Source organism: Mycolicibacillus koreensis (assembly GCF_002104795.1).
Taxonomy (GTDB): Bacteria; Actinomycetota; Actinomycetes; order Mycobacteriales; family Mycobacteriaceae; genus Mycobacterium; species Mycobacterium koreense.
In genome coordinates this window covers 1-56,615 of record NZ_NCXO01000003.1, presented here as the reverse complement: position 1 = coordinate 56,615, position 56,615 = coordinate 1, and the positions used below count along the sequence as shown (strand labels likewise).

The window sequence follows — 56,615 nt, the reverse complement described above, 5'->3', positions numbered from 1 at the left end:
CTTGGCGAACGCGGCCTCCACGTCGCCGAGTCCGATGCGCTCGGTGACGAACTTCTCCAGCGGCAAGCGCCCCTGGCGGTAGAGGTCGACCAGGGTGGGGAAGTCGCGTTCGGGCAGACAGTCGCCGTACCACGACGACTTCAGCGATCCGCCGTGGGAGAAGAAGTCGACCAGCGGCATGTCCAGGCGCATGTCCGGGGTCGGCACCCCGACCAGCACCACCGTGCCGGCCAGATCGCGCGCGTAGAACGCCTGCTTCCAGGTCTCTGGGCGACCGACCGCGTCGATCACCACGTCGGCGCCGAACCCGCCGGTGAGATCCTGGATGGTCTCCACGACGTCGAGTTCTGTGGCGTTGATGGTGTGGGTAGCTCCGAAGTCCCGCGCCCAGTCCAGCTTGGTGTTGTCGGTGTCGACGGCGATGATCTTTTTGGCGCCAACAAGTTTCGCCCCGGCGACCGCGGCATCACCGACCCCGCCGCAGCCGATCACCGCCACGGTGTCATCGCGGGTCACCGCTCCGGTGTTGATCGCCGCCCCGATGCCGGCCATGACCCCGCAGCCCAGCAGGCCGACCACCGCCGGGTCGGCGTTCTCGTCGACTTTGGTGCATTGGCCGGCGTGCACCAAGGTTTTGTCGGCGAACGCGCCGATCCCCAGCGCGGGTGAGAGCGCCGTGCCGTCGGTCAGCGTCATCGGCTGCTCGGCGTTGAACGTGTCGAAACACAGGTGCGGCCGGCCCCGCTTGCAGGCCCGGCACTGTCCGCAGACCGCACGCCAGTTCAAGATGACGAAATCTCCCGGCGCCACCGAGGTCACTCCCGCACCGACGGATTCCACCGTGCCGGCCGCCTCGTGGCCGAGCAGGAACGGGTAGTCGTCGTTGATGCCGCCGTCCCGGTAGGTCAGGTCGGTGTGGCACACCCCGCAGGCGGTGATGTCGACCACCACCTCCCCGGGGCCGGGGTCGGGGATGACGATGTCGACCAGTTCGACCGGTTGGTTCTTGGCTCGAGAAATCACACCGCGCACTGTTTGACTCATGGCAGCCAACCTACTAAAGGCCACCGCGCCGGGGCAGGGGACCGGTGTGGCTGGGCTACCGTGGACCGCGATGGCACAGATGTCGGAAACCACCGAGGATTTCAGCGCCCGCATGGTCGAGGTGATCGACCACGCGGCCGCGGCGCTGCTGATCAGCATCGGCCACCAGACCGGGCTGTTCGAGACCCTGGCCGTCCTGCCGTGGGCCACCAGTGCGGAGGTGGCCGAGGCGGCCGGCCTCGATGAGCGCTATGTACGTGAGTGGCTGGCCGGAATGGTCACCGCCGGCGTGATCGAGTTCCGTGCCACCGGGGCGTCCGACGCCGCGGCCCAGACGGCGGAATCGGTGGGAAACACCGGAGAACCGGGTGCTTATGCGCTGCCGGCGCACCGCGCGGCGGTGCTCACCGGGGCGGCCGGTGGGCGCAACCTCGCCGCCCTGAGCCAGTACATCCCGATGCTGGCCGACGTCGAGCAGCCGGTCATCGAATGCTTCCGCCGCGGCGGCGGGGTGCCCTACAGCCAGTACCCGCGCTTTCACACCGTCGCCGCCGAACGTAGCCGTCAGGTCTTCGACACCGTGCTGGTCGCCGAGGTCCTGCCCCTGGTCGACGGCCTGCCCGAGCGGCTCGCCCAGGGCATCGACGTCGCCGACATCGGCTGCGGCAGCGGGCACGCGGTCAACCTGATGGCCCAGGCGTTTGCCGCCAGCCGGTTTTCCGGTTTGGACTTCTCCGAGGAGGCGACGGCGGCCGCGACCGCCGAGGCCGCCAGACTGGGCAACACCAACGCGGAGTTCGTGCGCACCGATCTCACCGGCCTCGACGTCGTCGACCGCTATGACCTCATCACCGCGTTCGACGCCATCCACGACCAGGCGCAGCCGACACGGGTGCTGGCCAACGTGTTCCGTGCGCTGCGCCCCGGCGGGGTGTTCCTCATGGCCGACATCAAGGCGTCGAGCAACCTGGCCGACAACGTCGGTGTGCCCATGTCGACCTACATGTACACCGTGTCCACCATGCACTGCATGACGGTGTCGCTGGCGCTCGACGGGGAGGGTCTGGGCACCGCCTGGGGGTGGCAGCGTGCGCAGGCCATGCTGGCCGAGGCCGGCTTCACCGACGTGGACATCGTCGAACTCGACGCCGACCCGCGCAACTACTACTACCTCGGGCGGAAGTGACATGGCTCCCCTCGACGCGATCGACGCCTGGCCCGTCGGCCACGCCGCGGCCGCCGTCGTCGGCCCGGACGGGCTGGTGGCCGGCCACGGGGACCTGCAGCGCGGCTTCGCGCTGGCATCGGTGACCAAGCCGTTGGCCGCGCGCGCCGGCCAGGTCGCCGTCGAGGAGGGTGCGCTCGCCCTCGACACCGAGGCCGGTCCGCCCGGCGCCACGATCCGGCACCTGTTGGCCCACGCCTCGGGGCTGACGATGCACTCCGATCAGGTGCTGGCCGCCCCGGGGACCCGGCGCATCTACTCCAACTACGGCTTCGCCGTGTTCGCCGAGGCGGTGGCGCAGGCGACCGAGATCGAATTCGGGCACTACCTGCACGAGGCGATCTGCGTGCCGCTGGGGATGAGCGCCACCCGCCTGGACGGTGGGGCGGCGGCCGCCGGCTACGGCGCCACCTCGACGGTGGCCGACCTGGCGGCCTTCGCCACCGACCTGCTGCGCCCGGCGACTGTGTCGGCGCCGATGCATGCCGACGCCACCACCGTGCAGTACCCCGGCCTCGACGGTGTGCTGCCCGGTTTCGGGGTGCAACGCCCCAACGACTGGGGGCTGGGGTTCGAGATCAAGGGCACCAAGGCGCCGCACTGGACCGGTGCCACCAACTCGGCGCGCACCTTCGGGCACTTCGGCCAGTCCGGCACCTTCCTCTGGGTGGATCCGGAGCTGGACCTGGCGCTGGTGGTGCTCACCGATCGGGACTTCGGTGACTGGTCGCACCGGGTGTGGCCGGAGCTCTCCGACGCGGTGATCAGCGCCTACGGCGAAAAATAAGAATCGCCGCCAAGACTAGCGCAACATGGGCCTCACAAGGCACAATAGACACGGTTGACACTTGAATAACAGCACCGTCTGGGTGCGCCGCGGTTTCATCAGGTCGTTGGGGAAGACGTCCCTCGTGGAACCGAAGGAGCAGCAAGATGCGTGCGTTGAACCAATTCGCCGAGGTCACCGGCGGCGTGGTCTACGTCCATGCCTCGCCCGCGGCGGTATGCCCCCACGTCGAATGGGCGTTGACCTCGACGTTGGGCACTCCGGCGTCCCCGGCGAAGCTGAACTGGTCGCCGCAGCCCGCCATGCCCGGACAGCTGCGCGCGGTGGCCAACTGGATCGGCCCGGTCGGCACCGGAGCGCGGCTGGCCAACGCGCTGCGCTCCTGGTCGGTGTTGCGCTTCGAGGTGACCGAGGACCCCAGCGAGGGCGTCGACGGCCAGCGGTTCAGTCACACCCCCCAGCTGGGCCTGTGGAGTGGGTCGATGAGCGCCAACGGCGACGTCATGGTCGGCGAGATGCGGCTGCGCACGCTGATGGAGGCCGGTGCCGAGGTTCTCGCCGCCGAACTGGACTCGGTGCTCGGCACCGCGTGGGACGAAGCGCTGGAGCCCTACCGCAACGGCAGCGACAGCGCCGAGTGTGGCCTGCTGGCCCGCGGGGTCGGCTGAGCCGGCCGGTCAGCGGGGCCGCAGGATCTGCAGTGCGCCGGGCACCGCGGTGACCGTCACCGGCAGCGGAGCGACGAAGTCGCCGTCGGCGTAGGCGTTGATGCCCGGGCAGTCCACCCGCACCGTGCGCGCCCGGACGGTGCTGACCTCCTCGAGGTCGACGTGGCGGCCGGTGTACACGGTGGGGAACAACCGCAGCAGCCGCATCCGGGACCCCGCGCCGACCATCGTGATGTCCAGCAGGCCGTCGCCGTGGTCGGCGTGCGGACAGATCAGCATGCCGCCGCCGTAGCTGCGGGTGATCCCGACGGCGGCGAGGGTCAACTCCGCGTGCACGGGTTCGCCGTCGTCGACGGTGAGGGTGAACGGCAGCGGGCGCAGCCGGGACAACTCGGCGAGGATCGCGAGGTTGTAGCGCATCCGGCCGCGCGGCCAGCGCATCCGGTTGGTGCGGTCGCTGACCAGCGAATCGAATCCGGCAGCCATCACCGTGCCGAACCACGTGGTCCCGGTGGCGGTCTCGATGCAGCCCAGATCGACGGTTTCGGTGTGTCCGTCGGCGACGACGTCGGCGGCGGCCTGCGGATCGTCGGTGGGGATGGCGTATTCGCGGGCATGGTCGTTGCCGGTGCCGGCGGGAATGATCCCCAACGGCACCCCGGTGCGGGCCAACGACTGCAACGCCAACGCAATGAGCCCGTCGCCGCCGACGGCGATCAGCGCATCGGTGCCGGCGGCCAGGGACCGCTCGACCAGCCGGCGGGCGTGTGCGGCGTCGCGCCCGACCACCACGGTGACGTCGAGACCGCGCTGCTGCAGCCGGCTGACCGCTCGCTCGGCGGCGTGGCGGGCATTGCCGCGCCCGGCCGCCGGGTTGGCCAGCATCGTGACCCGGGTGGGCTGCTGTGCGCCAGTGGTCACGGGATGAGCTTGCCGGGGTTGAGAATTCCCGCGGGATCCAGCGTGGCCTTGACCGCGCGCAGTGCGCGCACCCCCAGTTCGCCGATTTCGTCGGTCAGCCACCCCCGGTGATCGGCACCGACGGCGTGATGGTGGGTGACGGTCCCACCGGCGGCCAGGATCGCGTCGGTCGCGGCGGCCTTGGCAGCGCGCCACTGCGCCACCGCGTCGCCGCGCTGGGCGGCCACGACGGTGAAATACAGCGACGCCCCGGTCGGATAGACGTGGGAGATGTGGCAGAGCACCAGTGCGGGGCTGCCCGAGGACCCCAGTGACGCGATGAGTGCATCGGTGACCGCGGATTTCAGCGTCGACAGATTCGACCAACTCGTCGCGGTCTCCAACGTCTCGGCCAGGGCCCCGGCGTCGAGCAGCGCGTCGCGCAGATAGGGCGCCCCGAAGCGGCCGTGCTCCCAGGCGCGCGCCGGCTCGGGGCCCAGCGAGGTGCCGCCGTGAGCGGCCAGCAGGTCGGCTGTCTCGGCGTGCCGGCCGGCGGTGTGCGCCGCGCTGCCCTCGAACAGCGTGATCGCCAGGCAGCCACCGGTGATCGACTCCTGCCCGATCGCGTCGGTGGTGGCGAGGTTCACCCCCGTTTCGGCTTCGTCGGAGAGCCGGATGACCGTCGGGCCCGCGCCGGCCTGGGTGACAGCGCGCAGCGCCGCGGCGCCGGTGGCGAAGTCGGGAAACGACCATGCCTCGTGGCGGATGCTCTCCGGTACCGGGTGCACTCGCACCCGTACCCGGGTGATCACCCCCAGGGTGCCCTCGGACCCCAGAAACAGTTGGCGCAGATCGGGTCCGGCCGCCGAGGAGGGGGCCCGCCCGGCGGTCATCGGTCCGACCGGGGTGATCATGTGCAGCCCGACCGCCATGTCGTCGAAGCGGCCGTAGCCGGCCGAGTTCTGCCCCGAGGAGCGGGTCGCGGCGAACCCGCCCACCGTCGCGTACTGGAAGCTCTGCGGAAAATGGCCCAGCGAGAAGCCGTGCTCGGCGAGGAGCCGTTCGGCGTCCGGTCCGGTCACGCCGGCCTGCAACTCGGCCTCTCCGGAGATCGGGTCGAGGTGCAGCAGCCGATCGAGTCGACGCAGATCCAGCGCCACCACCGCGGTGAACTGCGCACGGATCGGGTCCAATCCGCCCACCACGCTGGTGCCTCCACCGAACGGCACCACCGCGATGCCGTGATCGCTGCAGTAGCGCAGGATCGCACTGATCTGCTCCTCGTCCTGCGCGGCCGTCTCACCGCCGGGTTCGAGGACCGCATCCGGGGCGTCCTGCTCACCGGTGTTGCGCCGCGCCAACAGATCCAGTGTGGATTTGCCCCCGGCGTGACGCAGCCGGCTGTCGTGGTCGGTGTGGCACAAGCCCGTTCCGACGATGCGTTCCAGGGCCACGCGGTCGTCGTCGGGCAGCGCCGAGGGGCGCAGCCGCACCTGGCTCATCGTCGGGCGCGCCGCCGCCGGTGTGCGAACCCCCAGTGCCTGGGCCAGCAGGTCGCCGATCGCGGGGGACAGCGGGGTCGCCGCATCGGGATCGCCCCAAGCGTCCCACGCCATCGCGGTGTCCGGTGTTTCGGTGGGGTTGTCCGGCGCGGTCATGGCGATACAGTATGACAACGCCGATCCGTTGGCGACCGACCCGGAACGGAGCCCCCTGGATGTCTGAGGCCGCCGCCCTCAACGGTGCCCGCCGTGACGCCGAACTCGACGCGCTGGCCGGCGGTGGACCGATCGACGTGCTGGTCATCGGCGGCGGGATCACCGGGGTGGGCATCGCCCTCGACGCCGCGGCTCGCGGGCTGAGCGTGACGCTGGTGGAGAAGCACGACCTGGCGTTCGGAACGAGTCGGTGGAGTTCCAAACTGGTGCACGGCGGTCTGCGGTATCTGGCGACCGGAAACATCGGCATCGCACGGCGCAGTGCCGTCGAACGCGGCATCCTGATGACCCGCACCGCACCGCATCTGGTGCGCCCGCTGGCGCAATTGGTGGCGTTGCTGCCCGACGTGCGCCGCCGCGAGCGGGCGCTGGTGCGGGCCGGATTCCTGGCCGGTGACGTGCTGCGCCGACTGGCCGGCACCCCGACGACGGTGCTTCCCGGATCGCGGCGGGTTGGTGCCGCCGAGGCGGCCGATCTGGTCCCGACGGTGCGCCGTGACGGTCTCGACGGCGGATTGGTGGCCCACGACGGGCAGTTGATCGACGACGCGAGGCTGGTGGTCGCGGTGGCGCGCACCGCCGCCCAGCGCGGCGCGCGGATCCTCACCTACGTCGAGGCGAGCCGGGTCAGCGGCGACACAGCGCGGCTGACCGACACCCGCACCGGTGAATCGTGTGAGGTGACCGCGCGCTGCGTCATCAACGCCACCGGTGTGTGGGCGGGGCAGTTCGACCCGGCGTTGACGCTGCGCCCCAGTCGTGGCACCCATCTGGTCTTCGACGCGGCGGCGTTCGGCAACCCGACAGCGGCATTGACGGTGCCGGTCCCCGGTGAGCTCAATCGCTTCGTTTTCGCGATGCCCCAGCAGCTCGGCCGGGTCTACCTCGGCCTCACCGACGAAGATGCGCCGGGACCGATTCCCGATGTGCCACAACCTTCCCCGGCCGAAGTGGAGTTCCTCCTCGAGGTGGTCAACACGGCGCTGGGGACCGCGGTGGGCCCCTCGGATGTGCTCGGTGCCTACGCGGGGTTGCGCCCACTCGTCGACGCGGGGGAGGGGCGCACCGCCGACATCTCCCGCGAGCACGCGGTGACCGCGTCCGACTCGGGGGTGATCAGCGTCATCGGCGGCAAACTGACCGAATACCGATACATGGCCGAAGACGTGCTCGACTACGCGGTCACCGTGCGCAAATTGGCGGCCCGACCGTGTCGCACAGCGCGGCTCGCGCTCATCGGGGCGCCCGCCAACCCGGGAGCCGTGGTGCCGCCGACGGCGGCGATGCCCGCGGCGTTGTTGGCGCGGTTCGGCAATGAGGCGGCGAACGTGCTGGCGGCGGCGCGCTGCGCGGACCCGATGACCCCGGTCGTCGAGGGGATCGACGTGCTGCGTGCCGAATTCGCCTACGCGGTCACTCATGAGGGGGCGCTCACCGTCGACGACATCGTCGACCGGCGCACCCGTATCGGGCTGGTTCCCGCCGACCGGGACCGAGTCGTCGATGTGGCGGCGGAGTTCCTCAGCTGACGTCGTCGGTGCGTAGGATCGCCTCGCGCACCAGCGAGACGGTGTGCGGCTGCCACAACGCCTGCATCGGCACCAGGGTGGGAGTGTCGAGGTCGATGACGTGCACGGTGCCGCCGAGCGCCGGTCCCGCTGCGGCGGTGACGAACACGACCCCGTCGTCGGTGAGGGCCGCCGCTTCCGGGGGGCAACCCTGCACCCGGCTCACCCGGTAGCGGGGTTCGAACCCGGCACGTCGACACACGTTGACGAGGAAGTCGCTGTAGTAGGAGGCTCCGGGCGGCGACCACAGCACGATCGGGTGGGCGGCGAGTTCGATGACCCCGATGCTGCGGCGCCCGGCCAGTGGGTGGGTTGCGGCCACTGCGACGCGCAGGGGGTCGTAGCGCGCCACGGTCGCCGCCAACCGCTCCTGGGGCACCACGCCGCGACGCAACCCCAGATGCACTGTGCCGTCGTGCACCCCGGCGACCAAGTCGGCGGGGAACACCTGGCGCACGGTGAACGAGGTGGTGGGGAAGTGCGCGATCGTGGCCTCCAGCAGTCGGTAGACGTCACGGTTGTCGATCGCCGGGGTGTGGGCGACCACGAACTCGTCGCGTTCGAGGCGCGCGGCGGCGCGAGCGTGCTGGGCGAGCGTGTCGGCCGCGGCCAGCAGCGCGCGTCCCTCATCGAGCAGGGTCCGGCCCGCCGGGGTGAGGCTGATCTGCCGGCCGGCGCGCACCAGCAACTCCGCGCCGATGTCCTTCTCGAGTTGGCGCACCGCGCTGGAGAGGGCCTGCTGGCTCAGGTGCAAAAGCGCGGCCGCCCGCGTGAATCCGCCCGCATCGACGACCGCGACGAACTGCGTCAGGCGCCGCAGGTCCAGGTCGGGCCGGCGCGGCGGGGCGCTCTGGTGGGACACAGCACTCACCCTATCCACAACTGATTGTTGTCGAATAGTCGAAAATCACTGTTTTTCATTTGTGGAGGGGGGTTCTAGCGTCGAGAGCACACCCAACGAAAGGAACCGGAGAATGGCTGACCTTGGCGGCAAGTCCGCGATCGTGGCGGCCGGGGCGAAGAACCTCGGTGGACTGATCAGCACCACGCTCGCCGACCGTGGCGTGAACGTCGCCGTGCACTATCACAGCCCGGCCAGCGAAGCCGCCGCCGAGGCCACCGTGCAGCGCGCCCGCGACAGTGGGGTCGAGGCGATCGCGGTGGCGGGGGACCTGACCCGGCCGGCCGCGGTGACCGAGCTGTTCGACGCGGCGACCGAGGCATTCGGCGGAGTGGATTTCGCGATCAACACGGTCGGCAAGGTGCTGCGCAAACCGATCGTGGAGACCAGTGAGGCCGAATACGACTCGATGTTCGACATCAACGCCAAAGCCGCGTACTTCTTCCTGCAGGAGGCCGGCAAACGGCTCAACGACCACGGCTCGGCGGTGACGATCGTGACGGCGCTGCTCGGCGCGTTCACCGACGGGTACTCCACCTACGCCGGATCGAAGAGCCCGGTGGAACACTTCACCCGGGCCGCCGCGAAGGAATTCGCCGAGCGCGGCATCAATGTCAACGCCGTGGCGCCCGGGCCGATGGACACCCCGTTCTTTTACCCGCAGGAGACCCCCGAGCGCGTTGAGTTCCACAAGTCGCAGGCAATGGGCAACCGGCTCACCGAGATCACTGACATCGCCCCGCTGGTGGTGTTCCTGCTCGCCGAGGGCCATTGGATCACCGGGCAGACCGTCTTCGCCAACGGCGGTTACACCACCCGGTAGACCGGTAGCCGACCTACCGGGGCCCCCGGAGTCGCTCGATACTGGTGGTCATGACTGAGATCGATACTCCAGTGGACATACACCCCCAAAATTCGGGGGCGTGTGTCCGCTGGGGCGTCGATCTCAGCAGCAACCGCACTCGCGGGCCGGTCGGCCCCGGCCGTTCGCCGGTTACAGCGGGATGTTCTTGTGCCGACCGCGGCGGGCGGGCGCCTCGGCGAGTGCCTCGGTGATCTTGCTGCGGGTGTGGGCCGGGTCGATCTTCTCGTCGACCACACCGATCTCGATGGCGGCATCGACGCCGCCGGCGATGCGTTCGTGTTCGGCGGCGAGCTCATCGTGCAGGGCCTCGCGCTCGTGCTCCGGCGCGGCGGCCAGCTTGCGCTTGTGCAGGATGCCGACGGCGGCCTTGGCGCCCATCACCGCGACCTCGGCGTCCGGCCAGGCGAACACCTTGGTCGCCCCCAACGAGCGCGAGTTCATCGCGATGTAGGCCCCGCCGTAGATCTTGCGGGTCACCAGCGTGACGCGCGGCACGGTGGCCTCGCCGAACGCGTGCAGCAGCTTGGCGCCGCGGCGCACCACCCCGCCCCATTCCTGGTCCACCCCGGGCAGATACCCCGGTACGTCGACGACCACCACCAACGGGATGCCGAACGCGTCACAGAGTCGCACGAAGCGGGCGGCCTTCTCGGCGCTCTCGGAGTTCAGGCAGCCGCCCAGGCGCAGCGGGTTGTTGGCCATCACCCCGACCGTGCGGCCCGACAGCCGGCCCAGGCCGACCACCATCGACGGGGCCCATTTGGCCTGGAACTCTTCGAACGGCGTGTCCTCGTCGAGCAGAGCGCCGATGATCGGGCGCACCTCGTAGGCCCGCCGCGGCGACTCCGGCATCAACGCCTGCAGGTCGACCTCTTCGGCCTCAGCCTTGGTCCGGTCGAAGTGGCCCTGCTGGCTGAAGAGACCGACCAGCCGCCGGCCCCGCTCGTAGGCGTCGACCTCGTCGTCGGCGACGATGTGGCAGACCCCGGACTTCTTGTGGTGGGTGTCGGGTCCGCCCAGCGACACCATGTCGACATCCTCACCGGTGACGCTGCGCACCACGTCGGGGCCGGTGACGAAGACCCGGGAGTCGGGGGCCATCACGATCACGTCGGTCAGCGCCGGCCCGTAGGCGGCGCCGCCGGCCGCGAAGCCGACCACCACCGAGATCTGCGGGATGTAGCCGGAGGCGCGGATCATCGCCTCGAACACCAGCCCGACCGCGTGCAGCGCCTTGACGCCCTCGGCCAGTCGCGCGCCGCCGGAGTGCCAGATTCCCACGATCGGGCTCTGCTCCTCGATCGCGGTGTCGTAGGCGTTGACGATGTGGCTGCAGCCCTCGATGCCCATGGCCCCGCCCATGACCGTGCCGTCGGTGCAGAACGCGATCGTGCGCACCCCGTTGACGGTGCCGGCGGCGGCCAGCACTCCGGAGCGGTCCCGTTCGTGCAGCAACTCGACGCTGTCGTCATCGAAGAAGGTGGAGAGCCGCAGCAGCGGATCCCGCGGGTCGAGCGCCTCGTTGACTGTCTCCGGTGCGGTGATCGTCATCTCCGTCTCCTGTGTGCTAGCTCTGCGGGCCCGCCGGGCGGTGTCCGCTCAGTATTTGCCGAACACGGTTGCGACGTTGTGCCCGCCGAACCCGAACGAGTTGTTGACCGCGTAGTGGAAGTCCCCCTGACGCGGTTTGTCGGCCACCACGTCAAGATCGATCTCCGGATCGAGGTTGACCAGGTTCAGCGTCGGGGGAATGACCCCGTCCCGCAGCGCCAGGGCCGTCAGGATCGACTCCACGGCGCCGACCGCACCCACCGAGTGGCCCAACGCGGACTTGGGGGCGTACACCGCCGGCCGGTGTGTGCCCATCGCGTTGTTGATGGCCTTGCCCTCGGCGACGTCGCCGACCTGGGTGCCGGTCGCGTGGGCATTGACGTGGTCGATGTCCTCGGGGGTGAGCCCGGCCAGCTGGATCGCCCGGGTCATCGCGTAACCGGCCCGTTCCCCGTTGGGGTCCGGGGCGACGATGTGATAGCCGTCGGAGGTGATCGAGGCGCCCATGATGCGGGCCAACGGTTTGGCGCCGCGGGCCTTGGCGTGCTCCTCGGTCTCGATGACCAGGATCGCGCCGGCCTCGCCGAACACGAACCCGTCGCGGTCCTTGTCGAACGGACGGCAGGCGCCGGCGGGGTCATCGTTGTTGGTCGACAACACGATCCGCATCTGGGCGAAGCCGGCGATCGGCACCGCCTCGATCTTGGTCTCCACCCCGCCGCAGATCGCGATGTCGGCCTCGCCGAGAACGATCTGCTGCCAGGCGTGGGCGATGCCCTCCGATCCCGACGCGCACGCCGAGACCGGAGTGATCACCCCACCTTTGGCCTCCCGGTCCAGCCCGACGGTCGCGGCCGCCCCGTTGGGCATGTACTTCTGCACCGTCAACGGGGAGACCGCGCGCAGGCCACGTTCCCGCATGTCGTCGTAGGCGAAGACCAACTCCTCGGTCGAGCCCATCCCGGTCCCGATCGACACCATCAACCGCCGGGTGTCTACCTCCGGTGCCCCGGCGTTGTCCCACGCCCGCCGGCTCACCACCAGCGACAGCTTCTGCAGATACGACAGCCGACGCAACTCGGTGCGGGTCAACCCCTCATCGAAGGACGACTCCGGCTCGACCAGGTGCCCGCCGATACGGACCGGCAGGTCGAACTGGTCGACGAAGGCGTCATCGAGTTTTCGGATTCCGCTTTTTCCATCCAGCAGTGCCTGCCAGGTGGATTCGGCGTCGGTCGCCAATGCCGTGGTCATGGCGATACCGGTCACAACGACGTCGGGAAAACCATTCCCGGTGGTCAACGATGTCATGACAGTCCTGGAGGTCCTTCCGGTGATTAGTACCGTCCGAAGGCGAGCGCCACGTTGTGCCCACCGAATCCGAACGAGTTGTTAATCGCGTACTGGAATTCACCGTGCCGAGGCTCGCCCGCGACGACGTCGAGGTCGATCTCGGGGTCGGGTGTCTCGTAGTTGAGCGTCGGCGGGATGACCCCGTCGTGCAACGAGAGCACCGTCAGCACGGACTCCAATGCGCCCACCGCACCGATGGAGTGGCCGAGGGCCGACTTCGGTGCGTAGACCGCGGCTTGCTCACAGCCCGCTTCCCGGATCGCGTTCGCCTCAGCGGTGTCCCCGATCGGCGTGGCGGTGCCGTGCGCGTTGATGTGGTCGATGTCCGACGGGGACAAGCCCGCCAACTCCAACGCCCGCGTCATGGCGTAGCCGGCCCGTTTTCCGTCGGGTCCGGGCGCCACCATGTGGAAGGCGTCGGAGGTGATTCCGGCACCCATCAACCGAGCCAGCGGCTTGGCGCCGCGGGCCTTGGCGTGCTCCTCGGTCTCGATGATCATCATCGCGCCGGCCTCGCCGAACACGAAGCCGTCGCGGTCCTTGTCGAACGGCCGCGAAGCCTTCTCGGGCTCGTCGTTGCGCGTCGACATCGCGCGCATCATCGAGAACGCCGCGATCGGCAATGCCTCGATGCCGCCTTCGACGCCACCGCAGACCACCATGTCCGCGTCACCCATGACGATCTGGCGCCACGCGTGGGCGATCGCCTCGGAACCCGAGGAACAGGCCGACACCGGTGTGATGACCCCGGCGCGGGCGCCGAGTTGCAGCCCGGCGACCGCCGCGGCGCCGTTGGGCATGATCATCTGCACGGCCAGCGGCGACACCTTGCGCGGGCCGCCCTCGTTCATCAGGTCGTAGGTCTCGACGATCTTCTCGCCGCCGCCGAGACCGGTGCCGATGACGACCGCGAGCCGGTCCTTGTCGACCTCGGGGCTGCCGGCCTTCTCCCACAGCCGCCCGCTGATCAGCTTGGACATCCGCTGGACATACGACATCCGTCGGATGTCCAACCGGCCCATGTGGTCGTCGACGGGGTCTTTGAGCTGCCCGCCGATCTTGACCGCAAGGTCCCATTTCTCGGTGAATTCGCCCTTGAGGACGTGGATGCCGCTCTCGCCGGCAAGCAAGGCCTTCCAGGTGCCGTCGATGTCGGCAGCCAACGATGTGGTCGCCTCAACGGCGGTTACCACCACATTGGGGTAACCGCCGTTGGCAGTGGACGGCTTGGTCACTGGCTGTCCGCTCCGAACTTCTCGCGCAGCGCGGCGGCGGCTTCGGGGTTCTCGGCCTCGAGCTTCTGGATGTAGCCGACGACGTCACCGACGGTGCGCAGCCCGGCCAGGTCCTCGTCGGGGATCTTCACGCCGTACTTGTCCTCGGTCTGCACCGCGATCTCCACCATCGACAGCGAGTCGATGTCGAGGTCGTCGACGAAGGACTTCTCAACGGTCACCTCGGACGGCTCGATACCGGTCACCTCTTCGATGATCTCGGCGAGACCGGCGATGATTTCTTCTTGGCTGGCGGCCACGATGTGGCTCCCTTCGTGTTTCTTGGTGGTGTTGCTTCGAACGGTTCGTGCGTATGTGGTTGTAACTGGTGAGTGAGGCTCGGTGCGCGGCACGACGTTGGGCCTAGAGCTGAGCCACCTCGTCCAGGTCTGACGGCGCCTTGACGGCGCGGGCGGGAACTCCCCGAAGCTCCCGTTTGGCGATGCCGACCAGGGTTCCGGCCGGCGGGAACTCCACCAGTGCGCTGACGTCGCGCTGGCGCAGGGTCTGGGTGCACAGATCCCACCGCACCGGGCGGGTCAGTTGGGCGACCAACTTGTCCATCGCGTCGGCGGCGGTGGTGACCGGCTGGCCGTCCGCGTTGGACAGCAGCATCACGGTCGGGTCGGCGGTCGCCACGGCGGCGGCCGCGGCGGCGTAGCCGTCCTGGGCGGGCGCCATGTAGCGGGTGTGGAAGGCGCCGGCGACGTCGAGGGCGCGCACCCGGGCCTTGGCCGGCGGGTCCTCGGCCAGCTTCTCCAACGCCGAGCGGGCGCCGGCCGCGACGATCTGGCCGGCGGCGTTGCGATTGGCCGGAACCAGGTCGAGTTGTTCGAGGCGGCTGAGGACCTCGGCCTCGTCGCCGCCGAGCACCGCCGACATGCCGGTCGGCTCGACCGCGCACGCCGTGGCCATCTCCGCCCCGCGCACCGCGGCCAGTTTCACCGCGTCGTCGGCGGAGAACACCCCGGCGATCGCGTAGGCGGCGATCTCCCCGACGGAGTGGCCGGCGGCCACCAGGTCGGTGTCGGCGAGCAGGCCGCGGCGGGTGAGTTCGGCGTGGGCCAGCAGCGTGGCGGCGACCACCAGCGGCTGGGTGACCGCGGTATCGGTGAGTTCCCCGGCCTCCGCGGTGGTGCCCAGGCGGGCCAGATCCAGGCCGCTGGCCTCCGACCAGGAGGCAACCTGGTCGGCGGCACCGGGCAACTCCAGCCACGGCGACAACATCCCGGGGGTCTGGGAACCTTGCCCGGGGGCGAGCAACGCAATCACGTGTTTAAGAGAACACTGTGAAGTCGGGTTTGCGCGGTGTAACAGAACATAAACCTCATCTTATAGTTTTGTAGAGAACCTACAAAACCGCACGTGATGCGATGTCGTCGAGACCTGTCCGCAACTTTTATCGGGCTCGTCGCCGGCGCATGCCGTCTTGGGCCGCCGTGCGGACGCATAGCCGCGGTGGCCGGCATCGGTCAGCCCGGCAGCGGCGGCTCCGCAGGTCCGACGGGGGGCGCGACGCTGTGGCGGACCGTGGCGGGGGCCGGTCCGACGCCGGACGGATGGGCGGCCAGACGGCCGACGGTGGTGGCCACCCGCAGGATGTAGGCGTCGCGCGGCTGGGTGGGGTCGTGACCGGTGAAGTCGGTGATCCGTTTGAGACGGTAGCGAACCGTGTTTGGATGAACGAACAACTTCCGGGCGCACGCCTCGATGGCGCCGCCGCAGTCGAGGTAGACGTCCAAGGTTTCGCCCAACGCCGGGCCCGCGTCGGCCAGCGGCCGCATCACGTCGGTGTGCAGGGCGGTGATCGCATCCGGGTCGCCCATCAGGGCACGCTCGGGCAGCAGGTCGCGCGCCAGCACCGGCCGCGGCGCACCCGACCAGCCGGCGACGGCGTTCATCCCGGCGATCGCCTCACGGGCGCTGTGGTGGGCGGCGGTGAGCATCGGTGTGGTGGGCCCGATGACCACCGGCCCGTCGGAGAACGCCGCGAGCAGCGTGGTCAGAAATTTCTCGGTCGGCGACAGCGGGCCGGAGACGATCGCGACCAGCCAGGTGCCGTGGATGTCCGACAGCGCGGCGCGGTGGTGGCGGGTGGCCGCATCGCGGACGAGTTGGCTGGCCTCCGGGTGCGATTGACCGTCGGGGCCGGGGGCGGGGGTGCCGACCACCACCGTCGCCGGGCCGGTGGTGTCCCAGTTCAGTGCCGCGGCGCGCGACAACAGTTCCGGCCCGGTGTCGCCGCGCACCACCGCGTCGACCACGCTGGCCTCCATCCGCGAGTCCCAGGTTCCGCGGGCCTCGGCTGCGTCGGCGTAGGCCGAGGCCGCGGCGAACGCCAGGTCGCGACTGTATTTGAGGATGCCGACCGTCAACGCGGTCAGCTGTTCTTCCGAGCGCGCCAACATCGGCACCACCTCTTCGAAGAACTCCATCGTCACCCGCACCATGTCGACGGTGTCGCGCAGCGCGATCCGCCGCGTCAGCTCCTGGGGCACCAACTCGAACGCCTGCGCGGTGTAGCCGACACCGCTGGTCGGGTCGTGCATCCACTCCACGAACTGCACGACCGCGGTCTGCACGACCAGCGCCACGCTGGCTCGCTGGGAGGCCTCCAGGTCGGCGAAGAACGGCAATCGGTCCTGCATGGTCGCCACCGCCTCGGTGGCCAGGCGCCCGGAGTACTGCTTGAGCCGGCGCAGCAGCGACTCGGGCACCGAGTCCAGCAGGACCAGCGGCGAGCGCCCCGCCGCCAGCGGATTGTCGTTCACGCCTAAAACGTACGCCGGATTTCTGGCGGAACCCACCAACCGACAGGGGTGCCGTCAGGCCACCCCGGGGTCGGAGGTCTGTTCCGGGGCCGCCAGCACGTCGTCGATCTGGTATTTGCGGGCGGCCTCGGCCGGCACCGCCGCATCGATGACGCCGTCACGCGCGAGCGCCTCGAGCACCGCCACGACCTGTGATTCGGCGTCGATGTTGAAGAACCGTCGCGCGGCGGGGCGGGTATCGGAGAAGCCGAACCCGTCGGCGCCCAGGGTGACGTAGCGTCCCGGCACCCAGGGCCGGATCTGTTCGGGCACGGCGCGCATGAAGTCCGAGACCGCCACAACCGGCCCGTCCACCTCACCCAGCGCCTGCGCCACATACGGCGTGCGGGCGGGCCGGTCGGGATGGCGCAGCCGGTCCCGCTCGGCGGCGATCCCGTCCCGGTTGAGCTCTCCCCAACTGGTCACCGACCACACGTCGGCGGCCACGTCCCACTCGGCGGCCAGCAGCTCCGCGGCCTGCAGCGCCCACGGCATCGCCACCCCCGAGGCCAGTAACTGGGCCCGGTGGGTGCGCTCCTGGGGGGCGCGCCGGTAGCGGTAGATGCCGCGCAGCAGGCCGTCGACGTCGAGGCCCTCCGGCTCGGCCGGCTGCACATAGGGCTCGTTGTAGATGGTGATGTAGTAGTAGATGTTCTCCGGGTCCGGCCCGTACATGCGCTGCAGGCCGTTCTCGATGATGTGGGCGAGCTCGTAGGCGAACGCCGGGTCGTAGGAGACCACCGCGGGGTTGGTCGATGCCAACAACGGCGAGTGCCCGTCGGCGTGCTGCAGCCCCTCGCCGGTCAGCGTGGTGCGCCCCGCGGTGGCGCCGAGCAGGAAGCCGCGGGCCATCTGGTCCCCGGCGGCCCACAACAGGTCGCCGGTGCGCTGGAACCCGAACATCGAGTAGAAGATGTAGACCGGGATCATCGGCACGTCGTGGGTGGCATAGGAGGTGCCGACGGCGATGAAACTGCCCGCCGCCCCGGCCTCGTTGATCCCCTCGTGCAGGATCTGGCCGACGTCGCTCTCCTTGTAGGCGAGCATCAGTTCGGCGTCGACGGAGGTGTAGGTCTGGCCGTTGGGGTTGTAGATCTTCAGGCTGGGGAACCAGGAGTCCATCCCGAAGGTGCGGGCCTCGTCGGGGATGATCGGCACGATCCGGGCGCCGATCTCCTTGTCGCGGAGCAGCTCCTTGAACACCCGCACGGTCGCCATGGTGGTGGCGACCTCCTGGTTGCCCGACCCGTCCTTGACCGGCTGGTAGACGGAGCTGTCGGGCAGGCGCAGCGGCGCGGAGGCGCTCCGCCGTTCGGGCACGAAACCGCCCAGCGCGGTGCGCCGCTCCCGCAGGTAGCGGATCTCCGGGGCGTCGTCACCGGGGTGGTAGTAGGGCGGCAGGTAGGGGTTCTCGTCGAGTTCGGCGTCGGAGATCGGGATCCGCATGCTGTCGCGGAACGCCTTGAGGTCGGCCAGCCGGAACTTCTTCATCTGGTGGGTGGCGTTGCGGGCGGCGAAGTAGGAGCCCAGCGAGTAGCCCTTGATGGTCTTGGCCAAGATGACCGTGGGCTGGCCCTTGTGGTCCATCGCGGCCTGATAGGCGGCGAAGATCTTGCGGTAGTCGTGGCCGCCGCGCTTGAGGCTCCAGATCTGGTCATCGGTGAGGTGCTCGACGAGTGCCTTGGTGCGCGGATCGCGGCCGAAGAAGTGCTGGCGAACGTAGCCGCCGTCGTTGGCCTTGTAGGTCTGGTAGTCCCCGTCGGGGGTGGCGTTCATCAGGTTGACCAGCGCGCCGTCCTTGTCGGCGTGCAGCAGCGCGTCCCATTCGCGGCCCCACACCACCTTGATGACGTTCCAGCCCGCACCGCGGAAGAACGACTCGAGTTCCTGGATGATCTTGCCGTTGCCGCGCACCGGGCCGTCGAGGCGCTGCAGGTTGCAGTTGATGACGAAGGTGAGGTTGTCCAGACCCTCCAATGCGCCGACGTGCAGCAGCCCGCGGCTCTCCGGCTCGTCCATCTCCCCGTCGCCCAGGAAACACCAGACATGCTGGTCGGAGGTGTCCTTGATGCCGCGGTCGTGCAGGTAGTGGTTGAACCGGGCCTGGTAGATGGCGTTGAGCGGGCCCAGCCCCATCGACACCGTGGGGAATTCCCAGAACGACGGCATCAGATGCGGGTGCGGGTAGGACGGGATGCCGCCGCCGGGGTGGCTGTGCTCCTGGCGGAACCCGTCGAGGTCGTGTTGGCTGAGCCGGCCCTCGAGGAAGGCACGGGCGTAGATGCCGGGGGAGGCGTGGCCCTGAATGAAGATCTGGTCGCCGCCGCCGGGATGGGACTTGCCGCGGAAGAAGTGGTTGAACCCGATCTCATACAGCGACGCCGACGACGCGTAGGTCGAGATGTGGCCACCCACACCCACGCCGGGTCGCTGCGCCCGGTGCACCATCACCGCGGCGTTCCAGCGGATCCAGGCGCGGTAGCGGCGCTCGACCTCCTCGTCACCGGGGAACCACGGCTCCAACTCGGTGGGGATGGTGTTGACGTAGTCGGTGGAAGTCAGTGCCGGGATCGACACACGCTTCTCCCCGGCGCGTTCCAGCAGCCGCAGCATCAGATACCGGGCGCGGGCCGGGCCGGCGTGGGCGAGCATGTCATCGAAGGATTCCAGCCATTCGGCGGTCTCCTGCGGGTCGATGTCGGGCAGATAAGACGCGACCCCTTCGCGGATGACTCGAACGCGGTCGGATTCGCTTGTGCTGTTTGAGTTTTTAGCCAGATCGTGGCGGGTGAACTCGGTGGTCAACTCAGTGCTCCTCGCTGGGCGGTTAGCCTCGTGGTCGCCGGCGGCCATGTTGCGGTCACCGGCTCACCCGCCATCTTCCTCCATCCCGGTGCGGTGGCGATCTGCCAGGTGACGCAATCGGGTACGCGGGGTTGTGCAACGATGGTGCGTGACGCACGGAGCGGTGTTGATGGCAGAACATTCCGGACAGTAGGAGGTCCCAGGTGGTCGCGGCGGATGACGCCCCGAACTACGCCCGAAAGCTGGGCATCGAACAGAACCAGATTGTCCAGGAATGGGGCTGGGACGAGGACGCCGACGATGCCATCAGCACCGCCGTGGAAGAGGCCTGCGGTGCCGAGCTGCTCGGCGAGGACACCGACGAGGTGGTCGACGTCGTCCTGCTGTGGTGGCGCGACGGCGACGGCGACCTGGTGGACACCTTGATGGACGCGATCACCGCGCTCGCCGACGACGGCGTCATCTGGGTGGTCACCCCCAAGACCGGGCGGCCCGGCCACGTGCAGCCCGCCGACATCGCCGAGGCCGCGCCCACCGCGGGGCTGATGCCGACCTCCTCGGTGAACCTCGGCGAGTGGAGTGGCAGCAGGCTGGTGCAGCCCAAGACCCGGGCCGGTAAACGCTGATGCTGGCGGTGGGGACCGCCGCGCCGGACTTCACCCTGCGTGACCAAAACCAGCAACCGGTCACCCTCAGTGACTACCGCGGCCGCCGCAACGTGCTGCTGGTGTTCTTCCCGCTGGCGTTCACCGGGATCTGCCAGGGCGAACTCGACGAGGTGCGCGACCGGTTGCCCGACTACGACAACGACGACAGCGCGGTGCTGGCGATCTCGGTCGGCCCGCCGCCCACCCACAAGATCTGGGCGACCGAGAGCGGCTTCACCTTCCCCGTGCTCTCCGACTTCTGGCCGCACGGCGCGGTGGCGCAGGACTACGGGGTGTTCAACGCCGACACCGGGTTCGCCAACCGCGGCACGTTCGTCATCGACCGCACCGGCACGGTGCGCTTCGCCGAGATGAACGAGCCCGGCCAGGCCCGCGACCAACGCCAGTGGGCCGAGGCGCTGGCGGCGTTGCGCGGCTGACAGCGCCGGCGGCATCGTTTTGGGGCGTGCCCGCCGCGCCCGGTACTCTGCCCGATCAGGGGCGCGTAGCTCAGTGGTAGAGCTCTGGTTTTACACACCAGCGGTCGGCGGTTCGATACCGTCCGCGCCCACCAACGCAGGCGTTAGGGTTCAGGCAATGAAGTTCACGAAGTTCACCGGGAAGCTCAACAAGCGGTTGATCATCTGGCCGGCGATCATCGTGCTCGCCGCCGGGATTCTTGTGATCTGGGAGACCGTGTTCAACAAGACCCCCGAGGAATGCCGCCCGGTGCGGGATCTGCTGGAGTTCAACCAAGCCCAAGCCAAGCAGATCGCGGACCACGAGGAGCAGTCCGGGAACGACGCCGACATCGACGAGTACCGGCACTGGGCGGACGGGCTGGCCGAACGCGCCGGCAAGGTCACCGACGCCGCGCTGGCCTACCGTTCGGTGCGCGTGGCGGAGTTGGCGTCACAGTTCGTCGACAACCTGCCTCGGCTGCGCGCCGCATCCGAGGCCGATGCGGAGTCGGGCGACAAGCCCCCACCGATCGTCTACCAGATGTACGCGGTGAACGCGCAGATCACCGATGAGATCAACGAACTGTCCGAGGCGTGCCCGCACTGACGCCGGCTACACCACCGCCAGCCCACACCGCGCCCGGAACCGCATGTCCCACAGGAACGCCCGATAACCCACGGTCCACATCCGTTGCGGGACCAGACGGTCGGCCAGCCGCAGCGCCGCCAGCAGCCACTCGAAGCGCCGCTGCTGGGCCGGGGACCACTCGAACTGCATCATCTCGCGGAACTCAGGTGAGAGAAACCCGGTGGTGGCGAAGAGGTTGAGCGGCCCGGCCAGCCGCAGCGGCCACGGCAGGAACACCATCGCGGCCACCCCGCGCAGGTGCTCACGCACCGGCGGGTCGATCCGCAGCTCGTCCAGCGAGTCGGCCCAGTACCGCTGGAACGCAGCCCGATCCGCCGGCCACATCTCGGGGCGCACCTGCAGCGTGGTGCCCAGCCGCTGGGCGTCGGCGTACACGGCGTCGGCGGCCGCGTCGTCGAGCGGCCCGTGCAAAAACTCGTACTGGTCGACGAAGTAGCGGTACAGGCAGGCGGCCACCCACAGCTGCAGTTTCGGGTCGAAGGCGTTGTAGCGCACCGGGCTGGCCGGCGTGGAGCGCACCAGTCGGTGCACCCGGTCGACCTCCTTGCGGTACAGCCGGCGGTCGGATTCTTCACCGATGGTCGCCACCGCGAGGTAGGTCCCGGTGGTGCGGGCCCGTTTGAACGGGTGCTTGTAGACGTTGCCGCTGTCGACCCGGCTCTCCTGCACGCCGTAACCGACGCCGGGGCGGGCGAGTTGCATGATCACGTTGGCGGCCGGCAACAGCGCGGCCGCGGGGCTCAACAGGTCAACGACCCGGGTGATACGACGTGGCATTGATCTGCCTCCTCCCTGGGCAGTACACCAGGTATGAGACGCTTCCGGGGTGTTTGTGCCCAGACTGGGCCCGCGCGGTGCCGGCATCGCGCTGGGCTTTCTGGTCGATGTGGCCGTCGGCGACCCGCGGCGGCGCCACCCGGTCGCCGGATTCGGGCGGGTCGCCGGGGCGCTGGAGCGCCGCGGCTACCGCGATGCCCGGGCCGCCGGGGTCCGGCACGTCGGGATCCTGATCGGGGCGCTGGCCGGCGCCGCGGCGCTCACCGAGCGCGGCGCCGCCCGCCTGGGCCCGACCGCCACCACCGCCGCGACCGCCGCGGCCACCTGGGCGGCACTCGGCGGAGCGACCCTGGGCAACGTCGGGCTGGTGATGGCCGAGCTGCTCGAGACCGGCGATCAGCGCGGCGCCCGGGCGCTGTTGCCGTCGCTGTGCGGGCGCGACCCAGCCCAACTCGACGCCGACGGCCTGACCCGCGCCGCGGTGGAGTCGGTGGCGGAGAACACCAGCGACGCCGCGGTGGCGCCGCTGCTGTGGGCCGCGGTCGGCGGGCTTCCCGGGGTGCTCGGCTACCGCGGGATCAACACCCTCGACGCGATGGTCGGGCACCGTTCACCGCGCTACGCCCGGTTCGGCTGGGCCGCCGCCCGCCTCGACGACGTGGTCAACTACCTGCCGGCGCGGCTCAGCGGCCTGCTGGCCGCGGCGTGTGCGCCGCTGGTCGGCGGCTCGGCGACGGCCGCGACGGCGGCGTGGCGCGACGACGCCGCGCGCCATCCCAGCCCCAACGCGGGGGTGGTGGAGGCCGGTTTCGCCGGGGCACTCGGGGTGCGTCTGGGTGGACCCACCGCCTACCGTCACGAGCTCCAGATCCGCCCGTCGCTGGGGGCCGGTCCCGACCCCACCGTCGCCGACCTGCGCCGTGCGGTACGGCTGTCGCGGGCCGTGCAGGCCGGTGCCGCGGCACTCGCGGTGCTCCTGGCGGCCGCCGTGGCGCCGGGTCAGCGTCGCCGGCCGTAGCGGTCGGCGAGTTTCTCCTCCACCGTCTGCGGCGCGGTGGTGCTCTGCTGGCGCCCGGCCTGTTGACGTTCGGCGCGCCGTGCCCGCAGCTCCGTGTAGGCGAAGTAGCCCAACCCGATCGGCGCGATGATCCCGAACGCGATCCACTGGATGCCGTAGGACAGAAACGGCCCGGCGTCCAGGCGCGGCAGGCTCAACGCCCCCAGCCCGCCGGGCTGGTCGTCGACCAACTGCAGATACGACCCGGTCAGCGGCACCCCGGTCAGCGCCGACACCTGCCCGGTGTCGATCGAGTACACCTGCGCGAACCCGTCGGCGACCATCGGGTCCTTGCCCGGGATCACGCCCTCGGAGTTGCGCAGCCGGGCGGTGATGTCGACCGTCTCGGTCGGTGGCGGCGGGATCGCCGGCACCTCCGAGCCCTGCGCGGGACGCACGTAGCCGCGGTTGACCAGCACGGTCGGGCCTCCGTCGACGACGAACGGGGCCAGCACCTCGAACGCGGGCTGGCCGTCGATGACCCGCAGCCGCACCAGCACCTGCTTGTCGGCCAGATACCGCCCGGTGGCGGTCACCCGTCGCCAGCGGGCGTCGGGGGCGGCGGAGTCCTGACGGGGCAGCAGGGTGGTCACCGCAACCGGGTCGGCGGTCAGCGAATGCTCGATCTGGCTGTTCTCCCGGTGGGTTTCGGTGTTCTTGCCCAGCTGCCACGGTGCGAGCACCGTGAAGGCCAAGTAGGTGAACGCCGCCACGACCACCGCCAGCGCCAGCCAGCCCGGCCGCAGCAGAAACGCCAACCGCCCCATCAACCCGCCCGGCCGTCGGAGTCGTCGAGCAGTTGCTCATCGACCCAGCGGTGCAGACCCGGCAGCGCGGCAGCGATGACGGTGAACGCCTCGTCGAAATCGGCCGCGTCCCCGTAGTAGGGGTCCTCGACGTCGGGGGCGACCGCACCGAAACGCGGATCGAACGACCGCAACATCCGCACCCGATCCTCGGGCACACCGAGTTGACACAGCAGCCGGGCGTGGTTGCGCCCCAACGCCACCACCAGATCGGCGCCGAGATGGTCGTCGCCGACGTGGGCGGCCCGGTGTTCGGTGGGGTAGCCGCGGTCGCGTAACACCTGGTTGGTGCGCTCGTCGGCGCCCTTGCCGACATGCCAGTCGGCGGTGCCGGCGCTGCTGACCCGCACCACCTCGCTCAGGCCGCGGTCGGCGAGTTGTTGGGCGAACATCTTCTCCGCCATCGGTGACCGGCAGATGTTGCCGGTACACACGAACGTGACATGCAGCCGTGCCTGCGGTGACGCAGCCAGGTCAGACACCCAGAACCTCCCGTAACTCGGTGACGGTCGCGACGCGGGCGGCCACGCCGGTGTCCTCGTCGATCACGTCCTCTCCTCCGTATCCCCAGCCGACCAGCACCGTGTCGATGCCGTGGGCGGCCGCTCCGACCACGTCATGGCTGCGGTCACCGACCATCAGCATCCGCGTGGGCAGCGGGGTCAATTGGGCCAGCGCATGGGCCAGCACCTGTTTCTTGGTGGCGCGGGCACCGTCGGGGCTGGCCCCGGCGATCACCTCGAAGAACTCCGCGAGCCCGAAGTGGTCGAGGATCCGCGCAGCGGTCGGTTCGGCCTTCGACGTCGCCACCGCCATCCGCACACCGGCGGCGCGCAGATCGGCCAGCAGCGCCGGGATCCCGTCGAACACGTCGTTCATCAGCCAGCCCCGGGCGGTGTAGTCGGCACGGTAGGCGGCCATCGCCGCATCGGCCTGTGCGCCGAGCCCGAGGGCGGCCATGGTCTGGTGCATCGGCGGGCCCACCAGGGTGCCGCGCAGATCGCCGTCGGGGGCGGCCGCGCCGACCCGCGCCAGGGCGTGGCGGAAGCTGGCCACCACCCCGTCCGCCGAATCGGTGAGGGTGCCGTCCAGGTCGAAGAGAACCAGATGCACGTCTGCCACATCCCCATTCTCCCCGACGTGGCCGGTGAGCCCGCGCCGAGGAGCACTACTGTTTGGCCTGTGGCGAGTCCGGACCCGACCGCGCTGCGGTATCACGGCGATCAGGCGGTGGCGCCCGGCATGCTGGACTTCGCGGTCAACGTCCGACACCGCCATCCGCCGCCGTGGCTGGTGCGCCGCCTCGCCGCGCGCCTGCCCGACCTGGCGGGCTACCCCGGCGACGACGATCACCGCGCCGCTGTGCAGGCGATCGCCGCACGTCACGGTCGCGATGCCGACGAGGTGCTGCCGCTGGCCGGCGCCGCCGAAGGCTTCGCGCTGCTGCCCAACCTCGCCCCGCGGCACGCCGCGCTGCTGGCCCCGTCGTTCACCGAACCGGCGGTCGCGCTGGCCGGCGCCGGTGTCCCCCTGACCCAGGTGGTGCTGGCCCCGCCGTTCACGCTCGCCGGCGCGGCGGTGCCCGAGGACGCCGACCTGGTGGTGGTGGGCAACCCGACCAACCCGACCGCGGTCGTCCATCGCCGCGAGCAGGTGTTGGCGTTGCGCCGGCCCGGCCGGATCGTGGTGGTCGACGAGGCGTTCGCCGACGCGATCGGCGGTGAGCCCGGCTCGCTGGCCGCCGAGTCGCTGCCCGACGTGGTGGTGCTGCGCAGCCTGACCAAAACCTGGGCGCTGGCCGGGCTGCGGGTCGGCTATGCGCTCGGGGCGCCGTCGGTGCTGGCCCGGCTGGCGGCGCGGCGGGCACACTGGCCGGTGGGCACCCTGCAGCTCGTCGCACTGGCCGCGTGCAGCGCCCCCGCCGCGGTGGCCGAGGCCGCCGTCGACGCCGCCGAACTCGCGCGACTGCGCACGCAGATGGCCGCCGGGCTCGCCGCGGTGGGTGCGCAGGTGGTCGACGGGCAGGCACCGTTCGTGCTGTTCCGGGTGCCCGAGGCGCCCCGGGTGCGCACCCGGCTGGCTGCCGCCGGGATCGCGGTGCGACGCTGCGACACGTTCGTCGGGCTCGACGACACCTACCTGCGGGCGGCGGTGCGCCCGCAGTGGCCGGCGTTGGTCGAGGCGATCGGGCAGGCGCTGCGGTGAGAGGTTCGAGGAGAAGGAGGGACGTGCCATGACGGTGCGGTTGGCCGACGTGATCGACGTGCTGGAGGCCGCCTACCCTGAGCGGCTGGCCCAGCAGTGGGATTCGGTCGGGCTGGTCTGCGGGGATCCCGACGAGCCGGTGGAGTCGGTGACGATCGCGGTGGATGCGACCGCGGCCGTCGTCGACGAGGTCGCCGAGCGTGGGTTGCTGCTGGCGCACCATCCGCTGCTGCTGCGCGGGGTGGACACCGTCGCCGCCGACACCCCCAAAGGGGCGCTGCTGCACCGGATGATCCGCACCGGCCGCGCGCTGTTCACCGCCCACACCAACGCCGACTCGGCGGCCCCCGGGGTCTCCGACGCGCTGGCCGAGGCCCTCGGGCTCACCGTCGAGGCGGTGCTGCAGCCGCGCCCGGCCGTCGTCGACACCGACAAGTGGGTGATCTATGTACCCCGCGACGACGCCGAGGCGGTGCGGGCGGCGATCTTCGCCGCGGGGGCGGGCCGCATCGGCGACTACACCCACTGCAGTTGGAGCGTCACCGGCACCGGGCAGTTCCTGCCGATGGACGGGGCGGACCCCACGATCGGCGCGGTCGGCACCGTCGAACACGTCACCGAGGACCGCGTGGAGGTGATCGCCGAGGCCCGCGACCGCGGACGGGTGCTCGCCGCGCTGCGCGCCGCGCACCCCTTCGAGGAACCGGCCTACGACATCTTCGCGATGCAGCCGGTGCCCACCGAGGTGGGCCTCGGGCGCATCGCGGTGTTGGACAGGCCCGAGCCGCTCGGCGCGTTCGCCGCGCGGGTCCGCGACGCGCTGCCGGCCACGTCGTGGGGGGTGCGCGCCGCCGGTGATCCGTATGCGACCGTGGCGCGGGTCGCGGTCTGCGGCGGTGCCGGGGATTCACTGCTGGACACGGTGGCCGCCGCGGACGTGCAGGCCTACGTCACCGCCGACCTGCGGCACCATCCCGCCGACGAGCACCGCCGTGCCTCGTCGGTGGCGCTGGTCGATGTAGCACACTGGGCCAGTGAATACCCGTGGTGCCACCAGGCCGGCGCGCTGCTGCGCGCCGCGTTCGGCGACGACCTGCCGGTCACCGTCTCCGACGTGCGCACCGACCCGTGGAATGTCGACCCAGCAGAAGCAGTAGACCCAAGTCCGTCGGAAGGGCGCGAATGAAAGCCGCAGTGGCGCAACAGCAAAACTTGCTGGAGCTTGCCGAATTGGACGCCGAACTGGGTCGACTCGACCACCGGTCGGCGCACCTGCCCGAGCGTGCCGAGGCCGACCGGTTGACCGACGACCACGTCGCCGCCGAGGACCGGTTGGGCGCTCTGCGGCTCGCGATCGAGGACCTCGACAGTGAGGTCGCGCGTTTCGAAGCCGACATCGACGGGGTGCGTCAGCGCGAGGACCGCGACCGCCGGCTACTCGACTCCGGGACGATCGACGCCAAACAGCTCACCGACCTGCAGCACGAACTCGACACGCTGCACCGCCGCCGCGAGAGCCTCGAGGATTCACTGCTGGAGGTGATGGAACGGCGCGAGGAACTCCAGACCCAGCAGACCAGCGAAGCCGCCACGGTTGCCGGGCTGAGCGCCGATCTGGACGCCGCGCGCCGAGCCCTCGAGGAGGCTCAGACCGCGATTGCTGCCACCCGGGAGCAGCGCTCCGCCCGCCGGGACGAGTTGGCCGCGGCGATCGACACCGCGTTGATGGAGTTGTACGAGCGTCAACGCGGCCGCAACGGCGTCGGTGCCGGTCAGTTGCTGGGCGGCCGGTGTGGGGCCTGCCGGATCGAGATCGACCGCGGGGAGCTCGCCCGGATCTCCGCGGCCGCCGACGACGACGTGCTGCGCTGCCCGGAGTGTGGCGCAATCCTGTTGCGCATCAAGGGCGCCCCCGCGTGAAGGTCGTCGTCGAAGCGGACGGTGGATCGCGCGGTAACCCCGGCCCGGCCGGCTACGGCGCGGTGGTCTGGTCCCACGACCGGGCCCGGGTGCTCGCCGAGAGCAAGCAATCCATCGGACGCGCCACCAACAACGTCGCCGAATACCGGGGTTTGATCGCGGGTCTCAGCGAGGCGGCCGCCGTCGGCGCCACCGAGGTGTCGGTGTTGATGGACTCCAAACTGGTGGTCGAACAGATGGCCGGGCGATGGCGGGTCAAGCATCCCGACCTGGTGCCGTTGAACGCCCAGGCGCGCGAGCTGGCGGCCCGCTTCGACCGGATCGACTACCGCTGGATCCCGCGGGCGAAGAACTCCCACGCCGATCGGTTGGCCAACGAGGCGATGGATGTCGCCGCCGAGCCCGCCGCGGGGACCGAGCCGGACCGGCCCGCGGCGACGGTCACCGAGAAACCCAGCGCCCCGGGGTGGACCGGAGCCCGCGGCACGCCCACCCGACTGTTGTTGCTGCGACACGGGCAGACCGAACTGTCGGTGGCGCGACGCTACTCCGGGCGCGGCGACCCCGAGCTCACCGAGCTCGGTCGGGCGCAGGCCGCCGCGGCCGCCGGCTATCTGGCCGACCGTGGCGGGATCGGCGCGGTGGTCAGCTCCCCGCTGCAGCGCTGCACAGCCACCGCGTCGGCCGCCGCCGACGCGCTCGGGCTCGATGTCACCGTCGACGACGACCTGATCGAAACCGACTTCGGCTCCTGGGAGGGACTGACGTTCGCCGAGGCCGCCGAACGGGACCCGCAGCTGCACCGACAGTGGTTGGGTGACACCGCCACCACCCCGCCCGGAGGGGAGAGCTTCGACGCGGTGGCTCAACGGGTCCGGCGTGCCCGCACCCGGATCATCGCTGCGCACGGCGGCACCACGGTGCTGGTGGTCTCTCACGTCACGCCGATCAAAACCCTGCTGCGCCAGGCGCTTGACGCCGGACCGACGGTGCTCTACCGGTTGCACCTGGACCTGGCGTCGCTGTCGATCGCCGAGTTCTTCCCGGATGGGGGAGCGGCGGTACGACTGGTCAACCAGACCGCCTACCTGTGAGGCGGCCGCCTCACGCGGCGTCGTGGAAGATCAGCCCCAGGGTGTAACGCTGACCGGAGCGCAGCACCGACACGCCGTGGCGCACCGCCGCCGCCGACCAGCCGCGGGTGGATTCGATGGGCCGTTCACCGGTGGTGAACAGATAGCCGTGGCCCTGCGGGATCTGGGCGACGGTGCCGCGTGACTGGGCGCGGAACCGCTGTTCCACCAGGAGGAATTCTCCGCCGGTGTAGTCGGTGTCGGGGTCGCTGAGGTTGATCACCACCTGCAACGGAAAAACCAAGTCGCCGTAGAGATCCCGGTGCAGTGCATTCCAATCGCCCTGGTGATAGCGCAGCATCAGGGCGGTCGGTTTGCTTTGACCGGCGTCGTGGCAGCGGCGTAGCCAGTCATCCAGGGTGTCCGGCCAGGGGGCGTCGCGGCCCAGTTTGGCCCACCAGTCGCGGGCGATCGTCAGCAACCGCGGGTACAGGGCGTGCTTGAGAGCATCGACCGGGTCGGGGACGGGGGTGGTGAAATAGCGGTAGCGGCCGGACCCGTAGCGGTGGCTGGCCATGTCGACGGTGGCCCGAAACCGGGTGTCGTCGTCGAAGAGGCGGCGCAGCCGTGCGGCCTCGGTGGTGGTGACCAACCGGGGCAGCAGTGCACCCCCGGTCGCGTTGATCTCCTCGGTGATCGTGGCCCAGTCGCCGCGCTCGACGCGACCCTGCCACGGTGTCGGTGCGCTCTGCCGCGGTGCGCTGGTCGCCATCGGGTGCCTCCGGTCGGGTGCGTCGGGGATGTCCCCGACGATACGTCCGGGTCCTGGCGGTGGTGCCCGATGAATGTCAGAGGGTCGGTTTAGCGTGACAGCATGATCAACGCCAGCGACCTGACCGCCGCGGTGGCCGACGTCGCCACCGTGCAGGCGGGGCTGTCGGAGGCGGAGCTGATCGAGCGGATCGCCGTGTTGGAGCGACTCAAATCCGCCGCGGCGGCCGGACAGGCGCGGGCCACGGCCGCACTGGACGCCGGCCGTCGCGCCGACGAGGCCGCGGCGGGGGTGCCGTCGGCGATGCGCGGCCGGGGTGTGGCCGGTGAGGTGGCCCTGGCGCGGCGGGACGCCCCGGCACGCGGCGGGCGCCATCTGGGCTTGGCGAAGGCGCTGGTCAACGAGATGCCCCACACGCTGGCGGCCCTGGCCTGCGGGGCGCTCTCGGAGTGGCGGGCCACGCTGCTGGTACGCGAGTCGGCCTGTCTGGGGGTCGAGCACCGTCGGCGGCTCGACGCCGAACTCTGCGCCGACCGCAGCGATCTCGAGGGCCTCGGTGATGCCCGGCTGACAGCCGCCGCCAAAGCGGTGGCCTACCGGCTCGACCCCAAGGCGGTGGTCGACCGTGCCGCCAAGGCCCCCAACGACCGGTGCGTGTCGATCCGTCCGGCGCCGGACACCATGACCTATCTGACCGCGTTGCTTCCGGTGACCCAGGGGGTAGCGGTGTACGCGGCGCTCAAGCGCAAGGCCGACACCACCGCCGACGGTCGCAGCCGCGGTCAGGTGATGGCCGACAGCCTGGTCGAGGCGGTGACCGGGCGTGCCGCCGATGTGCCCACACCGGTGACGGTCAACCTGGTGCTCTCCGACGACGTGCTGCTGGGCAAGGCCCCGGGATCGGCGCTGCTACCCGGCTACGGTCCGGTCCCGGCGGCGATCGCCGCGCAGTGGATCGCCTCGGCCGCCACCGACCCGCGCTCGAACGCGACGCTGCGCCGGCTCTACGCGTGCCCGTCCTCGAAGGCCCTGGTGGCGATGGAGTCGCGGGCGCGGATCTTCCCCCGGGGCCTCGCCGAGTTCATCACGCTGCGCGACCAGCAGTGCCGCACCCCGTACTGCGACGCCCCCATCCGCCACCACGACCACGCCACCGCGCACTCCCGCGGTGGACCCACCACGGCGGTCAACGGGCTCGGCTTGTGTGAACGCTGCAACTACACCAAGGAAGCCGCCGGATGGCGGGCGCGGGCAAGTCGTGACGGCCTGTCGGGGCGTCATCGCGTCGAGTTCCGCACGCCGACCGGTGCGCGGTATGTGGGCACCGCACCGGCGATGCCGACCGGCCCGCCGTGGCTCGACGTCGTCGGTCCCACCAGGCCGGTGCGAGTCGCTTATGCCGATCCGCACGCCGCCTGACGGGCCGGCGGCGACGCCGTGGATGGCCGAGCTCCGCGCCGGCGAGTACGGTATGAGCGCGGACGAGTTGGCCGGGCGGCCGCGGCCCGTGGGGCGGCTTTCGGGTCCACCCAGCGGGTCGAGGAAAGTCCGGACTTCACAGAGCAGGGTGATTGCTAACGGCAATCCGAGGTGACTCGCGGGAAAGTGCCACAGAAAACAGACCGCTGTCCGACCCGGTCGGCCAGTAAGGGTGAAACGGTGCGGTAAGAGCGCACCAGCATCCCGGGTGACCGGGATGGCTCGGCAAACCCCACCCGAAGCAAGGCCAAGAAGGCCGCGGCTTGCGCCGTGGTCGCGCAGACGTTCAAGGGTTGCTCGCCCGAGTCTGCGGGTAGGCCGCTCGAGGCACCCGGCGACGGTGTGTCCAGATGGATGGTCGCCGCCGCGCCGCCAGTGATGGCGGCACGGAACAGAATCCGGCTTACAGGCCAGCTCGTCCGCCCTCACCATCGCCGCATCGCCCTGGCGAGCTTGTCCAACGCCGCATCGAGGTGGCTGCGCCGGTCTCGGGCCAGCAGCTCCTCCCGCTCGTGGAGCAGACCGTAGGTGAAGGTGTCCTCGCCGGCGGCGTGCGCGGCGTCGGCCTGCTGACGCAGGTGCGTGCGGGCGACCACGCTGTCTTGGTGCTCACCGAGCAATGTCTGGATCGCGGCGGCGCGACGGGCCACCTTGGCGCCGCCGCGGGTGTCGGACGCCGCGGCGAGGTAGCGCAGCCGTTTGGCGGCCTTGCGGATCCGGTGCAGCGCTTCATCGCGCCCGCTGCCGGCCGTCCCGGCGGTGTTCTTCGCCGCCCGGCGCAGCCGCTTGTAGGCCGCTGACACGCTGCCGGACGCCGACGTCGACGGCGCGCAGGAATCGGCGACCAGCGCGTCGAGCCCGTCGAGCAGCCGGAAGTAGCGGGCGGTGTCCAGTGCGCCCACCACCCGGCGCCACCCGCGGTGATAAGCACGCTCGGCGCCGCCGACCAGACGTGCGCGGACCGGACCCCGCACCAACTGCGGGTCGAGCGCGTCCAACGCCGCGCGGTAACGCTGGGCGAGGACCTCCGCGTCGCGGGCCGAACCCAGCAGGGCCGCCAACTCGCGCAGCTCATCGAGCACGACCGTGTCGGCGCCGAGGCCGCCGTCGCGCAGCAGGCTGCGGATCCTGCGGGTCGTCACCCGCATCTGGTGGATCGCGTCGTCGGCGTCGTCGCGCACCGCACGGTCCCAGCGCAGCAGCGCCTCGACCTGGTCGGCCAAGGCGCGGCGCAGCGCGTCTCCCGGGCGGTGCGGCGCCGGTTCGCCCACCAGCCGGGCGAGTTTCGACGGTTGGCCCGCTGGGTGCGCGCCGGCGTGGCGCACTGCGGTGGTCAGGCGGGTCAACAACGCGCGGTCGTCGGGGTCGGTGAGCTCGATCTCCCACTCGCGCCACCGGAGGGTGGCCATCTCAGAATCGCACGTCCAGGCCGCGACCCGGTCGTCGTGGAATTGCGCGCGTACCGCGCCGGTGTCGTCGTGCAGCGTCGAGGTCACCCGGGTGGTGGCGATCCGGGCGATCGGGCCCAGCGGGCGGTCGCGCACCACGGCTCGCACCCGATCGACCAACACCGGCGGTGCAGTGGTCTCACTGTGAGGCGGTGCCCAGAATCGGGTGTGGGTCCCGGCGGGGAGTGTCAGATGCCAGCCGGCATCGGTGCCACCGAGGCGGCGCCGCAACGTGATCCGGCGGGCCGCCAAGTCGTGGCCCTCGGTGTCGAAATACTCGGCGTCCAGCGACTCCGGGTCGCCACGATGCACCGCAGCGACGAGACGCGCCAAGTTCGGCGGCGGCGTCGACTCATCGACGTCGAACTTGCGCTCGACCTCCGCGTGGGCGGCGCCGGCAGCCATACCTGCCAGCGTGCCACAGTCGCCCGGTCAGAAGCAGTGTTCGTCGGCGGGGAAGGCTCCGCTGGCCACCTCATTGGCGTAATCGCTTGCCGCCCGACGCAATTCGGACCCCACGTCACCAAATCGTTTGACGAACCGGGCCGTCTTGCCGGTGGTGAGGCCGGCCATGTCCTGCCAGACCAGGACCTGCGCGTCGCAGTTGGGGCCCGCACCGATGCCGACGGTGGGAATGGTCAGCTTGCCGGTGATCTGGGTGGCCAACTCCGCGGGCACCATCTCCATCACCACCGAGAACGCGCCGGCCTCGGCGACCGCGATCGCGTCGAGGATCGTCTGCTCGCCGGCCTCGCCGCGCCCCTGTACGCGGAACCCGCCCAACGTGTTGACGCTTTGCGGGGTGAATCCGATGTGGCCCATCACCGGAATCCCGGCGGCGCTGAGCGTGGCGATCTGGTCGGCGATGCGTTCCCCGCCCTCGAGTTTCACCGCATGGGCGCCCGCCTCTTTCATGAAGCGGGTGGCTGCCGCCAGCGCGGCCTGCGGTCCCGATTCGTAACTACCGAACGGCAGGTCGGCGACGACCAGCGCGTGCGGAGCCCCACGCACCACCCCGCGAACCAGGGGGATCAACTCGTCGATGGAGATCGGCACGGTGGTGTCGTAGCCGTAGACGACGTTGGCGGCCGAGTCGCCGACCAGCAGCACGGGGATGCCGGCGTCGTCGAACGCCCGGGCGGTGGAGTAGTCGTAGGCGGTGAGCATCGCCCACTTGTGCCCTTCGGCCTTCATCTTCTGCAGGTGGTGGATGCGGGTCTGGGCGCGCGGCGCGGACCCCCCATAAACACTGTGCTCAGACATCAATGTCCCTTGAGTGGTCGGGTCGAATCCTCGAGGCCCTGCCGGGTCCCCGGGTTCGTCTGACATCTGCCAGTGTGCCATTTATCGCACTCCGGCTGAACATGAAGCTCCAGTGGAATTTCTCACATACGATCAGCGGCATGCAGCGGCTCAGCGGACTTGACGCCAGTTTCCTCTATCTGGAGACCTCCACCCAGCCACTCCATGTGTGCTCCCTTCTGGATCTGGACACCTCCACGATGCCCGGCGGTTACAGCTTCGAGGCGTTCCGCGACGCGCTGGCCCGGCGGATGACGGCGATGCCGCAGTTCCGCGAGAAGCTCTCCGACTCCGCGCTGAACATCGACCACCCGGTGTGGGTGGAAGACACCGACTTCGACGTGTCACGACACCTGCACCGCATCGGGCTGCCCCCGCCGGGAGGGCGCGCGGAACTCGCCGAGATCGTCGGCCACATCGCCGGTCTGCCGCTGGACCGCAGCCGGCCGCTGTGGGAGACGTGGGTGATCGAGGGGATCGACGGGACCGAGGCCAGCAAGGGCGGCCGGGTCGCGGTGCTGACCAAGGTCCATCACGCCGCGGTCGACGGCGTCAGCGGCGCCAACCTCATGTCGACGCTGTGCAGCACCGAACCGGATTCCCCGGACCCCGAGCCGGTGGCGGGGGAGGGCGACGCCAGCGCGCTGCGCATCGCCGCCGGCGGGCTGGCGCGCTTCGTGTCGCGGCCGCTGAACCTGGCCAACGCCCTGCCCGGCGCGGTCTCGTCGGTGGTCAACACGCTGGATCGGGTGCGCACCGGGCTGACCATGGCGCGCCCGTTCGCCGCGCCGCGGACCCCGTTCAACGCCCGCATCAGCGCGAACCGCAGTGTCGCGTTCACCCAGTTGGACCTCGAGGACATCAAGACGGTCAAAAACCACTTCGACGTCAAGGTCAACGATGTGGTGATGGCGTTGGTCTCCGGCGTGTTGCGCCAGTACCTGCTGGATCGCTGTGAACTGCCGGAGACGTCGCTGGTGGCGATGGTCCCGGTGTCGGTGCACGGCAGATCCGATCGGCCCGGCCGCAACCAGGTGTCGGGAATGTTCTCGCAGCTGGAGACCCAGGTCGCCGACCCGGTGGACCGGCTGGAGGCCATCGCCGAACAGAACGCCGTCGCCAAACAGCACAGCTCGGCGATCAGCGCCACCCTGCTGCAGGACTTTTCGCAGTTCGCCGCGCCGGCGGTGTTCGGGGTGGCGATGCGCCTGTATGCGCGCACCGGGCTGACCAGCAGCCGACCGGTGCACAACCTGGTGATCTCCAATGTGCCCGGCCCCCAGGAGCCGCTGTACTTCCTGGGGTCGCAGATCACCGCGATGTACCCGATCGGACCGATTTTTCACGGCTCCGGGTTGAACATCACCGTGATGAGCCTCGCCGGGAAGCTCAACGTCGGGATCATCGCCTGCCCGGAGCTGATGCCGGACCTGTGGGCGCTCGCCGACGGCTTCGGCCCGGGCATGGAGGAGTTGCTGGCGGCGACCCGGTGAGACGAGGTCTGCATGTGCGCATGGCAGCATGGGGTGCCATGAGCAGCCACCGCGCACCGTTCGCGCGCACCTTGTTGGTCTGGACTGTGCTCGCCGCCGTCGGGTTGGTGCTCGGCGGATGTGTGCGGGTCGTCGACGGCAATGCGGTGCTGAGCTCGCCGAAGATCGGCGAGAAGGTCAAGTGGGATCGCTGCCGGGTCTCACCCGGGGCGGCGGCGAAACTGCCGGCCGGCGCACAGTGCGGCAAGGTGGCCGTTCCGATCGACTACGACGACGACGAGGACGACCCCGCCAACGTGGCGACGTTGGCGCTGATCCGGTTCCCGGCCACCGGCGACAAGATCGGATCGCTGGTCATCAACCCCGGCGGGCCCGGCGAGTCGGGCATCGAGGCGGCGATCAACCTGGTCGGGTCGATGCCCGACCAGATCCGCCAGCGCTTCGACCTGGTCGGTTTCGACCCGCGCGGGGTGGCCTCGTCGCGCCCCGCGGTGTGGTGCAACTCCGACGCCGACAACGATCGACTCCGCGCCGAATCCCAGGTCGACTACAGCCCCGAAGGGGTGGAGGAGATCGAGCAGGAGACCAAGGAATTCGTGCAGCGTTGCGTGGACAAGGTCGGCGAGAAGTTCCTGGCCAACCTCGGCACCGTCAACGTCGCCCGCGACCTCGACGCCATCCGGGAGGCCCTCGGCGACGACAAGCTCACCTACCTGGGCTATTCCTACGGCACCCGCATCGGATCGGCGTACGCCGAGGCGTTCCCGGAGAACGTGCGCGCGATGATCCTCGACGGGGCGGTCGACCCCAACGCCGACCCGCTCGAAGAGGGTCTGCGCCAGATGGCCGCATTCCAAGACGCGTTCAACGACTACGCCGCCGACTGCGCCGCGGGACCGGAGTGTCCGCTGGGCAGCGACCCGGACAAGGCCGTCGACGTCTACCTGTCGCTGGTGGAACCGCTGGTCGACAAGCCGGCGAAGACCCGCGATCCGCGGGGGCTGAGCTACAACGACGCGATCGTCGGCACCATCTTGTCGCTGTACTCCCCGGCGTTTTGGACGCACCTGACCGACGGTCTGAACGAACTGGTCGACGGTCGCGGTGACACCCTGCTGGTGCTGTCGGATCTGTACATGAACCGCGACAAGACCGGCCACTACACCAACGCCACGGACGCGCGGGTCGCGGTCAACTGCGTCGACAAGCCGCCGGTCACCGACCGGGAGAAGGTCATCGAGCAGGATCGCCGGGCCCGTGAGGTGGCGCCGTTCATGAGCTACGGGGAGTTCACCGGCGACGCCCCGCTGGGCACGTGCGCGTTCTGGCCGGTGCCGCCCACCAGTGAGCCGCACACGGTCTCGGCGCCGGGACTTCCTCCGGTGCTGGTGGTTTCGACCACCGGCGACCCGGCCACCCCGTATCAGGCGGGGGTGGACTTGGCCGAGCAACTCGGCGGGGGTCTGCTCACCTACGAGGGCACCCAGCACACGGTGGTGTTCCAGGGCGAGGAGTGCGTCGACGACGTCGCCAGCGCCTATCTGATCGACGGCACCCTGCCGCCGCCGGACACCCGCTGCGCGGGCAGCTAGATCGACCCGGTCGACGTCAACTGAGACCCGGCCGTAACCGTTTCGCAGCGTAGGGCTGCGACGATGTCATCCTATGGGGCGCCTGAGACTGTTGAGCTCGGTGCTGCTCGCGTTCGGGACCGTGGTCGCCGCTCCTGCCGCCGCGGCACCGGAATCGCCGGACGCCCACCCCGGCACACCGAACTGGACCGGCTGCGGCCAACTGGTCGACACCAGCGAGATCCCCACCGCCCAGTGCACCATGCTGGCGGTCCCGGTCGACTATGCCGACCCCGCCGGCGCCCAGGCCCGGTTGGCGGTGCTGCGGGTGCCGGCCACCGGCCAGCGCGTCGGCGCGCTGCTCGTCAACCCCGGTGGGCCGGGCGCCTCCGCCGTCGACGCGGCGGCGGGCATGGCCGCCGCACTGCGCGACACCCCCGTCGGCCAGCACTTCGACCTGGTCGGCTTCGATCCGCGCGGGGTGGGGCATTCCACCCCGCAACTGCGGTGCCGCACCGACGCGGAATTCGACGCGTACCGGCGCGAGCCCATGGTCGATTACAGTCCCGCCGGGGTGGCCCACATCGAGGCGCTGCTGAGCCAACGGGCTCAGCGCTGCGTGGACCGGATGGGCGCGGGTTTTCTGGCCAACGTGGGAACCGCGTCGGCTGCCCGTGACATGGACATGGTGCGCCAGCTGCTCGGCGAGGAACAGATCAACTACCTCGGCTACAGCTACGGCACCCAGTTGGGCGCGGCCTACCTGGAACGCTTCGGGGAACGGGTGCGCGCCATGGTGCTCGATGGCGCGGTGGATCCCAGCGTCGACCCGATCGAGGCGAACGTCGCCCAGATGGCCGGATTCCAGGTGGCGTTCAACGACTACGCCGCCGACTGCGCCCACTCCGCCGGCTGCCCGCTGGGCACCGACCCCACCAAGGCGGTGGCCCGCTACCGGGCGCTGGTCGACCCACTCGTCGCGCGGCCGGCGCCCACCCGCGACCCGCGCGGACTCAGCTACGCCGATGCGATCACCGGCACCCTCAACGCGCTGTACACCCCGCAGTACTGGACGTATCTGACCAACGGGCTGCGCGGGCTGCAGACCGGCACCGGCGCCGACGCACTGCTGGCACTGGCCGACGACTACGAGCAGCGTGACGCCCAGGGCCACTACGGCAACATCCAGGACAGCTTCGACGCCGTGCGCTGCGTGGACGCCACCACACCGACCGACCCGGCCGCCTGGGTCGACGCCGACCGCCGGATCCGTCAGCAGGCGCCGTTTCTGAGCTACCGCGAGTTCACCGGCTACGCCCCCCGCGACGTGTGTGCGCTGTGGCCGGTGCCGGCCTCCGGGGCCGCCCGGCCCGTCGCCAAGGCGGCACCGGGCAAAGCCGTCGTCGTGTCCACCACCCACGACCCGGCCACCCCGTATCAGTCCGGGGTCAGTCTGGCCCGCCAACTCGGCGCGCCGCTGATCAGCTACGAGGGCACCCAGCACACGGTGGTGTTCAGCGGCAGCCGCTGCGTGGACACCGCGGTCCTGCGGTATCTGATCCACCAGGCCAGCCCGCCGGCGCAGCTGCGCTGCTGACCGTCGCGGCTTGTAACCCAGATTTAACACCCGGTGGCCTACGCTTCTTTTCATGGACCGGCAGAAGGAGTTCGTGCTGCGCACCCTGGAGGAACGCGACATCCGGTTCGTCCGACTCTGGTTCACCGATGTGCTCGGCTATCTGAAATCGGTGGCGATCGCCCCCACCGAACTCGAAGGCGCGTTTGAGGAAGGGGTCGGCTTCGACGGCTCCTCGATCGAGGGGTTCGCGCGGGTCTTCGAATCCGACACGGTGGCACGCCCGGACCCGTCGACGTTTCAGGTGCTGCCCTGGACCGACGGCAGCGGCCAGCCGCACTCGGCGCGGATGTTCTGCGACATCACCATGCCCGACGGGTCACCGGCGTGGGCCGACCCGCGCCATGTGCTGCGCCGGCAACTGGCCAAGGCCAGCGATCTCGGTTTCACCTGCTACGTGCACCCCGAGATCGAGTTCTTCCTGCTCAAGCCCGGGCCGGAGGACGGCTCGGAGCCGGTGCCGTCGGACAACGCCGGCTACTTCGACCAGGCCGTGCACGACTCGGCGTCGGGCTTTCGCCGCCACGCGATCGGCGCGCTGGAGTCGATGGGCATCTCGGTGGAGTTCAGCCACCACGAAAACGCGCCCGGCCAACAGGAGATCGACCTGCGCTACGCCGACGCGTTGTCGATGGCCGACAACGTGATGACGTTTCGCTACCTGATCAAAGAGGTCGCCCTCGACGAGGGTGTGCGCGCCACGTTCATGCCCAAACCGTTCGGCCAGTACCCGGGCTCGGCGATGCACACCCACATGAGCCTGTTCGAAGGCGAAGTCAACGCCTTCCACAGCCCCGATGACCCGCTGCAACTCTCCGACGTCGGAAAGTCGTTCATCGCCGGGATTTTGGAACACGCCCACGAGATCAGCGCCGTTACCAACCAGTGGGTGAACTCCTACAAACGACTCATTCACGGCGGTGAGGCGCCCACCGCCGCGTCGTGGGGAGCGTCGAACCGCTCGGCGCTGGTGCGGGTGCCGATGTACAGCCCGCACAAGACGTCGTCGCGCCGCATCGAGGTGCGCAGCCCCGACTCCGCGTGCAACCCGTATCTGACATTCGCGGTACTGCTCGCCGCGGGCCTGCGCGGCGTGGAAAAGGAGTATGTGCTGGGTCCGCAGGCCGAGGACAACGTCTGGGATCTGACCTCCGAGGAGCGCCGCGCCATGGGCTACCGGGAGCTTCCGGGCAGCCTCGACAGCGCGTTGCGGGCCATGGAGGGCTCCGAACTGGTCGCAGAGGCGTTGGGCGAGCAGGTGTTTGACTTCTTCCTGCGCAACAAGCGTGCGGAGTGGTCGAATTACCGCAGCCACGTCACCCCGTACGAGCTTCGCACCTACCTGTCTCTGTAAACCTGTCTCTGTAACCCTGTCTCTGTAACGCGCGCTGAGCGTCCGGGTTTCACCGGTCGGCGCCGGTGCGATGGTGCGCTACCGTCGTGGGGGTGACCGGACCGTCCACCCAACGCCGCACCCTGCCGAGCGCCGGCCGGCTGGGTCTGGTGCACCCCAACGCCGCCGCCGACCTGGCCCGGCTTGGCTGGAGCGCTCACGACGACCGCGCCCACCTGGAGCTGCTCTGGTCGCTGTCGCGGGCCGCCGACGCCGACGTCGCGCTGTTGGCGCTGGTCCGGTTGGCCGAGGCCCTCGGTGACGACTGGCCCGAACTCGACGCGCAGCTTCTCACCGACCGCACCCTGCGGGGGCGGTTGTTCGCGGTGTTGGGCGCCTCGCTCGCACTCGGCGATCATCTGGTCGCCCATCCACAGTCCTGGCGGCTGCTGCGCGGCGGCACCGACAGTGCCGCGCTGCCGTCCCCGCAGCAGTTGCACGAGCAGTTCACCGCGGCCCACGGCGACGTCGACGACCCGGCGGAGACGGTGATGGCGCGGCTGCGCCTGTGCTACCTGGACCGGCTGTTGGTGTTGGCCTCGCTGGACCTGGCCTCGACCGTCGAGGACGAACCGGTGCTGGCGTTCCCGGTGGTCGGGGCGCACTTGTCCGATCTGGCCGACGCGGCGCTCGCCGCGGCGCTGCGCGTCGCCGAACACGCCGTCTGCGGCACCGACCCGTCGCCGCGTCTGGCAGTGATCGCGATGGGCAAATGCGGTGGGCGCGAGCTCAATTACGTCAGCGATGTCGATGTCATCTTCGTCGGCGAGCACGCCGACGCGCGCACCACCCGGGTCGCGGGGGAGATGATGCGGCTGGCGTCGGAGACCTTCTTCGCCGTCGACGCGGGGCTGCGCCCGGAAGGCAACCAGGGCGAACTGGTCCGCACCCTGGACTCCCACATCGCCTACTACCAGCGGTGGGCGAAAACCTGGGAGTTCCAAGCGCTGCTCAAGGCACGGCCGGCGGCCGGTGACCCCGAGTTGGGCCAGCAGTACATCGAGGCGCTGCAGCCGATGGTGTGGACCGCCTCCGAACGGGACAACTTCGTGCCCGAGGTTCAGGCGATGCGCCGGCGGGTGGAGCGTCTGGTCCCCGCGGAGGTGCGGGAACGCGAGATCAAACTCGGCACCGGGGGGCTTCGCGACGTGGAGTTCGCGGTGCAGCTTCTGCAGCTGGTGCACGGCCGCAGCGACTCCTCGCTGCACGTGGCATCCACCGTTGACGCACTGGCCGCACTCGGTGCCGGCGGCTACATCGGTCGCGACGACAGCGCCAACCTCACCGCGTCCTACGAGTTCCTGCGATTGTTGGAGCACCGTCTGCAACTGCAGCGGCTCAAACGCACCCACCTGCTGCCCGCCCCCGACAACGACGAGGCGCTGCGCTGGCTGGCCCGCGCCGCCCACATCCGCCCGCAGGGCCGTCGCGACGCACTCGGGGTGCTGCGCAACGAGATCAAACGCCAGAACCTGCGGGTGTCACGGCTGCACGCCAAGCTGTTCTATCAGCCGCTGCTGGAGCTGGTCGGGCGTGCGGAGTTGCAGTTCGCCGACGGCCTGACCGCCGAGGGCGCCGAACGCCAACTGGTGGCGCTGGGTTACGAGAGCCCGGGCAGTGCGCTGGCCCACCTCGACGCGCTGATCAACCAGAGCGGGCGGCGCGGCACCGTGCAGGCGGTGCTGCTGCCCGGCCTGTTGGATTGGTTGTCCGACACCCCCGACCCCGACGCGGGCCTGCTGGCCTACCGTCGGCTCAGCGAGGCGCTGACCGACTACCACTGGTACCTGGCGACCCTGCGCGACGAGAGCGCGGTGGCCAAACGGCTGATGCAGGTGCTCGGCACGTCGGCGTACATCCCGGAGATGTTGATGCGCGCCCCCGACGTGCTGCAGTCCTACGGCGACGGGCCGCGCGGGCCGAAACTGCTCGACACCGAGCCCGGCGCGGTGGCCGGTGCGCTGATCAAGTCGGCGGCCCGCTACGTCGACCCGGTGCGTGCAATCGCCGCCGCCCGCGCGTTGCGTCGCCACGAGCTGGTCCGGGTGGCGTCGGCGGACCTGCTGGGCCTGCTCGATGTGCCGGCGGTGTGCGCGGCGCTCACCTCGGTGTGGGCCGCGGTGCTGCAGGCGGCGCTGAACGTGGTGATCCGGGCCAACCTGCCCGGCGAGGCGCAGGCCCCGGCGACGATCGCGGTGATCGGGATGGGCCGGTTGGGCGGGCGCGAACTGGGCTACGGCTCCGACGCCGATGTCATGTTCGTCTGCGAGCCGGCCGCCGGCGTCGATGACGGGGTGGCGGTGCGCTGGGCGATCTCGATGGCCGAGCAGGTCCGCGCCCTGCTGGCCACCCCCAGCGTCGACCCGCCGCTGGACGTCGACATCAACTTGCGCCCGGAGGGCCGCAGCGGGCCCCTGGTGCGCACTCTGGGCTCCTACGCCGCCTACTACCGGCGCTGGGCCGAGCCGTGGGAGGTGCAGGCCCTGCTGCGCGCCCACCCGGTGGCCGGCGACCCGGACCTCGGGCACCGGTTTTTGCTGATGATCGACGACACCCGCTACCCGGCCGAGGGGATCTCGGAGGCTGCGGTGCGCGAGATCCGGCGGATCAAGGCGCGCGTCGACGCCGAGCGGCTGCCCCGCGGGGCCGATCCCAACACCCACACCAAGCTCGGGCGCGGGGGGCTGGCGGACGTGGAATGGACGGTGCAACTGCTGCAGCTGCGCCACGCCCACGAAATCCCGGCACTGCACAACACCTCGACTCTGGAGACGTTGACCGCGATCGCCGATGCGGGTCTGCTCGCCGGTGAGGACGTGGAGCTGCTGCGTCACGCCTGGCTGACCGCCACCCGGGCGCGCAACGCCCTGGTGCTGGTGCGGGGCAAACCCACCGACCAGCTTCCCGGGCCCGGTCGGCAGCTCAACGCGGTGGCGGTGGCCGCCGGTTGGCACAACGACGACGGCAGCGAGTTCCTGGACAACTACCTGCGGGTGACCCGTCGTGCCAAAGCGGTGGTGCGCAAGGTCTTCGATGAGTGAGCCCGCCCGGGGGCTGCGGGCGCCGGCCGTGATGCTAGTAAGGATGGGTGGACTTCACCTTCGATGCCATCAGCGCCGATGAGCATGAACGAGCCCAAGCGGTCTACACACCGTTCACCCAGGCGATCCGCGACCTGATCGACGCCGCCGTACGCACCGGCGTCGACGGGCAGACCATCGAGCAGGCCCAGCACGCCATCGAAGCGGTCACCGCCACCTTGACCGTCGCCGAGCAGGACGGCACCCGCACGCTGCGTCACGAAGGCACCGGACGCCCGATCGCGTGGGGCAACCCGGTGGTGGGCGGCCGCAACGCGATCGCCCCGCCGCTGGACATCCAGTACACCGATCGCGGGTGTTGGGCCGAGTTCGACCTCGGGGCGGCCTATGAGGGCCCGCCGGGATGGGTGCACGGCGGGATGTGCGCCCTGGTGTTGGACCACATTCTCGGCGAGGTGGCCAGCGACCAGTTGAGCAAACCGTTCTTCACCGGCACGCTGACGTGCAAGTATCTGCGCGGAACCCCGCTGGGTCGGCTGCGCGCCGAGGCGCGGCTGGACCGCGTGGACGGCATCAAGGCCTACGCCCACGGTCATATCAGCGACACCGAGGGGATCACCGTGGAGGCCGACGGGGTGTTCATCATGCCGGCGTGGGCCAGGGATCAGCGGTGAAGTACTACATCAGCACCGCGTTCCTCGACACCCGCGAGGTTGTCGAGGTCGCCCGGGCCGCCGATGAACTCGGCTACCACGGTGTCGGCATCCCCGACCATGTCGTCAACCTGGAGACCCTGCAGACGCCGTATCCGTACACCCGTGACGGGCAGCGTCGCTGGGAGGCGTTCACCGACTGGCCCGACCCCTGGGTGCTGGCCGGGGCGCTGGCCTCGGTGACCACCCGGCTGCGTTTTGTGACCACGGTCTATATCCCGGCGATGCGTGACCCGTACTCGGCGGCCAAGGCGATCGGCACCGCCGCGCTGCTGGCCTCCGGTCGGGTGGAGTTGGGCATCGGGGTCGGCTGGTGCGCCGAGGAATTCGCGCTGATGGGCCAGCGGTTCGACCGGCGCGGGCGTCGCACCGACGAGATGCTGACGCTGATGCGTCAACTGTGGCAGCCCGGCTGGACCGAATTCGACGGCGAGTTCTACACCACTCCGAAACTGGAGATGACACCGACACCGCCACCGATCCCGATCTATGTCGGTGGGCTCAGCGACATCGCGCTGCGTCGTGCGGCACGCAACGAAGGCTGGATCGGGGATCTGATCAAAACCGACCGCGCCATCGAAGTGGCCGGACGGCTGCGCGCCCTACGCGCCGAAAACGGTTTGTCGACCGATGATTTCACGATCCTGACTCCACTGACCGACGCGTTGTCGATCGCCGACCACCAACGCGCCGAGGAGGCGGGCATCACCGGGATCCTCACCATGCCCTGGATGTTCTACAGCGGCCCGCAGGCCACCCTCACCGAGAAGATCGACGGCATGAAGCGCTTCCGCGAGGACTACCGGCTCGACTGACCTCGGCGCGTGCGTGCTCGGCGGTGACTACAGGGAGCGGGCGATGATCTGTTTCATCACCTCGTTGGCCCCGGCGTAGATGCGCTGCACCCGGGCGTCCTCATACATCCGGGCGATCAGGTACTCGCGCATGTAGCCGTAGCCGCCGTGGAGCTGCACGCACCGGTCGACGACCTCGCACTGCCGGTCGGTGAGCCAGTATTTGGCCATGGCCGCGTCGGTGGTGTCGAGCTCGCCGCGCAGATGCGCCTCGACGCAGTGGTCGAGGAAGGTCCGGGAGGTGCGCGCCATGGTGGCGCACTCGGCCAGTTCGAACGCGGTGTTCTGGAATTCGAAGAGCGGATGGCCGAAGGCGTCGCGCTCCTTGGTGTAGCGGACGGTCTCGTCGACGGCGCGTTCGGTGCCGCCGACAGCCTGCGCGCCCACGATCAACCGCTCCTGGGCGAGCTGGTTGATCATCTGGCCGAACCCCTCGCCCTCCGCCGGGCCCAACAGGTTGGCCGCGGGCACCACCACGTCGGTGAACGACTGCTCGGCGGTGTCGGCGCCGTGCATCCCGACCTTGTCGAGCACCCGGGTGACCTGGTAGCCGGGGGTGTCGCGCAGGTCGACGATGAGCAGCGAGATCCCGCGGGCCCCGGCCTTGGGGTCGGTTTTGACCGCCAACACCACCATGTCGGCGGAGCCGCCGTTGGTGATGAACGTCTTGGACCCGTTGACCACGTACTCGTCGCCGCGGCGCACCGCGGTGGTGCGAATCGCCTTGAGGTCCGATCCGGCGCCGGGCTCGCTCATCCCGATCGCACCGATGACCTCACCGGTGGCCATCGGCGGAAGCCACTGTTTCTTCTGCTCCTCGGTGCCGTAGGCCAGGATGTAGTGCGGCACGATCCCGCTGTGCACCGCGATCCCCAACGACAGGTCACCGGAATAGCCCTGCGCGTCGAACACAGCCAGATCGTGGGCGAATGTGCCGCCGCCCCCGCCGTATTCGGCCGGTATCGAGCACAGCAGCAGCCCCAGCTCACCGGCGGTGCGCCACACCTGCCGGTCGATGTGGCGTTGGGCGTCCCATGTGTCGACGTGGGCGACCACCTCGCGCTCGAAGAAGCCGAGCGCCAAGTCGAACAATGCTCGGACCTCGTCGTCGTACCAGGACGGCTTCCGCCTAATGCTCATGGTGCAGACTTTACTGACCGCGCAGCCGGTCGAGCCCATAGCGTCCCCCGCCGGTGAACACCAGCAGCAGAAACGCGAAGCAGTACAGCACCGACGGCTCGCCGCCACCGTGGCCGCCCTGCGCCGGATCGATCGGCCACAACGCGTGCGGCTGGTGCTCCCAGAAATAGGCGACCGCCATCTGCCCGGACGCGACGAACGCCGCCGCCCGGGTGAAAAGACCGGTCATGATGAGCAGCCCGGCGACGAACTCGAGCAGGCCGGCCCACCAGTACGGCCAGTGCCCCAGCGGGATATCCAGGCTCACCGGCCACCCGAACAGCTTTGAGGCGCCGTGCGCGGCGTACAGCAGCCCGAACACCACCCGGACGATGCTGAGCACTGTCGGGGCGTGATCATCGAGTCGGGTATGCAGATCGGCGGCCATGCGCTGAGCGTACCGACGCCGCGGCGTCACCTCAGCTCTCCAACAACACCGTTACCGGGCCGTCGTTGACCAACTCCACCTGCATATGAGCGCCGAACCGGCCGGTCGCGACGCTCGCCCCGAGCCGGCGCAGCTCGTCGGTGAATGCAGCGACCAGAGGTTCGGCGGTCTCGCGCGGGGCGGCGGCATTCCAGGACGGCCGGCGGCCCTTGGCGGTGTCGGCGTAGAGGGTGAACTGGCTGACCACCAGGATCGGTGAGTCAAGGTCGGCCGCCGAGCGTTGATCCTCCAGGATCCGCAGTCGCCACAGCTTGTCGGCGAGGCGCGCTGCGGTCTGCGCGTCATCGCTGTGGGTCACCCCGATCAGCGCCACCAGCCCCTGGCGGCCGGCGGCAATCGCGCCGACAACCTCGCCATCGACCACGACCCGGGCACCGTTGACCCGCTGCACCAGCACCCGCATGACCACCGATGGTAGGGCCGGGGCTTCTCGACCTGCGAGACCGGCCGGGATACCCCATACTGCTGGCATGGCCTTCACGGTTATCCGCGTCTCCGACGGCATTGAAGAGAAAATCCACCACGTCAACGCCGACACGTTCGAGGTCCTCAAAGGCGGTGTGCTCAAGACCTTTGACCACGAGAAGCGCAAGACGACCTACCATTCGCCGGCCGGCTGGGCGCGGCTGGAGACCCGTGACGACCACCCGCACGGTGTTCCCCGTAAGGGCCGCTGAACGCCGGGCACGAGTTGTCCCCAGCCCACCGGGCCGCTGACTGGGCCACCGATCGCTGGTCGGCGATCATCAACCGATGTCCGATCACCCGGTGGTCGTGGGAAGCGACGGTGTTGTCAGTCGTGCCGAATTGATGGCGGCGGGCATCGGTGACGCCGGCATCCGGCGACTGGTGTGCAGGCAGACGCTGCGGCGGCTGCGTCCGGGGTGGTATGCCGCACCACACGCCGATCCGGTCGTCTGCCGCGCCGTGGCCCTGGGGGGTGCGCTCACCTGTGTCTCGGCGCTCGACCGGCACGGCATCTGGGTTCCCGAGGGGGCCGCGCATACGCTGCATCTGCGTGTGAACCCCTATCGCCGCCGACCGCTGCGCGCGGTGCCCGGTATCCGGCCGTGCGCCTGTGGGCCCACCCCACGCCCGGTCGACGACCTGGAGCCCGCGGTGGTCGCCGCTGTGGGATGCCTGCAGGGACCCGAGTTGGTCGCGGTGCTGGATTCGGTGCTACACCAGCGGATGCTGTCGCCGCAGCGGCTGCGGGAGCTGCTGGCCGGGCAACCCCGGCGGGTGTGGCGGTGGCTGGCCGCCGCGGACGGATCGGCGGAGTCGGGCACCGAAACGCTGCTGCGGCTGCATTTTCGTTCCCGCCACATCGCGTTTCGCCCCCAGGTGTTCATCCCGGGGGTGGGCACCGTCGATTTTTTGATCGGAAAGCGTCTGGTCGTCGAGGCCGACAGTCACCGCCATTATGCCGGTGACGGAATCGAGGTCGACCGGGAACGCGACCTGGAGTTGCATCGGCTCGGCTTTCTGCCGTTTCGGGTCTCCTACCAGCAGGTTTTCCACCACTTCGATCGGGTGGCGGCCGCGCTGGACGCGGTGCTCGCCCGGGGCGAACACCGAGTGCCTACTGAGATCGATGTCTGAGCGGACATACACCCGCGTATATGACCCCGTATGTCCGCTGGGCCGTCGATGTCAGTCGGCACCGCGGCTTTCGGCATCGGGCTGGGGGCTCTACTAGCAATCGTAGTAGAGCGCGAACTCGTAGGGGTGGGGGCGCAGGTTGACCGGGTCGATCTCCTGGGTGCGCTTGTAGCGGATCCAGGTCTCGATCAGGTCCTCGGTGAAAACACCGCCCTCGGTGAGGTATTCGTGATCGGATTCGAGCCGGTCTATCACCGCCGACAGCTGGGTGGGTGCCTGCGGGATATCGGCGGCCTCATCCGGAGGCAGCTCGTAGAGGTCCTTGTCGATCGGGGCCATCGGCTCGATCTTGTTCTTGATCCCGTCAATGCCGGCCAGCATCATCGCCGCGAACGCCAGGTAGGGGTTGCCCGAGGAATCCGGGCAGCGGAACTCCATCCGCTTGGCCTTGGGGTTGTTGCCGGTGATCGGGATGCGCACACACGCCGACCGGTTGCGCTGGCTGTAGACCAAGTTGATCGGTGCCTCGTAGCCGGGAACCAGACGCTTGTAGGAGTTGATGGTCGGGTTGGTGAACGCCAGCAGGCTCGGTGCGTGATGCAAGATCCCGCCGATGTAGTGCCGTGCCAAATCCGACAGTCCCGCATAACCGGCCTCGTCGTAGAAGAGCGGTTCGCCGTTCTTCCACAGCGACTGGTGGGCGTGCATCCCCGAGCCGTTGTCGCCGACCAGCGGTTTGGGCATGAACGTGACCGTTTTCCCGGCCCGCCAGGCGACGTTCTTGATGAGGTATTTGAACAGCATCAGGTCGTCGGCGGCGTGCAGCAACGTGTTGAACTTGTAGTTGATCTCCGCCTGGCCGCCGCTGCCGACCTCATGGTGGCCGCGCTCCAGGGTGAAGCCGCTGTTGATCAACGCGGTACTCATCTCGTCGCGCAGATCCACGTACTGATCGTTGGGTGCGACCGGGAAGTACCCGCCCTTGGGACGGGTTTTGTAGCCCAGGTTCGGGCCGCCGTCAGCTTCGGTGCGCGCTCCGGTGTTCCACCAGCCCGACCGCGAGTCGACCTGGTAGAACGAGCCGTTGGTCTGTGAGTCGAACGCCACCGAGTCGAAGATGTAGAACTCGGCTTCCGCTCCGAAGAACGCCGTGTCGGCGATCCCGGTGCTGGCGAGATACTTCTCCGCCTTGCGTGCCACGTTGCGCGGGTCACGCGAGTAGGGCTCCCGGGTGAACGGGTCGTGCACGAAGAAGTTGAGGTTCAGCGTGGTGGCGGCCCGGAACGGGTCGATCAGGGCGGTGTTGGGGTCGGGCAGCAGGATCATGTCCGACTCGTGGATCGACTGGAATCCGCGGATCGAGGACCCGTCGAAGGCCAACCCGTCGGTGAACACGGCGTCGTCGAGCGCGGAGGCCGGGATCGAGAAGTGCTGCATGGTGCCGGGGAGGTCGCAGAACCGAATGTCGACGTACTCGACGGATTCGTCGGCGATGAGTTTGGCGATGTCGTCCGCCGTTTTATCGGTCACGGAATTCGGTCTCCTTACCTGAGTAACCGCGCTGACGCTATGAAGAGCATATTTCTCGACGTTTACCCGAGTGTTTCGCCGACGTTACGGCCGGGACTGCCGGGCGTGATTGGGGGACGAGCACTCAAGCAGCCTACTGTGGGGCCATGACGCACATGGGCTCATCGTGGCTGTCCGGCCCCGGTGCGGCCGGTCCGGAGGATCCCGACAGCTATCCCGGCCGGTCGCTGGGGCTGCCCGAGCGGGGGCCGGGGTCGCTGGCCGGACTGGGCCGGCGGGCGGCGGCGCTGCTCGTCGACTGGCTGATCGCCTACGGGTTGGCCGCGTTGGTGATGACGTTCGGTTGGCTCTCCGAGTCGCAGTTGTCGTTGGCGATCCTTGTGGTCTGGCTGGTGCTCGGCGCGGTGTCGGTGCGGCTCTACGGGTTCTCGCCGGGACAATTCGCGCTGCGCCTGCGGGTGGCGTCAGTCGACGTCCGTGAGCACGTCGGACTCGGCCGCGCGGTCGGCCGTGGCCTGCTGATCGCGCTGGTGGTGCCGGCGTTGTTCACCGACGGCGACGGCCGGGGTTTTCAGGACCGGCTCACCGGCACCGCGGTGGTGCGCCGCTGACCGGCGTGGTCAGCGGCGCCGCACGGTGCGCTGCACCCCGCGCATCTTCGCCCCGGGCGGCAGCGGCCCCTTCGGCATCGCGGCCGGGCCCATCCGTGAGCCCAGCGCGGCCATCCGCGCCTCCAGCGCGTCCATCTGCTTGACCCCGATGTTGGCGGGCAGCTTGTTGAGGTGACGCTCCAGCTTCGCCAGCGGGACCTCACCGTCGCCGTTGCCGACCACGATGTCGTAGATGGGGGTGTCGCCGACCAGGCGGGCGGTGCGTTTCTTCTCCTGAGCCAGCAGCGGCTTCACCCGGCTCGCCGAACCCTCACCGACCAGGATCACCCCCGGACGCCCGAGCACCCGGTGCACCGCGTCGAAGTGGCCGGTGGCGGCGACGCTCTGCGTGACCCGCCACTTGCCGCGCAGGTTATCCAGCGCCCAGGCCGCCGCACCGGCCTGCCCGTCGGCCTTCTGATACACCGACTTCTGGGCGCGCCGGCCGAAGATGATGAACGCCACCAACGCCCCGAGCACCACCCCGAGCGGGATCATCGTCACCTTGGTGAACATCCCACCGGAGAGCCCCATGGCCACCGAGGCCGCCACGATCAGCACGAACGCGCCGATCATGTACGGCAGCAGCCGCTTGTCCTCCTTGCGCTGCATGTTGAAGGCCTGCCACAGCTGGCTGCGGCGCTGCCGGGAGGCGGCCTTGCGGGCGGCTTTCGCCTCGGCGCGGGCGGCCTTCGATTCGGTGGCGGTGCGACGTTTTGCCATAGTGACCAAGGATAGCCACCGACGGCGGGGGCCCCTCAGCGCGTCTGTGCTGCGGCCCGTCGCTCCATGGCCTGGGCGTAGAGCCGCCCCGCGCGGTACGACGAGCGCACCAGCGGCCCCGACATCACCCCGGCGAATCCCAGCTCCTCGGCGTAGCGGGCGTGCTCGACGAACTCATCGGGCTTGACCCACCGGTCGATCGGGTGGTGGCGCTCGGAGGGCCGCAGGTATTGGGTGATGGTCACCAGCTCTGCGCCCGCCTCGTGCAGGTCGCGGAGCGCCGCACGGATCTCCTCGGGGGTCTCGCCCATGCCCAGGATCAGGTTGCTCTTGGTGACCAGGCCGAAGTCGCGCGCCTGGGTCAGCACGTCGAGGCTGCGCTGGTAGTTGAACGCCGGGCGGATGATCTTGAAGATGCGCGGCACCGTCTCCACATTGTGGGCCAGCACCTCCGGGCGGGACTCGAACACCTCGGTGAGCAGGTCCGGCTTGCCGCTGAAGTCGGGGATCAGCAGCTCCACGCCGGTGCCGGGGTTGAGCGCCTTGATCGCGCGCACCGTCTCGGCGTAGAGCCAGGCGCCCTCATCGGGCAGGTCGTCGCGGGTCACCCCGGTCACCGTCGAGTAGCGCAACCCCATCGCCTGCACGCTCTCGGCGACGCGGCGGGGCTCGTCGCGGTCCAGCTTCTGCGGTCGCCCCGAATCGATCAGGCAGAACGCGCAGCGCCGGGTGCACACCTCGCCGCCGATGAGGAACGTGGCCTCGCGGTCCTCCCAACATTCGTAGATGTTGGGGCAGCCGGCCTCCTCGCACACCGTGTGCAGACCTTCCCGGCGCACCAAGCCCTTGAGCTCGGTGTAGTTAGGGCCCATCTTGGCGCGGGTCTTGATCCACTCGGGTTTGCGTTCGATGGGGGTTTGCGCGTTGCGTGCTTCCAGGCGGAGTAACTTGCGACCTTCCGGAGCGACACTCACGACTGCGATGCTACGCCAGCGCTGTCGGCCGGGGCCGCCCCCTGCGGCTGTCAGCTCAGCGCCAAGGCTCCGTCGAGGGCGGCGAGCACCGCGGCGGCAACCTGCTCGCGGACCTCGGCGACCTTGACCCGCCGACCCAGCTCCGCCGACAGTGACGTCACCCCGGCGTCGGTGATCCCGCACGGCACGATCGAGCCGTAGGCGCCCAGGTCGCAGTCGCAGTTCAGCGCGAACCCGTGCAGGGTGGTCGCCCGTGCCACCCGCACCCCGATCGCCGCGATCTTGCGGGCCGGCCCCGCCGGCCCTGGCGGGCACCACACCCCGGAACGGCCGTCGACCCGCACGGTGTGCAACCCCAGATCGTGGCAGACCGCGATCAGTGATTCCTCAAGGCGCCGAACGTAATTGACCACGTCGAGGGGTTCAGCCAGCCCGATGATCGGGTAGCCGACCAGCTGGCCGGGCCCATGCCAGGTGATCTTGCCGCCCCGGTCGGTGTCGATCACCGGAACACCGTCGACGGGGCGTTCGTGCTCGAGGGTGCGCCGCCCGGCGGTGTAGACCGGCGGGTGCTCCAACAGCAGCAGCGTGTCGGGGCCTCCGGCGCCTCGCGCCTCGGCGATCTCGCGCTGCAGCTCCCAGGCATCGGTGTAGTCGATGGAGTCGAGATGGCGGACGGCGACGGCGGTGTCGGCAGAGCGGATCGATGCACCCATAGCGGCGACGCTACCGTGGTCAGAGGGCGGCCGCAGCGGCGGTGGCGTAGCCGAGAGCCTCGCCGATGGTTTGGTGATGGAACCGGAATCCGGCTCGCTCCAGCGCGGCCGGGATGACGCGCTGACCGACCAGCAGCCCTTCGTCGGCGAACTCTCCGATGGCGGCGCGTACCGCGAAGCCGGGCAGCATCAGCCGCGGTGTGCGGTGTACCGCACGCCCGAGGGCGGCGGTGAACTCCGCATTGGTCACCGGGGCGGGCCCGGTGAGGTTGACCGGACCGGCCAGGTCCGCCTGTGACAGCGTGAACATCAGGGCCCGGATCTGGTCCTCCAGGCTGATCCAGGACATGTACTGGTGGCCGTTGCCGAGTCGGGCGCCGGCGCCGACGGCGAACACCGGGCGTAACCGGCCCAGCGCCCCACCCGACGGGGCGAGCACCAAGCCGGTGCGAGCCAGCACCACCCGTGCCCCCGCCGCGCTGGCCGGCGCGGTGGCCGCCTCCCAGTCCTCGCAGAGCTGAGCGAGGAAACCCGTTCCGGCGGGAGCGGTTTCGTCGACGGCTCGGTTACGGGTGTCGCCGTAGAAACCGATCGCGCTGGCGTTGACCATCAACCCGACGTCGGATTCGGCGACGGCGGTGGACAGCACTTCGGTGGGGGTGATGCGGCTGTCGCGCAGTTGCTGTTTGAACGCACCCGACCAGCGGCGTTTGGCGATGTTGATCCCGCAGAGGTTCACCACCGCATCGACGCCGTTGAGGGCGCGGGCGTCGAAGTCGCCGCTGTCGGGATTCCAGTACAGCTCGTCGGCGTTGACCGGGGTGCGACGCACGATACGCACCACCTGATGTTCGGCGGCGCGCAGCGCTGCCACCAGCGCTGAGCCGATCAGCCCGGAGGAGCCGGCGACTGCGATGACGGCTTCGGTCACAGCTGGCGCGCCTTCCTACAGCCCCAGGTCGGCGTCGAAGGCCCCCTCTTCGAGCCGATGCTTGACGGTGGTCAGGAAACGTCCTGCGTCGGCGCCGTCGATGAGGCGGTGGTCGTAGGTCAGCGGCAGGTAGCAGATCGAGCGCACACCGATCGACTCGTTGCCGGAGTCGTCGACGATCACCCGGGGCCGCTTGACGATGGCGCCGGTGCCGAGCATGGCGGCCTGCGGCGGCACCAGGATCGGGGTGTCCATCAGGGCGCCCTGGCTGCCGATGTTGGTGATCGTGAACGTCCCGCCGGACAATTCGTCGGGGCGCAGGTCACTGGAGCGCGCACGTGCAGCGATGTCGGCGATCGCGCGGGCCAGTCCGGCCAGCGACAGGTCGCCGGCGTTGTGGATCACCGGTGAGAGCAGGCCCTGCTCGGTGTCCACCGCGATGCCGAGGTGCTCGGCGTCGTAGTAGGTGATCTCCCCGGCGTCCTCGTTGTAGCTGGCATTGACGTTGGGGTGGGCCTTGAGGCCGTCGATCACCGCCCGGGCGATGAACGGCAGGAACGTCAGGTTCACGCCCTCCCGCTCGGCGAACTCCGCTTTGGCGCGGGCCCGCAGCGCCACCACCCGGGTCATGTCGACCTCGTGGGTCTGGGTGAGTTGCGCGGTGGCCTGCAACGATTCCCGAGTCTTTTTGGCGGTGATCTGCCGGATCCGGTTGGCCTTCTTGGTGGTGCCGCGCAGATTGGCCAGCGCGGGTGCGGGTTTCGGCGCCGCCGGGGCGGCCGACGGCTGGGCGGCCGGCTGCGCCGGGGCACCGGCCGGCTGCGCCGGCTTCTCCGCGGCCTTGCGCTTCTCCGCCGCGTCGAGGACATCCTGTTTGCGGATGCGCCCACCGACCCCGGTGCCGGTGACCTGGGACAGATCCACGTCGTGGTCGTTGGCGAGCTTGCGCACCAGTGGCGTGACATAGGGGGTGCCGCCGCCGGACGCGCTGCCGGCCGCGGAGGGCTCCGGTTTCGGCGTGCGCTGGGGCTCCGGCTGGGTCTCCGTCTTCGCCTCAGGCTCCGGTTTCGCCTCAGGCTCCGGCTCCGGGGCCGGCTTGGGTTCGGGCTTGGGTTCGGGTTTCGGCTCGGACTTGGGCTCGGCCGGGGCGGCCGCGGCACTGTCGGCCGAACCGATGCGGGCCAGTTCGCCACCGACCTCGACGGTGTCGTCCTCCTCGGCAGTGATCGCGACCAGCACCCCGGCGATCGGGGAGGGGATCTCGGTGTCGACCTTGTCGGTGGAGACCTCCACGAGCGCCTCGTCGACCTGCACCGAGTCGCCGACCTTCTTGAGCCAGCGGGTCACGGTGCCCTCGGTCACCGACTCGCCCAACTCCGGCATCCGGACCACCTGGCCCTCACCGCCACCGGCCGGCGCCGACGACTGCTGCTCGGGCGCCGGTGAAGGCTCCTCGGCGGCGGGCTGCTCGGGTTGCGCGGCGGGCTGTTCGGGTTGCGCGGCGGGCTGCTCGTCGGTGGAATCGGAACCACCGGCGGCATCCCCGGAGTCGCCGGAATCCTCGGCGGAATCGCTGATCTCGGCCAGTGTCCCGCCGACCTCGACGGTGTCGTCCTCCTGGGCGACGATCCGGCTGAGCACGCCCGCAGCCGGGGACGGGATCTCGGTGTCGACCTTGTCGGTGGAGACCTCGAGCAGCGGCTCATCGACTTCGACCGTGTCGCCCTCCTGCTTGAGCCAGCGGGTGACGGTGCCCTCGGTGACGCTCTCGCCGAGTGCCGGCATCTGGACGGAGAAGGGCATCGGTGTCGACTCCTCGATCGGTCAGCTGAACACGGGTCGATCTCTGGCTTACCACAGCACCCGGAGGCGAGGCGGCATCTGAGGTCGATTGTCCTAACCATCCTGTCACTGCGGCGAAATCGACGCTCACTGGGGGACGGCCGACCGGGGCGGGGGGAAACGACCCGCGACACGTTGTTGAAAACGATTTTCATTCGAGCCGGTTTGGGGTTACTGTCTAGACGACGTTGTTGGCAATGGTTGTCATTCGCAGGTAGCGGTCCGAGTGGTCAGGGGGTGAGCGGGTGAGTGCACCGGTGTGGATGGCGCTGCCGCCGGAGGCGCACTCCAGCGCGCTGAGTGCGGGCCCCGGGCCGGGGCCGCTTCTGGCCGCCGCCGGGGCCTGGTCATCGCTGAGCGCCGAATACGCCGCGGTCGCCACCGAACTGACCGCCACCCTCGGGGCGGTGCAGGCCGGCGCCTGGGAGGGCCCCACCGCGATGATGTATCACGCCGCGCACCTGCCGTATCTGGCCTGGCTGGGCCGGGTCAGCGCCGACAGCGCGGTGACCGCCACCCAGTTGGAGACCGCCGCGGCGGCCTACACCGGCGCGCTGGCCACGATGCCGACCATTCCGGAGTTGGCCGCCAACCATGCGGTGCACGGCGTGCTGGTCGCCACGAATTTCTTCGGCATCAACACCATTCCGATCGCGGTCAACGAGGCCGACTACGTGCGGATGTGGATCCAGGCCGCCACCACCATGGCGACCTACTCCGGGGTGGCCGGCGGCGCCCTGGCCGCGACCCCGGCCAGCACCACCGCCCCGCCCATCGTCACCCACGACCACGACGGCGCCGACCACGACGACGGTCACGGCCACGGCCACGACGATCCGGCTGACGGCCTCAGCCCGCTCGACCCGCGCTGGTGGCTCGACGTCGGCGGCGAACAGATCAAAAACATCCAGCTGCTGGTGACCGATCTGTTCACCAACCCGTCGGCGCTGCTGACCGACCTGCCGATGGTGCTGGCCGACGTGACCTTCCACGCCAGCCAGCTGCTCTCCACCGCCCTGCAGTTCGCGCCGGCGTTGATCCAGCCGGCGCTGACCCTGGCGATTGGTGGTCTCGGTGGCCTGGTCGGGCTGGCCGGGATGGCCGGGATCACCACCGCCGCGCCCCCGGTGCCCGCACCGCTACCGGCACCGATCGGTGGGCAGAGCCCGCTTCCGCCGCCGGTGGCCGCGGCCCCCGCCCCGGGTGCTCCCGCGGCACCGGCGGCACCGGCCGCGCCCGGCGCCCCCGCGACAC

General features: G+C 70.0%; 52 protein-coding genes, 1 tRNA gene and 1 other RNA gene (1 of these 54 running past the window's edge). 27 read left to right on the top strand and 27 right to left on the bottom strand.

Features of this window, described 5'->3' with window-relative positions:
• Positions 1 to 1,044, bottom strand: partial view of an S-(hydroxymethyl)mycothiol dehydrogenase gene (locus B8W67_RS02200; RefSeq protein ID WP_069391500.1) — the 5' portion only. It extends 42 nt beyond the left edge of the window; the window shows 1,044 of its 1,086 coding nt (coding positions 1-1,044); the start codon lies at positions 1,042 to 1,044; its stop codon lies off the left edge, out of view.
• Between the two features lie 70 nt (positions 1,045 to 1,114).
• Between B8W67_RS02200 and B8W67_RS02195 the strand changes: the two genes are divergently transcribed.
• The 3 genes from B8W67_RS02195 to B8W67_RS02185 all read left to right on the top strand — a co-directional run bounded on the left by B8W67_RS02195 (position 1,115) and on the right by B8W67_RS02185 (position 3,724).
• Positions 1,115 to 2,230 (top strand): class I SAM-dependent methyltransferase, encoded by a 1,116-nt coding sequence (locus B8W67_RS02195; RefSeq protein WP_069391499.1) that lies wholly within the window; start codon positions 1,115 to 1,117, stop codon positions 2,228 to 2,230.
• Between the two features lies 1 nt (position 2,231).
• Positions 2,232 to 3,056, top strand: a complete 825-nt coding sequence (locus B8W67_RS02190) for a serine hydrolase domain-containing protein (protein ID WP_085302077.1) — start codon at positions 2,232 to 2,234, stop codon at positions 3,054 to 3,056.
• 146 nt (positions 3,057 to 3,202) lie between these two features.
• Positions 3,203 to 3,724: a DUF3145 domain-containing protein gene (locus B8W67_RS02185; RefSeq protein ID WP_069391497.1), complete on the top strand. Its 522-nt coding sequence runs from the start codon at positions 3,203 to 3,205 to the stop codon at positions 3,722 to 3,724.
• Positions 3,725 to 3,733: 9 nt separating this feature from the next.
• Here B8W67_RS02185 and B8W67_RS21070 read toward each other — a convergent pair whose 3' ends face one another.
• Both B8W67_RS21070 and B8W67_RS21065 read right to left on the bottom strand, forming a co-directional pair.
• Positions 3,734 to 4,645 (bottom strand): diacylglycerol kinase, encoded by a 912-nt coding sequence (locus tag B8W67_RS21070; RefSeq protein WP_264033520.1) that lies wholly within the window; start codon positions 4,643 to 4,645, stop codon positions 3,734 to 3,736.
• On the bottom strand, positions 4,642 to 6,240 hold the full coding sequence (locus B8W67_RS21065) for an FAD-binding oxidoreductase (protein ID WP_197747596.1): 1,599 nt from the start codon (positions 6,238 to 6,240) through the stop codon (positions 4,642 to 4,644). The genes B8W67_RS21070 and B8W67_RS21065 overlap by 4 nt, the downstream gene beginning before the upstream one ends.
• 101 nt (positions 6,241 to 6,341) lie before the next feature.
• Here B8W67_RS21065 and B8W67_RS02170 point away from each other — a divergent pair, with 101 nt between their 5' ends.
• Positions 6,342 to 7,871, top strand: a complete 1,530-nt coding sequence (locus B8W67_RS02170) for a glycerol-3-phosphate dehydrogenase/oxidase (RefSeq protein ID WP_069391496.1) — start codon at positions 6,342 to 6,344, stop codon at positions 7,869 to 7,871.
• Here the strand turns inward: B8W67_RS02170 and B8W67_RS02165 are convergent.
• Positions 7,864 to 8,772 (bottom strand): LysR family transcriptional regulator, encoded by a 909-nt coding sequence (locus B8W67_RS02165; protein ID WP_234806637.1) that lies wholly within the window; start codon positions 8,770 to 8,772, stop codon positions 7,864 to 7,866. The two genes, B8W67_RS02170 and B8W67_RS02165, sit on opposite strands and share 8 nt — an antisense overlap.
• 112 nt (positions 8,773 to 8,884) lie before the next feature.
• On the opposite strand from B8W67_RS02165, the gene B8W67_RS02160 reads away from it, so the two are divergent.
• On the top strand, positions 8,885 to 9,634 hold the full coding sequence (locus tag B8W67_RS02160) for an SDR family oxidoreductase (protein WP_069391494.1): 750 nt from the start codon (positions 8,885 to 8,887) through the stop codon (positions 9,632 to 9,634).
• 171 nt (positions 9,635 to 9,805) lie between these two features.
• Here the strand turns inward: B8W67_RS02160 and B8W67_RS02155 are convergent, their stop codons facing one another.
• The 7 genes from B8W67_RS02155 to aceE form a co-directional block, all read right to left on the bottom strand.
• The gene (locus tag B8W67_RS02155; protein ID WP_069391493.1) at positions 9,806 to 11,227 is read right to left on the bottom strand and encodes an acyl-CoA carboxylase subunit beta; all 1,422 of its coding nucleotides are present in this window, start codon (positions 11,225 to 11,227) and stop codon (positions 9,806 to 9,808) included.
• Positions 11,228 to 11,275: 48 nt separating this feature from the next.
• Positions 11,276 to 12,538 carry a 3-oxoacyl-ACP synthase KasB gene (kasB, locus tag B8W67_RS02150; protein WP_069391492.1) on the bottom strand — a complete coding sequence of 421 codons (1,263 nt, stop codon included), beginning with the start codon at positions 12,536 to 12,538 and terminating at the stop codon, positions 11,276 to 11,278.
• 26 nt (positions 12,539 to 12,564) lie between these two features.
• A complete protein-coding gene (kasA, locus tag B8W67_RS02145) occupies positions 12,565 to 13,815 on the bottom strand; it encodes a 3-oxoacyl-ACP synthase KasA (RefSeq protein WP_069391491.1) in 1,251 nt (416 codons plus the stop codon).
• The gene (gene acpM / locus B8W67_RS02140) at positions 13,812 to 14,114 is read right to left on the bottom strand and encodes a meromycolate extension acyl carrier protein AcpM (RefSeq protein ID WP_069391490.1); all 303 of its coding nucleotides are present in this window, start codon (positions 14,112 to 14,114) and stop codon (positions 13,812 to 13,814) included. The genes kasA and acpM overlap by 4 nt, the downstream gene beginning before the upstream one ends.
• A 103-nt stretch (positions 14,115 to 14,217) precedes the next feature.
• Positions 14,218 to 15,126 (bottom strand): ACP S-malonyltransferase, encoded by a 909-nt coding sequence (locus B8W67_RS02135; protein WP_085302073.1) that lies wholly within the window; start codon positions 15,124 to 15,126, stop codon positions 14,218 to 14,220.
• A gap of 200 nt (positions 15,127 to 15,326) precedes the next feature.
• A complete protein-coding gene (locus B8W67_RS02130) occupies positions 15,327 to 16,625 on the bottom strand; it encodes a PucR family transcriptional regulator (protein WP_069391488.1) in 1,299 nt (432 codons plus the stop codon).
• Positions 16,626 to 16,679: 54 nt separating this feature from the next.
• Positions 16,680 to 19,469, bottom strand: coding sequence for a pyruvate dehydrogenase (acetyl-transferring), homodimeric type (aceE, locus tag B8W67_RS02125; protein ID WP_069391487.1), 2,790 nt, complete (start codon positions 19,467 to 19,469; stop codon positions 16,680 to 16,682).
• Between the two features lie 203 nt (positions 19,470 to 19,672).
• Between aceE and B8W67_RS02120 the strand changes: the two genes are divergently transcribed.
• From B8W67_RS02120 to B8W67_RS02105, 4 genes are all read left to right on the top strand, one after another.
• Positions 19,673 to 20,095: a DUF3052 domain-containing protein gene (locus tag B8W67_RS02120; RefSeq protein WP_069391486.1), complete on the top strand. Its 423-nt coding sequence runs from the start codon at positions 19,673 to 19,675 to the stop codon at positions 20,093 to 20,095.
• On the top strand, positions 20,095 to 20,556 hold the full coding sequence (locus tag B8W67_RS02115) for a peroxiredoxin (RefSeq protein WP_069391485.1): 462 nt from the start codon (positions 20,095 to 20,097) through the stop codon (positions 20,554 to 20,556). Before B8W67_RS02120 ends, B8W67_RS02115 begins: the two co-directional genes overlap by 1 nt.
• 59 nt (positions 20,557 to 20,615) lie before the next feature.
• Positions 20,616 to 20,690 (top strand) — tRNA-Val (locus B8W67_RS02110).
• Between the two features lie 23 nt (positions 20,691 to 20,713).
• Positions 20,714 to 21,184, top strand: coding sequence for a hypothetical protein (locus tag B8W67_RS02105; RefSeq protein WP_085302071.1), 471 nt, complete (start codon positions 20,714 to 20,716; stop codon positions 21,182 to 21,184).
• A 6-nt stretch (positions 21,185 to 21,190) separates the two neighbouring features.
• Here the strand turns inward: B8W67_RS02105 and B8W67_RS02100 are convergent, their stop codons facing one another.
• Positions 21,191 to 22,003, bottom strand: coding sequence for an oxygenase MpaB family protein (locus B8W67_RS02100; RefSeq protein ID WP_069391483.1), 813 nt, complete (start codon positions 22,001 to 22,003; stop codon positions 21,191 to 21,193).
• 49 nt (positions 22,004 to 22,052) lie between these two features.
• Between B8W67_RS02100 and B8W67_RS02095 the strand changes: the two genes are divergently transcribed.
• Positions 22,053 to 23,021, top strand: coding sequence for a cobalamin biosynthesis protein (locus tag B8W67_RS02095; protein WP_084228568.1), 969 nt, complete (start codon positions 22,053 to 22,055; stop codon positions 23,019 to 23,021).
• On the opposite strand, the gene B8W67_RS02090 is transcribed toward B8W67_RS02095, so the two are convergent.
• The 3 genes from B8W67_RS02090 to B8W67_RS02080 are packed head-to-tail and all read right to left on the bottom strand — an operon-like array spanning position 23,003 to position 24,988.
• Entirely contained in the window at positions 23,003 to 23,827 is an 825-nt protein-coding gene (locus B8W67_RS02090) for an SURF1 family cytochrome oxidase biogenesis protein (RefSeq protein WP_069391482.1), read from the bottom strand. The genes B8W67_RS02095 and B8W67_RS02090 overlap by 19 nt on opposite strands.
• Entirely contained in the window at positions 23,827 to 24,339 is a 513-nt protein-coding gene (locus B8W67_RS02085; protein ID WP_264033530.1) for a low molecular weight protein-tyrosine-phosphatase, read from the bottom strand. The genes B8W67_RS02090 and B8W67_RS02085 overlap by 1 nt, the downstream gene beginning before the upstream one ends.
• 1 nt (position 24,340) lies before the next feature.
• A complete protein-coding gene (locus tag B8W67_RS02080; protein ID WP_069391480.1) occupies positions 24,341 to 24,988 on the bottom strand; it encodes an HAD-IA family hydrolase in 648 nt (215 codons plus the stop codon).
• A gap of 60 nt (positions 24,989 to 25,048) precedes the next feature.
• On the opposite strand from B8W67_RS02080, the gene cobC reads away from it, so the two are divergent.
• From cobC to B8W67_RS02060, 4 genes are read left to right on the top strand one after another with little or no spacing between them, the layout of a single operon-like run.
• Positions 25,049 to 26,071 carry an Rv2231c family histidinol phosphate aminotransferase CobC gene (cobC, locus tag B8W67_RS02075; protein ID WP_085302067.1) on the top strand — a complete coding sequence of 341 codons (1,023 nt, stop codon included), beginning with the start codon at positions 25,049 to 25,051 and terminating at the stop codon, positions 26,069 to 26,071.
• A 28-nt stretch (positions 26,072 to 26,099) separates the two neighbouring features.
• Entirely contained in the window at positions 26,100 to 27,257 is a 1,158-nt protein-coding gene (locus B8W67_RS02070) for a Nif3-like dinuclear metal center hexameric protein (RefSeq protein WP_085302065.1), read from the top strand.
• Positions 27,254 to 27,991, top strand: coding sequence for a zinc ribbon domain-containing protein (locus tag B8W67_RS02065; RefSeq protein ID WP_069391477.1), 738 nt, complete (start codon positions 27,254 to 27,256; stop codon positions 27,989 to 27,991). The genes B8W67_RS02070 and B8W67_RS02065 overlap by 4 nt, the downstream gene beginning before the upstream one ends.
• Entirely contained in the window at positions 27,988 to 29,085 is a 1,098-nt protein-coding gene (locus B8W67_RS02060; protein ID WP_085302063.1) for a bifunctional RNase H/acid phosphatase, read from the top strand. The genes B8W67_RS02065 and B8W67_RS02060 overlap by 4 nt, the downstream gene beginning before the upstream one ends.
• A 10-nt stretch (positions 29,086 to 29,095) precedes the next feature.
• Here B8W67_RS02060 and B8W67_RS02055 read toward each other — a convergent pair whose 3' ends face one another.
• Positions 29,096 to 29,836 carry a 2OG-Fe(II) oxygenase gene (locus B8W67_RS02055; RefSeq protein WP_085302061.1) on the bottom strand — a complete coding sequence of 247 codons (741 nt, stop codon included), beginning with the start codon at positions 29,834 to 29,836 and terminating at the stop codon, positions 29,096 to 29,098.
• Between the two features lie 102 nt (positions 29,837 to 29,938).
• On the opposite strand from B8W67_RS02055, the gene B8W67_RS02050 reads away from it, so the two are divergent.
• Together B8W67_RS02050 and rnpB are read left to right on the top strand one after the other, a co-directional pair.
• Entirely contained in the window at positions 29,939 to 31,255 is a 1,317-nt protein-coding gene (locus B8W67_RS02050; RefSeq protein WP_234806636.1) for an HNH endonuclease, read from the top strand.
• 63 nt (positions 31,256 to 31,318) lie between these two features.
• Positions 31,319 to 31,737: RNase P RNA component class A (gene rnpB, locus B8W67_RS02045), an RNA gene on the top strand.
• A gap of 3 nt (positions 31,738 to 31,740) precedes the next feature.
• Here rnpB and B8W67_RS02040 read toward each other — a convergent pair.
• Together B8W67_RS02040 and panB are read right to left on the bottom strand one after the other, a co-directional pair.
• A complete protein-coding gene (locus B8W67_RS02040) occupies positions 31,741 to 33,168 on the bottom strand; it encodes a CYTH and CHAD domain-containing protein (protein WP_085302059.1) in 1,428 nt (475 codons plus the stop codon).
• Positions 33,169 to 33,195: 27 nt separating this feature from the next.
• Positions 33,196 to 34,026, bottom strand: a complete 831-nt coding sequence (panB, locus tag B8W67_RS02035; protein WP_069391473.1) for a 3-methyl-2-oxobutanoate hydroxymethyltransferase — start codon at positions 34,024 to 34,026, stop codon at positions 33,196 to 33,198.
• Between the two features lie 140 nt (positions 34,027 to 34,166).
• Between panB and B8W67_RS02030 the strand changes: the two genes are divergently transcribed.
• The 7 genes from B8W67_RS02030 to B8W67_RS02000 all read left to right on the top strand — a co-directional run bounded on the left by B8W67_RS02030 (position 34,167) and on the right by B8W67_RS02000 (position 44,727).
• Positions 34,167 to 35,558, top strand: a complete 1,392-nt coding sequence (locus B8W67_RS02030; RefSeq protein ID WP_069391472.1) for a WS/DGAT/MGAT family O-acyltransferase — start codon at positions 34,167 to 34,169, stop codon at positions 35,556 to 35,558.
• A 38-nt stretch (positions 35,559 to 35,596) separates the two neighbouring features.
• Positions 35,597 to 37,150, top strand: a complete 1,554-nt coding sequence (locus B8W67_RS02025) for an alpha/beta hydrolase (protein WP_085302057.1) — start codon at positions 35,597 to 35,599, stop codon at positions 37,148 to 37,150.
• 73 nt (positions 37,151 to 37,223) lie between these two features.
• Positions 37,224 to 38,726, top strand: coding sequence for an alpha/beta hydrolase (locus B8W67_RS02020; protein ID WP_085302055.1), 1,503 nt, complete (start codon positions 37,224 to 37,226; stop codon positions 38,724 to 38,726).
• 52 nt (positions 38,727 to 38,778) lie between these two features.
• Complete coding sequence (gene glnA / locus B8W67_RS02015; RefSeq protein WP_069391469.1) at positions 38,779 to 40,119, top strand: type I glutamate--ammonia ligase; 1,341 nt, start codon at positions 38,779 to 38,781, stop codon at positions 40,117 to 40,119.
• Between the two features lie 86 nt (positions 40,120 to 40,205).
• Positions 40,206 to 43,199 (top strand): bifunctional [glutamine synthetase] adenylyltransferase/[glutamine synthetase]-adenylyl-L-tyrosine phosphorylase, encoded by a 2,994-nt coding sequence (locus B8W67_RS02010; RefSeq protein WP_085302053.1) that lies wholly within the window; start codon positions 40,206 to 40,208, stop codon positions 43,197 to 43,199.
• A gap of 47 nt (positions 43,200 to 43,246) precedes the next feature.
• The gene (locus B8W67_RS02005) at positions 43,247 to 43,873 is read left to right on the top strand and encodes a PaaI family thioesterase (RefSeq protein WP_069391467.1); all 627 of its coding nucleotides are present in this window, start codon (positions 43,247 to 43,249) and stop codon (positions 43,871 to 43,873) included.
• Positions 43,870 to 44,727 (top strand): TIGR03619 family F420-dependent LLM class oxidoreductase, encoded by an 858-nt coding sequence (locus B8W67_RS02000; protein WP_085302165.1) that lies wholly within the window; start codon positions 43,870 to 43,872, stop codon positions 44,725 to 44,727. The genes B8W67_RS02005 and B8W67_RS02000 overlap by 4 nt, the downstream gene beginning before the upstream one ends.
• 27 nt (positions 44,728 to 44,754) lie before the next feature.
• On the opposite strand, the gene B8W67_RS01995 is transcribed toward B8W67_RS02000, so the two are convergent.
• Genes B8W67_RS01995 through dtd form a run of 3 tightly spaced genes read right to left on the bottom strand, consistent with a single transcriptional unit; the run spans position 44,755 to position 46,796 of the window.
• Positions 44,755 to 45,906, bottom strand: coding sequence for an acyl-CoA dehydrogenase family protein (locus tag B8W67_RS01995; RefSeq protein WP_069391599.1), 1,152 nt, complete (start codon positions 45,904 to 45,906; stop codon positions 44,755 to 44,757).
• A gap of 10 nt (positions 45,907 to 45,916) precedes the next feature.
• On the bottom strand, positions 45,917 to 46,333 hold the full coding sequence (locus tag B8W67_RS01990; RefSeq protein ID WP_085302051.1) for a DoxX family protein: 417 nt from the start codon (positions 46,331 to 46,333) through the stop codon (positions 45,917 to 45,919).
• A 31-nt stretch (positions 46,334 to 46,364) separates the two neighbouring features.
• On the bottom strand, positions 46,365 to 46,796 hold the full coding sequence (gene dtd, locus B8W67_RS01985; protein ID WP_069391464.1) for a D-aminoacyl-tRNA deacylase: 432 nt from the start codon (positions 46,794 to 46,796) through the stop codon (positions 46,365 to 46,367).
• A 67-nt stretch (positions 46,797 to 46,863) separates the two neighbouring features.
• On the opposite strand from dtd, the gene B8W67_RS01980 reads away from it, so the two are divergent.
• Positions 46,864 to 47,070 (top strand): hypothetical protein, encoded by a 207-nt coding sequence (locus tag B8W67_RS01980; protein ID WP_069391463.1) that lies wholly within the window; start codon positions 46,864 to 46,866, stop codon positions 47,068 to 47,070.
• Between the two features lie 76 nt (positions 47,071 to 47,146).
• Entirely contained in the window at positions 47,147 to 47,995 is an 849-nt protein-coding gene (locus B8W67_RS01975; RefSeq protein ID WP_085302049.1) for an endonuclease domain-containing protein, read from the top strand.
• A gap of 93 nt (positions 47,996 to 48,088) precedes the next feature.
• On the opposite strand, the gene glnA (B8W67_RS01970) is transcribed toward B8W67_RS01975, so the two are convergent.
• Positions 48,089 to 49,525 carry a type I glutamate--ammonia ligase gene (gene glnA, locus B8W67_RS01970; RefSeq protein ID WP_069391462.1) on the bottom strand — a complete coding sequence of 479 codons (1,437 nt, stop codon included), beginning with the start codon at positions 49,523 to 49,525 and terminating at the stop codon, positions 48,089 to 48,091.
• Between the two features lie 146 nt (positions 49,526 to 49,671).
• On the opposite strand from glnA (B8W67_RS01970), the gene B8W67_RS01965 reads away from it, so the two are divergent.
• On the top strand, positions 49,672 to 50,136 hold the full coding sequence (locus B8W67_RS01965) for an RDD family protein (RefSeq protein ID WP_069391461.1): 465 nt from the start codon (positions 49,672 to 49,674) through the stop codon (positions 50,134 to 50,136).
• 9 nt (positions 50,137 to 50,145) lie between these two features.
• On the opposite strand, the gene B8W67_RS01960 is transcribed toward B8W67_RS01965, so the two are convergent.
• Genes B8W67_RS01960 through sucB form a run of 5 tightly spaced genes read right to left on the bottom strand, consistent with a single transcriptional unit; the run spans position 50,146 to position 55,322 of the window.
• A complete protein-coding gene (locus B8W67_RS01960; RefSeq protein ID WP_069391460.1) occupies positions 50,146 to 50,898 on the bottom strand; it encodes a DUF4191 domain-containing protein in 753 nt (250 codons plus the stop codon).
• A gap of 35 nt (positions 50,899 to 50,933) precedes the next feature.
• The gene (gene lipA / locus B8W67_RS01955) at positions 50,934 to 51,872 is read right to left on the bottom strand and encodes a lipoyl synthase (protein ID WP_069391459.1); all 939 of its coding nucleotides are present in this window, start codon (positions 51,870 to 51,872) and stop codon (positions 50,934 to 50,936) included.
• A 50-nt stretch (positions 51,873 to 51,922) separates the two neighbouring features.
• Complete coding sequence (lipB, locus tag B8W67_RS01950; RefSeq protein ID WP_085302047.1) at positions 51,923 to 52,588, bottom strand: lipoyl(octanoyl) transferase LipB; 666 nt, start codon at positions 52,586 to 52,588, stop codon at positions 51,923 to 51,925.
• 19 nt (positions 52,589 to 52,607) lie between these two features.
• A complete protein-coding gene (locus B8W67_RS01945; protein ID WP_085302045.1) occupies positions 52,608 to 53,519 on the bottom strand; it encodes a TIGR01777 family oxidoreductase in 912 nt (303 codons plus the stop codon).
• 15 nt (positions 53,520 to 53,534) lie between these two features.
• Positions 53,535 to 55,322: a 2-oxoglutarate dehydrogenase, E2 component, dihydrolipoamide succinyltransferase gene (sucB, locus tag B8W67_RS01940; RefSeq protein WP_085302043.1), complete on the bottom strand. Its 1,788-nt coding sequence runs from the start codon at positions 55,320 to 55,322 to the stop codon at positions 53,535 to 53,537.
• 302 nt (positions 55,323 to 55,624) lie between these two features.
• Here sucB and B8W67_RS01935 point away from each other — a divergent pair.
• The coding region (locus tag B8W67_RS01935; protein WP_109561691.1) for a PPE domain-containing protein at positions 55,625 to 56,615 on the top strand (991 nt) is incomplete at its 3' end.

Bases quoted from the DNA above. Each gene is read 5' to 3' on its own strand.
- B8W67_RS02195 (WP_069391499.1), top strand. From the start codon at position 1,115: ATGGCACAGATGTCGGAAACCACCGAGGATTTCAGCGCCCGCATGGTC.
- B8W67_RS02190 (WP_085302077.1), top strand. From the start codon at position 2,232: ATGGCTCCCCTCGACGCGATCGACGCCTGGCCCGTCGGCCACGCCGCG.
- B8W67_RS02185 (WP_069391497.1), top strand. From the start codon at position 3,203: ATGCGTGCGTTGAACCAATTCGCCGAGGTCACCGGCGGCGTGGTCTAC.
- B8W67_RS21065 (WP_197747596.1), bottom strand. From the start codon at position 6,240: ATGGCGTGGGACGCTTGGGGCGATCCCGATGCGGCGACCCCGCTGTCC.
- B8W67_RS02170 (WP_069391496.1), top strand. From the start codon at position 6,342: ATGTCTGAGGCCGCCGCCCTCAACGGTGCCCGCCGTGACGCCGAACTC.
- B8W67_RS02160 (WP_069391494.1), top strand. From the start codon at position 8,885: ATGGCTGACCTTGGCGGCAAGTCCGCGATCGTGGCGGCCGGGGCGAAG.
- B8W67_RS02155 (WP_069391493.1), bottom strand. From the start codon at position 11,227: ATGACGATCACCGCACCGGAGACAGTCAACGAGGCGCTCGACCCGCGG.
- kasB (WP_069391492.1), bottom strand. From the start codon at position 12,538: ATGACATCGTTGACCACCGGGAATGGTTTTCCCGACGTCGTTGTGACC.
- B8W67_RS02115 (WP_069391485.1), top strand. From the start codon at position 20,095: ATGCTGGCGGTGGGGACCGCCGCGCCGGACTTCACCCTGCGTGACCAA.
- B8W67_RS02105 (WP_085302071.1), top strand. From the start codon at position 20,714: ATGAAGTTCACGAAGTTCACCGGGAAGCTCAACAAGCGGTTGATCATC.
- B8W67_RS02100 (WP_069391483.1), bottom strand. From the start codon at position 22,003: ATGCCACGTCGTATCACCCGGGTCGTTGACCTGTTGAGCCCCGCGGCC.
- B8W67_RS02090 (WP_069391482.1), bottom strand. From the start codon at position 23,827: ATGGGGCGGTTGGCGTTTCTGCTGCGGCCGGGCTGGCTGGCGCTGGCG.
- B8W67_RS02070 (WP_085302065.1), top strand. From the start codon at position 26,100: ATGACGGTGCGGTTGGCCGACGTGATCGACGTGCTGGAGGCCGCCTAC.
- B8W67_RS02065 (WP_069391477.1), top strand. From the start codon at position 27,254: ATGAAAGCCGCAGTGGCGCAACAGCAAAACTTGCTGGAGCTTGCCGAA.
- B8W67_RS02055 (WP_085302061.1), bottom strand. From the start codon at position 29,836: ATGGCGACCAGCGCACCGCGGCAGAGCGCACCGACACCGTGGCAGGGT.
- B8W67_RS02050 (WP_234806636.1), top strand. From the start codon at position 29,939: ATGATCAACGCCAGCGACCTGACCGCCGCGGTGGCCGACGTCGCCACC.
- B8W67_RS02040 (WP_085302059.1), bottom strand. From the start codon at position 33,168: ATGGCTGCCGGCGCCGCCCACGCGGAGGTCGAGCGCAAGTTCGACGTC.
- panB (WP_069391473.1), bottom strand. From the start codon at position 34,026: ATGTCTGAGCACAGTGTTTATGGGGGGTCCGCGCCGCGCGCCCAGACC.
- B8W67_RS02030 (WP_069391472.1), top strand. From the start codon at position 34,167: ATGCAGCGGCTCAGCGGACTTGACGCCAGTTTCCTCTATCTGGAGACC.
- B8W67_RS02025 (WP_085302057.1), top strand. From the start codon at position 35,597: ATGAGCAGCCACCGCGCACCGTTCGCGCGCACCTTGTTGGTCTGGACT.
- B8W67_RS02020 (WP_085302055.1), top strand. From the start codon at position 37,224: ATGGGGCGCCTGAGACTGTTGAGCTCGGTGCTGCTCGCGTTCGGGACC.
- glnA (WP_069391469.1), top strand. From the start codon at position 38,779: ATGGACCGGCAGAAGGAGTTCGTGCTGCGCACCCTGGAGGAACGCGAC.
- B8W67_RS01995 (WP_069391599.1), bottom strand. From the start codon at position 45,906: ATGAGCATTAGGCGGAAGCCGTCCTGGTACGACGACGAGGTCCGAGCA.
- B8W67_RS01990 (WP_085302051.1), bottom strand. From the start codon at position 46,333: ATGGCCGCCGATCTGCATACCCGACTCGATGATCACGCCCCGACAGTG.
- dtd (WP_069391464.1), bottom strand. From the start codon at position 46,796: ATGCGGGTGCTGGTGCAGCGGGTCAACGGTGCCCGGGTCGTGGTCGAT.
- B8W67_RS01980 (WP_069391463.1), top strand. From the start codon at position 46,864: ATGGCCTTCACGGTTATCCGCGTCTCCGACGGCATTGAAGAGAAAATC.
- B8W67_RS01975 (WP_085302049.1), top strand. From the start codon at position 47,147: ATGTCCGATCACCCGGTGGTCGTGGGAAGCGACGGTGTTGTCAGTCGT.
- B8W67_RS01965 (WP_069391461.1), top strand. From the start codon at position 49,672: ATGACGCACATGGGCTCATCGTGGCTGTCCGGCCCCGGTGCGGCCGGT.
- B8W67_RS01960 (WP_069391460.1), bottom strand. From the start codon at position 50,898: ATGGCAAAACGTCGCACCGCCACCGAATCGAAGGCCGCCCGCGCCGAG.
- lipB (WP_085302047.1), bottom strand. From the start codon at position 52,588: ATGGGTGCATCGATCCGCTCTGCCGACACCGCCGTCGCCGTCCGCCAT.
- sucB (WP_085302043.1), bottom strand. From the start codon at position 55,322: ATGCCCTTCTCCGTCCAGATGCCGGCACTCGGCGAGAGCGTCACCGAG.